The organism is Pseudomonas sp. BF-R-19, assembly GCF_019956445.1.
Classification (GTDB): domain Bacteria; phylum Pseudomonadota; class Gammaproteobacteria; order Pseudomonadales; family Pseudomonadaceae; genus Aquipseudomonas; species Aquipseudomonas fluorescens_BH.
In genome coordinates this window covers 1-56,037 of sequence record NZ_JAHBDN010000059.1, presented here as the reverse complement: position 1 = coordinate 56,037, position 56,037 = coordinate 1, and the positions used below count along the sequence as shown (strand labels likewise).

Below are 56,037 nucleotides of genomic sequence, written 5' to 3'. Positions count from 1 at the left end.
CGCCGGATCTTCGAGATTTGAATTACAGTAAATTTGTCGAGCAAGGCGAAGAAAAAATTTCCACCATGGTGGACTACAACTCGCACAACACCGAGCGCCTGGATGTTCAGGGGATGCAGAATTTGCTACTGAAACTTGACTTTATGCGTGCAATTCAGCGCGGCGAATATGCGACACCCGAGGAATAAAGCATGAAAGTATTGATCACCGGTGCTAACGGATTCGTTGGTAAAAACCTTATAGCTCATCTGCGTGAGCGAAAAGACGTCGAGGTGCTGCGATTCTGTCGCGAAGATAATATCGCCAGTCTGCATTCGCTCGTATCTGAGGTGGATTTCGTTTTCCACTTAGCCGGTGTCAATCGTCCTCAGAATGTCGAAGAGTTTAAGGTTGGTAACGCCGATTTGACTCAAGCGTTATGCGCAGCGGTCGCGGTGAGTGGACGTAAAATTCCAATACTTTATACCTCCTCAATTCAAGCTGAGTTGTCTAATGCTTACGGCGACAGTAAGCGCGAAGCAGAAGATGCTCTGCTGAACCTTTCTACGACATTTGGCAACAGTGTGCATTTGTTCAGGCTGCCAAACGTATTTGGGAAGTGGGCTCGACCTAACTACAATTCGGCTGTAGCGACTTTTTGTCATAATATAGCAAATAATTTGCCTGTCAGTATCAATGACGCCAACGCTAAAATTTCACTTGTTTACATTGACGACGTCATAAGCAGTTTTATTTCTGTAATGGACGGTAAGCAGACGGGTAATCCGTTTGTAAAAATAGAACAAAATTACTCTATAACTGTAGGTGATCTATCGGCACAACTGTATGCCTTTAAAGAGAGCCGGCAGTCTATGATTGCCGAGCGGGTCGGCACTGGTCTCGTGCGGGCTTTGTATTCGACCTATCTCAGCTACTTGCCACCCGAAGAGTTCACTTACGAAGTTCCTAAGTACGGAGATGCTCGCGGCGTTTTCGTGGAGATGCTCAAGACCAAGGATTCAGGTCAGTTTTCATACTTCACTGCGCATCCGGGTATTACTCGTGGCGGTCATTATCATCATACGAAAACAGAAAAATTTCTGGTTATTTCCGGCAAGGCATGCTTCCGATTTCGCCATATAACATCGGGTGAGTACTATGAATTATTCACAGATGGAGAAGCCCCGAAAATTGTAGAGACCGTGCCCGGCTGGAGTCATGACATTACCAACGTTGGTGAAAGTGAAATGATCGTCATGCTGTGGGCGAACGAGATTTTTGATCGTGAGCTTCCGGACACCTACACTATGCCAGTGGGCACCGAAGCCTGATCGTATTAGGAATGAGAATCACAATGAAAAAGTTGAAAATCGTCACTGTAGTAGGCACCCGTCCTGAAATCATTCGCTTGTCGCGTGTCATCACTGCGCTGGATAAGTATTGCGATCACGTACTGGTCCACACAGGTCAAAATTACGATTACGAGTTGAATGAAATATTTTTCCAGGATCTCGGGATCCGCAAACCGGATCATTTTCTCAACGCCGCGGGCAGCAGTGGTGCTGAGACCATAGGGAATGTGATCATTTCTGTGGATCGAGTACTCGCGTCTGTTCAACCAGAGGCTTTGCTTGTCTTGGGTGATACCAATAGTTGCATGGCTGTTATTCCTGCCAAACGTCGCAAGATTCCAACTTTTCACATGGAAGCTGGTAATCGTTGTTTTGATATGCGAGTACCTGAGGAAATCAATCGGCGGATTGTTGATCATACTGCTGACATTAATCTTACTTACAGCACAATTGCGCGCGATTACTTGCTGAAAGAAGGTCTGTCACCTGATATGGTGATCAAGACAGGTAGCCCGATGTTCGAAGTCCTGAATTATTATCGGCATGGGATCGAATCTTCGGACGTGTTGGTACGTTTGGGACTCGAGGCTGGTAAGTTTTTTGTAGTAAGCGCACACCGCGAAGAGAATATCGATTCTGACAAAAATCTCTTGAAGTTGGTTGATGTCCTCAATACCGTCGCGGCAACCTTCGGTTATCCGGTGATAGTTTCCACTCATCCACGCACTCAAAAGCGTGTAGATGCGATGGGGATTGTATTTCACGAAAACGTGAAACTTCTAAAACCTTTGGGTTTCAAAGATTACAACAAACTGCAGTTGGAATCCAAAGCGGTGCTTTCTGACAGCGGTACCATCAGCGAAGAGTCTTCGATACTCAATTTTCCTGCATTGAATATCCGTGAGGCTCACGAGCGTCCAGAGGGAATGGAGGAGGCTGCGGTGATGATGGTGGGGCTCGAGGTCGAGCGAGTACTGCAAGGACTGATGGTTCTGGATACGCAAGCTTCCGGTACGGAGCGTACCCTGCGCCTGGTCGAAGATTACAGCATGCCCAATGTGTCAGAAAAAGTAGCCCGGATTGTTCACAGTTATACCGATTATGTAAATCGAATCGTCTGGAAACGCTACTAATTTGAGTTGTTATCATGCCTGAGAAGAAACTGAGAATCCTGCTGGTTACGCAATATTTTTGGCCAGAAAATATGCGTATAAACGATTTGGTTCGTGATTTTACCGAGAAGGGACATTCGGTCACAGTACTGACGGGTCTGCCAAATTATCCGGAAGGCAGAGTATTCGATGAATTCCAGGCGATGCCTGAGCGTTTCAATGAATACTTTGATGCCAGAATTGTCCGGGTGCCGATGCTTCCGCGAGGTAAACGCAGCATTAATTTGGCATTGAATTATCTCAGTTTCTTTACTAGCGCCTCGGTTTTTGGCGCCTACAAACTGCGTGGCGAGCAGTTCGACGCAATCTTCGTATATGCTGTATCGCCGATCATGGCCGCTATTCCGGCATTGGTGATTGGTCGATTGAAAAAAGCACCTGTTTTTGTGTGGGTTCTTGATCTATGGCCTGAAACGCTCAGAGCTGTCGGCGTTTTGAAGAAACCTGTGCTGCTGTCGATGGTCGGTAAGATGGTTTCATGGATTTATAATCGTACTGACTATTTGCTTTTGCAATCGCACGGTTTTTTTGACAACGTTCAAAAGTATTGCACGAAAGACATATCTCCCCAACGACTGGTTTATTTTCCAAGTTGGGCTGAAGATGATTTTTCTACAGACGAAAATCGAGTCTCAACGTTGTTGGCACGTGACGATACTGTCTTTACTGTATTGTTCGCGGGTAATCTCGGAGAAGCTCAAGATCTTCCCGCTGTGTTAGATGCGGCCGAAGCATTGGTTGGCAAGGTATCTGTGCGCTGGGTGATTGTTGGGGACGGGCGTATGAGCGATTGGCTAAGTCAACAAGTCCAGTCCAGAGGACTTGGTAACGTGCTGCTACTAGGTCGACATCCATTGGATGAGATGCCAGCTCTGTTCGCTTGTGCAGACGCTTTGCTTGTGTCACTGAAGACCAACGACGTTTTTGAGAAGACAATACCTGGAAAAGTACAGGCTTATCTTGCCTCCGGTAGGCCGCTGCTAGGGATGATCAACGGAGAGGCAGCAAGAGTGATCAGAGACTCGGGGGCCGGTCTCACATGCTCTTCTGGTGATTCGAAAGGTTTGGCAGAGATCACGTTGGCGCTGGCGCAATCTGACGCAAGTCAATTGAGGGCGATGGGTGAGTTCGGTCGGCAGTATTACTTGAGTAACTATTCAAAATCTCGCCTTCTATCCCTACTGGAAGATCTTTTCAGAAACGCCACTTTAAGAAAGGCCAGCTATTGATGCAGAACTCTATTTTGTTGACCGGGGCGACGGGCTTCGTCGGTGGCGCTATTCTCAAGCGTTTACACACCGAAAAAAAACACACTGTTGTTGCTGTTGTCCGAGGCGAATCCCAGCTTGAGGTTCAGGACGTTCGGACGGTACGCATCGGCAGCTTTGATGGCGAGACCCAGTGGAAAGAAAATCTCAGAAACTTTAATGTGATTATTCATTCTGCGGCACGAGTTCATGTCATGAATGATGCCGAGTCCGATCCATTGGCGGCGTTTCGCAAAGTGAATGTTGAAGGTACTTTGAACCTGGCTCGTCAGGCGGCCGCCTCTGGTGTGCGAAGATTCATTTTTATAAGTTCGATCAAGGTCAACGGAGAGGGGACGACCCCAGGTACTCCCTATACAAGCGATGATACTCCCGCTCCGGTAGATCCCTACGGTATTTCGAAAATGGAGGCTGAGCAGGGACTTCGCCAGCTTTCGGCGGAAACCGCAATGGAGGTGGTTATTATCCGCCCGGTCCTGGTGTATGGACCGGGAGTCAAAGCGAACTTTCTGAATATGATGCGCTGGTTGGACAAGGGCGTTCCGTTGCCTTTCGGCGCGATTTACAACAATCGGAGTCTTGTTGCGCTGGATAACCTGGTAGATCTGATAGTGACCTGTATAGATCACCCAGCAGCCGGCAATCAAACCTTTCTCGTGAGCGATGGCGAGGATTTATCCACTACCGCACTGCTTAACAAGATGGCGAAAGCGCTTCACAAGCCGGCTCGACTCATTCCTGTACCCAGTTGGGTACTCCAGGGCGGTGCCGCTTTATTGGGTAAAAAAGCACTCTCCCAGCGTCTATGTGGATCGCTGCAAGTCGATATTACCAAGACTCGCACTCTTTTATGCTGGACGCCGCCAGTCAGTACTGATGCTGCTTTGGCAGCAACTGCATTACATTTTCGGGAACATCAATAACAATGATTTACTTGTGGCTCATACCAGCTGTTGCCGTTCTTTCCTTGGGGCTGACTGCGGCGTTACGTCGTTATGCTCTGAGTCGAAACATTATCGATATTCCCAATGCGCGAAGCTCTCACTCCATCCCAACCCCACGCGGTGGTGGAGTGGCCATCGTAATCGCTTTTCTCGTATCGCTGCCTGTTCTTGGTTACGCGGGGTTGGTTACGTGGTCGCAGCTCATTGGTGTAGGCGGAGCGGGGATGTTGGTCGCCCTAATTGGCTTTATGGATGACCATGGCCATATAGCAGCGCGTTGGCGATTGCTCGGTCATTTCGGTGCGGGTATATGGGCACTGTTATGGACTGGAGGCTTTCCTCCTATAGTCGTTTTTGGAATGAGCATGGACCTTCACTGGTTTGGCTATATTCTGGCGGCAATTTATCTGGTCTGGGTCCTCAATCTTTATAACTTCATGGACGGGATTGACGGAATTGCCAGCGTAGAATCTTTGTGTGTGTGCCTTGGCGCGTGTTTCCTCTATTGGATCAATGGGACTCCAGAGCTGATATGGGGACCGATGGTCTTGGCTATGGCGGTCCTTGGTTTCCTATATTGGAACTTTCCCCCGGCACGCATTTTCATGGGGGATGCGGGCAGTGGGTTCCTGGGCATTGCGCTGGGAGTGCTGTCACTCCAGGCAGCATGGACGTCTTCAGGGCTATTCTGGGCATGGTTGATTCTATTAGGGGTCTTCATCGTCGATGCAACGTTCACTCTATTGCGTCGCATGGTCCGAGGCGACAAGGTTTATGAAGCCCATCGCAGTCACGCTTACCAGTTTGCTTCACGGCAATACGGCAAGCATCTACCGGTAACTCTGGCAGTAGGCGCAATCAATATGTTCTGGTTGTTCCCCATTGCTTTCTGCGTGATTTACTGGAGACTCGATGGTGCAATCGGCCTGGCAATGGCGTACATCCCACTGGTCATTCTCGCTGTGAAATTCCATGCAGGAGAACTCGAAAGCTCAGTCTCCACATCAACCGGTTGAGCTTTGGATACTGATTTAGCGGGTGTCGTGGGTGCCCGAATAGGTACAATGATCGAGTCATATCCAGTTTAGGAGCGGGACAAGGTGTTTGAAGCGTTTATGGAGAGGTTTCGAGCTCATTTAGTCGGGCTACCACGCCGCCAGAAGCGACTGATTCAGGTTTCGGCCGACGTCGTTCTGGTTTGGGTCACCCTGTGGCTGGCGTTCGTTGTTCGTCTTGGCATTGATGAGATGGCAAATCCGTTTATTGCTCACCCCTGGCTATTCCTGATTGCTCCAGTGGTTGCCATACCTTTGTTCATCCGCTTTGGCATGTATCGTGCTGTGATGCGCTATTTCGGCAATGACGCACTGATCGCCATTATCAAGGCTGTGAGCTTGTCATCCCTGATTCTTGGGGTCATCGTCTACTGGTACAGCAACCACCAAAATATCATCCCACGTTCGATCATCTTCAATTACTGGTGGTTGAGTCTGATCATGATTGGCGGTTTGCGTTTGGCAATGCGTCAGTACTTCTTGGGAGACTGGTTTACAGCTGTTCAGCATGTGCCCTTTACGAGCCGAGATGATGGTCTCCCAAGAGTGGCAGTTTATGGCGCCGGTGCCGCAGGGAATCAGCTTGTTGCGGCATTACGCATTGGGCGGGCCATGCGCCCGGTAGCATTCATTGATGATGATAAAGGCATCGCCGAGCGGATAATCTCAGGCCTGCATGTCTACAATCCCGAGCAAATCCAGCGAATGATCGACGTTACCGGTGCTCAAGAGGTCCTTCTTGCGATTCCGTCGTCCAACAGAGGCCGTCGCCGGGAGATCCTCTCATTCCTTGAAGGTTTTCCGCTGCATGTTCGAAGTGTGCCGGGTTTCATGGATCTGGCGAGTGGTAGAGTCAAGGTCGATGATATTCAGGAAGTAGACATTGCTGACTTGCTCGGCCGTGACTCCGTAGCTGCTCAGGGAGAGTTGCTCGAGCACTGCATCAAGGGGCAGACGGTTCTTGTTACTGGAGCAGGTGGTTCAATCGGTTCAGAACTTTGCCGTCAAATCCTGGCTTTGCGGCCAACAACGTTGTTACTGCTAGATCATAGTGAATTTAATCTCTACAGCATTTTGTCTGAACTAGAGCAGCGCATCGTACGGGAATCACTACCGGTTCATCTGTTGCCTATTCTCGGTTCCGTACGCAATCCAGACAAGTTGCTGGACGTGATGAAAACCTGGCACGTAGACACTGTCTACCATGCCGCTGCTTACAAACACGTACCCATGGTAGAGCACAACATTGCCGAAGGCGTCCTGAACAATGTGATCGGCACGCTCAATACCGCCCAGGCCGCTCTCCAAGCCGGTGTGGCCAACTTTGTATTGATCTCCACGGACAAAGCCGTGCGTCCGACCAATGTGATGGGTAGCACCAAGCGGCTTTCGGAGTTGACACTGCAGGCACTGAGCCGCGAGATGGCTCCGGTGCTCTTTGGTGATACGGGAAATGTGTCGCGGGTCAATAAAACCCGATTTACCATGGTCCGATTTGGTAACGTGCTGGGGTCATCGGGTTCGGTGATTCCGTTATTTCACAAGCAGATCAAGTCGGGTGGGCCGCTCACCGTTACTCACCCTAAAATTACCCGTTATTTCATGACCATTCCCGAAGCGGCACAGCTGGTGATTCAAGCTGGGTCCATGGGGCAGGGTGGGGACGTGTTTGTTCTGGACATGGGCGAGCCGGTGAAAATTGTGGAGTTGGCGGAAAAGATGATTCATCTTTCCGGCTTGAGTGTTCGCTCCGAAAAAAATGTACACGGTGACATTTCCATTGAGTTTACTGGTCTGCGTCCGGGCGAGAAACTTTATGAAGAGTTATTGATCGGTGACAACGTAGTCTCCACCCAGCATCCCATGATCATGAGTGCCAATGAAGATCATCTGACTTGGGACGTGCTCAAGGCCAAGTTGACGGAACTGCTCGCAGCAGTTGAGCAGGATGACTATGCACGAGTACGTCAATTGCTGCGCGACACGGTCAGCGGATATGCTCCAGATGGTGAAATTGTCGACTGGATCTATCAACAACGACGCCTCGAGCCCTGATCGGACTTATGTCATAGCCCAGCCACTTGGATTGTGAGTGGCATTTCCAGAGATTGGAAGGCAGCTTCAGAGAAGCTGCGTCTCCTTAACGTTTCATTCAGCCTTACTACCTGGTTATGATCGGAACTACTCATGGGAACAGTTCATTCCGCCTCTTGCAGCGTTTGTCCGCTTGGTCTTTAGCCGAGAGTTGTGGCATTTCACTCAGCTGCCAGTCGATGGCCAACGTCGGGTCGTTCCAGCGAATGCAGCGTTCGGCAGATGGGGTGTAGTAGCCGGTAGTTTTGCAGAGAACTCCGCGAAGTCGCTCAGAACCACGAATCTGTGTACGAAGCCTTCGGAGGCTCCAGAGCTGGCGATGCTCTGCAGCCGACAATCGAACCGCCACTCAACGGCTTAAATGTGGCGAACTGCACCGAGTATCCATTCTAACGTCGAGAACCTCACCGACAGTGACTCGCACGAGTTTCCCCTGAGTAATCTCAAGTTGAAAGTGCAAGCCGAGTTCAAGGACATCGGCGATGAGCCGCGATTTATCGACGTGTCTAGTCCTGAAATAGGTTTACACCTGTTTCACCCTAACGCCCGATGCACCGCATCGGGATGTAGGTTGTATCCATGGCCCAGGCCTGATTCGGCCGGTCGCTACTTGCCTGGCAGTGGCTTACTCATGCGGCAAGCCTAATCAAGCTTGCTGGACAAAGGAGTTCTGAAACAGCGCCTATTGAAGCTCTGGCGATTCAATGAATGGTAAAACGGTAGTTCCCAGAACCGGCCTCATAGACCGAATATCCTGGCTCGGTACGGACGAAATTTGCGCCGTCGCTTTGAACGCTACCTCCCCTATTTCGTACCCATATTTCCGCGCTCGTGTTCACCGGGATACTGACAGAAAGCTCCCCTTGATCACTTCCTTCATTCCAGCGCACGGCAATCGTCCCGTAACCCGATCTATAACGGGCATTGGCCGAGTGCACCTCGCCCCCTGGGATAGGTTTGACGACAAAACGTCGAAATCCGGGCGCCACGGGACGGATACCGGCAATGTTTTGGTACATCCATTCTCCAATCGACCCGTAGGCGTAGTGGTTGAATGAATTCATCACCTTGTCTTGAAAGCTTCCATCTGGCCGAATTCCGTCCCAACGTTCCCACATCGTCGTTGCACCTTTGCTGATCTGGTAGCCCCAAGATGGATAGCTATTCTGAAGCAGCAGGCGGTACGCCACGTCTGCTTGACCCGCTTCCGAAAGTGCGGGTAGCAGACGAGGTGTGCCGAGGAATCCTGTGGAAAGGTGCCAGTTCTTGTCCTTGATCAATTGAACCAATCGATCTGCGGCGGGCTTCCGTGATGCCGCCGGCAAGAGATCCATCGTCAGCGCAAGTGCATAGGCAGTTTGCGTGTCAGACTTCAATCTGCCATCTGGAAGGACAAACGCACGATTAAATGCATTTCGAATATTCGCATAAAGATCTGCATATCGGCGGGAATCCTTATTGAGCGCGCGAGCAACTTTTTCGAGGGTATGGGCGCTATCCGCGAAGAATGCTGTCGCAATTAGATCTTTTGACGTCTCATCATTCACGTTCATCCAGTCACCGTACCCGCTACTGGGACGAAGATAGTCCGTACTGGTCTTTTCAAGATAAGAAAGCCAACTGTCCATTGCATTGAAGTTTTGCTCGAGTATGCGCAGGTCTCCATATCGCTCATACAAGGTCCAAGGCACAGTTACACCAGCGTCACCCCAGCCAGCGTCAGCGTTTTTGATTCCCTGGAGAGTAGGTGCAACATCGGCAAAGGCCCCGATTGGCGATTGAGTATCACGAAGATCAGTCAGCCATTTTTCTAGGAAGGATAACGTATGCATATTATATGCGGCTGTACCCGCAAATGCTGCGAGGTCCCCCGTCCACCCCAAGCGCTCATCTCGCGCAGGTGTGTCCATTGGAACCGAGAGAAAGTTCCCGCGCTGACTCCATAATATATTCTGCTGTAACTGATTCAGCATCGGCACATTGGTATCAAAAGAGATAGTCAATGGTGAAGCTGTCCGTAATACACGACCGACAAGTTCAGGCTGAGACGTTGCCCCGCTAACTTCGACATATCGGAAGCCATGAAACGTGAATGTGGGCTCAAATTTCTCCATTCCCTGCCCGTTCATGAAGTACTGATCCGTCGCTTTTGCAGTGCGAAGGTTTTCCGTATACAGCGTGCCATCCGTGTTTAAAACTTCACCGTGCCGAAGCGTAATAACTTGCCCAGCCTTCCCTCGGGCGTGCAATCTTACGACGCCCACCATGTTTTGACCCATATCGTAAATGTATGTGCCGGGCTTGATTTGCGTAACCTTTATGGGCTTGATCTCATGGTCAACGCGAATTGGAGGGTCGACTTGCGCAACCAGGGCGGCTTCCACATTCGGACCTACCAGTACCTGCTTCCAGTTTTTATCATCGTAGTTGGGTAAACTCCAGCCTGGTGTTGTCAATCGGGCATCGTATTGCTCACCCATTATCAGATCGGAATTAACAATTGGCCCAAGTGCGCTCTTCCAACTGTCATCCGTAGTTATCAGTTCGCTGCTGCCATCCGTATAGTGCAATTCGAGTTGCGCAAGCAGATAAGGCAACTGGCCGTACTGGTTCGGACCTAATGATCCAACATTCCCTGCGTACCACCCGGGGCCCAAGTCGACTGCAATTGCATTCCGACCCGCGTGGATCAGTTTTGTCACGTCGTAGGTCTGGTATTGAATCCGCTTCCGATAGTCGGTCCAGCCCGGTGCGAAATAGTCAGTACTTACAGTTTTGCCATTAATTTGAGCTCGATATAACCCGAGGGCAGTGATATACAGCCTGGCTTGTTTAATTTCCTTGCTGGCATCAAAGTTTCGGCGTAATTGGGATGTCAGTCCATCGGGTTCTCGCGAACCACTGATTTCCCATTTTGTCTTGCGGTCTCCTGAAATTTCCATCGCATTGGAGTAGGCTTCTCCAAACGTATAAGTACTGTCAGGATATGTGTACCATCCCGCGTCGCCGACGACCTCAGATTGTTCGAGATAATATTTTCCAGGTGGGAGGGGGCTGTCGAGCTTTAGGGTTGCCCATTCATTATCCGGGTGGTTCTGGATGCGCCGTTTGACCACTAGTTCACCGTCGGGCCCGTTTTTTCTTAACGAGAGGGTAAAGCCGGTATTTCTAGTGTTGAAGGTTGGAACCTCTGCGCTGACTGAAGCGATAGCATGATCGGTAGTGAAACTCTGACCTTGACTTTCACCTGGCTTGAGTTGGGCCGGAGTGGCGGGAAGTTGCGACTTGATAATATCTGGGGGCATGGGCACCACGCCACCACGGCCGATCCATTGGGCTTTCCAGTCGGTAGCGGTCAACAATCCCATTTCCCACCAGGAAGGTTTGCTCCAGGCAGATGGCCGGCCATGAGCATCCCAGACGCGGACCGTCCAAAAATACCTTGTACGTGAACGTAGAGGCGCACCGTCATACGGAACAAATTGCGACCGCTCGTCGGCGATCTTGCCACTATCCCAAACATCCGCGTCACGGAGTTTCTCTGGACGTGATGCAACTCGGATTTGATAGAAGGTCTGTTTCTGGTTACGTTCGTTCGATGTAATCACCCAACTGAATCTTGGGATCGGAGTGTCAATGCCAAGTGAAGTGTTGGCATTTTCGATAGAAACGCTTTTAACTTTGACGGTCTCCGTGGCACTCAAAGTAACAGTACAAAACCACAGAATGACCGCGAGAAGAGAGACGGAAATAAGTACTCGAATTTTCATTTGCTTAGATTTTAATCTCGACCGCCGGCCTAGTAGATACGCCTGGATTCCAGACGCGCGATGGAATGCGGGTTGTGGCCTTCGAGTACATTGAGGTTTTCTACAACCGCAAGCGCCTGCATTCGACCTTGGACTACCGCTCTCCCTGTCAGTTGCTCAGTGACTGGCGCCTTGAGCAACAAGCGGAGAAAAGATTAGCACAACCATCGCCCTTTGGAAGGCGAAAACCCGAGGGAACCTCAAATGAGCCAAACGAGACGGCCCTGGGGGGAGGGGAAGTAAGAATGCTTTGATCCTGGTAGGGAATGGGCTTGTATAACTATGGTGAATTTTTAATGTAGAGGTATCCATTTATACGTGGGCAACTCGCTCGGAATATACAATGTGCCTATCAATCAAGATGTAGTGGTCAACTAATCCCGGGCACTGCGTTAGTTTTTCCTCGGTAACAGCGGGCGGCAGCCCGCCGTTGAATTGATGTGGCCGTTTCCGGTTGCAGCGCTGCATCAAAAACCGACCAATATCCTGCTGTGCCAGCGAAGCATTCATTTGGCCCACGGCCGGTACCCATTCCGTTTTCAGGCGGCGAAACAACCGCTCCACCGGCGTATTGTCGTGGCAGTTCCCGCGTCGACTCATGTTCTGTTTGAAGCGATAGCGCCAGAGTCGCTGGCGGAAGCTTCGGCTGGCGTATTGGCTGCCTTGGTCTGAGTGAAAGAGCACGTTCCGAGGCCAGCCACGCTGCTCATAGGCCATGTCCAAGGCCTTGATTAACAGGTCGGCATCGGGCTTCGATGAAAACGTCATGGCGCCAAGGATTGGCTCCTGCCACCAACTCCTATTGATGCCCAGCCTGTTGATCGACTACGGCCGTTCCTGGGCGTGGAAACCTCTGCTAAAAGCAGATCCGGCGTCGATCGCCATCAAGAAGCACATTTGAAGAGGGTTCGCCATCTGACGGAAACCGCTCGTCCGGCCATCGTCATCGCAGGGAACGGAATGTGCAGCAGCGGTCGAATCGTCAATTATCTGATAGTCATGCTGCACGACCTACGACACAATGTTCTCTTCGTCGGTTACCGAGCCTAAGGCACATTGGGTCAAGCCATTCAAGCCTACGGCCAGCGCGGTGGTTACGTGGAGCTGCACAAGCAACGCTATGACATCCGGGCACAAATCCATACCATAGGCGGCTATTCGGCCCATGTGAACCATAAAGGCGTTGTGAGTTTTGTTATGCGAATGCGTGCATGATCGTCAGAAGGGCGAACTGCAGGCCAATCAACGATTAGCCGAAATGCTATCCGGCAAGTAAAAGAGTAGAGGAAGGTTCGTAGCTGCTGTTTACCCGAGCCAGGTAAGGGGAGCAGTGGATATTTCAAATAAACAGGCAACGATAAAGAAAAATGTAGATGAGAATTTTAGTTTCAGGTGGAGCTACTTTTAATGGATCTGTCGTCATTCGCCACATCATCTGCAACACCAGTGATGACGTGGTCAAACTCAACGAGCTGACCTATACCGGCATCCTCGAATCACTGGCTGCGTTCATCGAGAACAATATTATCGTGCGTTTATGAATAAAATATTACTATCTCTGCTATCTAATGTTTTATATTGTCAAGTGTAAGGCGGGGCGAGTGAAGTGATTGCATATTTTTCAGTAAGTTTGATGTTGTGGATTTTGTTTCTTATGTCTATAAGCTTGGGCCGGGATAGCCGGGATAGCGAGGCTCTGGATTTTTGTGCGTTGATGTTGTTTGTTTTGTTTTCGGGCCTCAGGTTTGAGACTGGTAATGATTGGCTTATATACAAGCAGGATTACGAGAGTATTGAGTTTTCTGATTTTTTTGCATTTGTTCAGGCGTCGTCATTTGAGCCACTATATTTGGCCGTTACATTTATATGCAGCCAGGTTGTAAGCTTTCAAGTGTTCTTGTTTTTGGTATCTGTTTTTAATGGTTTTATTCTTTACAGGTTTTGTAGGTTTTTTGGCGCAGGGTTTTCTGGTGTTGGAGCTGTTTGTTTTTGTTGGACGTACTTGGCAACAAATATGGCGACGATAAGGTTTTCGCTTTCGATTTCATTGGTGTTGCTTGCGGTATTGTGTTGGCTTGAAAAGGATAAGTTTAAGTCTATATTTTACACTTGCTTGTCTGTTGGCTTTCATTCCTTTTCGCTTGCTTTTATGCCTTTGTTGCTATTGTCGAGGGTTGAGTTAAAGGCGAGCATGGTTTTTCTGATTTTGTCGGGCGGCGTTGTTTTTGGTTTGAGCTTTAGTTATTTGTTAGATTCGGGGCTGTTTTCTTACATTCCTTTCTCTGAGAAGCTGTTGTTTTATTCTGAAAAGTCTGCTCGGTCTGGTATATCTATCGGTTCTTTGTTTTATGTGGCGTTAAATGGTTTTTTCATGATTTGCTTGTTTAGGGATCGATTTGAATCGGTGCTGTTGAATCTTGCCAAGTGGAGCACGCTTATACTGCTTGCCCTTCAGGTTGGTATGTGGTTTTTACCTGTTTTTTGGAATAGATACCAAGTTCTCACGGTTTTAATTCAGGCTGTTTATATTTCATTTAATTTTGTAAGGCGTGGGTTTATGTTGGAAACCTTGGTCCTCATGCTTATTTCGTTATTGGTGTTGGCGAAATTTTTGTTGGATCCTGCTTTTGTCTCATATGTGCCCTATCAAAATGTGATTTCCGAAGTTTTGGGTACTGATCGTGGAGATGGAGAACGAAGATTTTATGAGGCTCTCGATGCTCATATAGATCGGAATGTCAAATGATGGTGGCAGAGAAGCAATGTAATTTTGCATTCTTGTTCGAGATGGGGTCTTCATGATTAGTGTTTGTATCTGGCCGGCAACTGGAGCTGGCTGGAACGCTACGTGGAGGCCGGTTTTTTACCGATCGACAACAATTCCACCGAACGAGCGATAAAGCCGTTCGTGATCGGACGCAATGCATGGCTGTTCAGCGATACGCCTGAAGGCGCTACGGCCAGTGCCGAGATCTACAGCTTGGTCGAGACCGCCAAGGTCAACGGCCAGGAACCCAGTACGTCGCTGCGCCACGTACTGGAACGGCTGCCACATGCGCAGTCGGTGGCTGAACTGCTCACCCGAAATATCATGGAAGACGAGGAACGCACTTGCCGGTACGTGTACTTTATGGATTGCATATGATTGTTTCATATCCTGCAACAGACACGTTTTTGACAAGATCTACCCATCGCCTAAGTTTTGAAGGCAGCTTCGGAAAAGCTGCTTTCTAAAACGATGTCATGGAGGTTCAATTATGCGTACTGGCTATTTCTACTCTCTGGTTTTTGCCCTGCTCACCAGCGCTTCTGTTGCCACAATTGCCGCACCTGCGGCGAAGCCAGAATCAGGCAACGCGCCTCTGGTGCTGGAGGTTTCCCCTAAGACACAGTCTGGCAAAGTCGATCTCAATGCAGCCGATGCCCCGACACTGCAGCGCGAGTTGACCGGTATCGGAGAGGCCAAAGCCAAGGCGATTGTTGCTTATCGTGAAAGTAATGGGCCATTTTCCTCCATAGACGAACTGCTGGAAGTGAAGGGGATAGGTAAAGCGATTCTGGACAAGAACCGCGAGAAGCTCCACGTGAACTAAGCTTTTATCTCAACGCCAGGGGCCGGTCATTGACCGGCCTTTTTGCTTTCTGGCGAAAGGGTCAGTGCAGCGCCTTTTATCGGTCAACAAAAAATTATGACTATCATATGCCGATTAAATTATGCCTATAATCCATTTGTAGTTCGCTAAAGCGTACAGGTATTCAGGCGCTCGTATCCCCCTAAACATCCCCCAGGAGCACAGTCATGACTTCCACCCAGTCCCAAGGTACAGCCCTCGTTACCGGTGCATCTTCCGGTATCGGTGCGATTTACGCTGAGCGGTTGGCAGCGCGTGGTTTTGATTTGTTGTTGGTTGCTCGTGACGAGCGGCGGCTTGAGGCGGCCGCGACCAATTTGCGCGCCGAGCACGGTGTTCAGGTGGAAGTGCTCAAGGCAGACCTGACACAAAAGGATGATGTACTGAAGATCGAACAGCGTCTTCGTAGCGATTCGAGTATCAGCCTGTTGCTAAACAACGCCGGCGTCGCGGCGGATGGCTTGCTGGCGAATGCCGACATGGAGCAGCTGGAAAACCTGATTCAACTGAACGTCACCACGGTCACACGACTGGCATCGGCGGCAGCCGCCAGTTTTGCCAAGGCAGGCCGGGGTTCTATCATCAATATAGCGTCGGTGGTGGCGTTGTTTCCCGAGCGCTTCAATGCGACCTACAGCGCCAGTAAAGCGTATGTGTTAAGCCTGACGCAGTCCATGAATGCCGAACTGGATGGCACCGGAGTCAAGGTTCAAGCTGTGTTGCCAGGCGTGACGCGCACTGAGATCTGGGAACGCTCCGGTATCGACGCTAGCCAGATTCCGGCGGACATGGTCATGGAAGCGGATGAAATGGTCGACGCGGCGCTCTCGGGTCTGGACCAAGGAGAGCTCATCACCATTCCTTCGTTGCCGGATGCCGGCGAGTGGGATGCTTTCGTTGCAGCGCGTCATGTCATGGCGCCGAATCTTTCCAAAACTACGGCCGCCGCACGTTACAAATGAGGCGCCTTCCATCGGCTTGAGGTATTTGCGACATGAGTGATCGTCGAATAGTTGTCACCGGCATGGGCCTGGTGTCTCCGCTGGGTAGCGGTGTTGAAGCTGTCTGGGAGCGTTTGCTGGCCAGGCGTTCCGGGCTGCGTAATTTACCTGAAGAGGTGGTCGCCGATCTGCCGGCCAAGGTTGGCGGCGCGGTACTCACCGTGGCGGAAGATCCCGAGGCGGGTTTTGACCCGGATCGAGCAACGCCACCCAAAGAGCAGAAGAAGATGGACCGCTTCATTCTGTTTGCCATGGAGGCCGCGCGGCAGGCGTTGGAGCAGGCCGGTTGGCAAGCGTTGGACCCGCAAGCCCAGGAACGCACTGCAACCATTATTGGTTCTGGGGTCGGTGGGTTCGGCGCGATTGCCGATGCGGTGCGCACCACTGACAGCCGTGGACCTCGGCGACTGTCGCCCTTCACTATTCCGTCGTTCCTGGTCAATCTCGCGGCGGGTCATGTGTCGATCAAGTACGGATTCAAGGGCCCGTTGGGTGCTCCGGTGACTGCGTGTGCGGCCGGGGTGCAAGCGATTGGAGATGCGGCGCGGCTGATTCGTTGCGGCGAAGCGGATATTGCCGTGTGTGGCGGCTCGGAGGCAGCGATCGATCGGGTCAGTCTTGCCGGGTTCGCGGCGGCGCGTGCCTTGTCCAGTGGTTTCAACGAAACGCCTGAGCGGGCTTCTCGGCCGTTCGACAGTGATCGCGACGGCTTTGTGATGGGGGAGGGGGCGGGACTTCTGGTGATTGAATCCCTGGAGCATGCCTTGGCGCGCGGGGCTCAACCCTTAGCCGAGTTGGTCGGCTATGGCACCAGTGCTGACGCCTTTCACCTGACTGCAGGTCCCGAAGATGGCAGCGGTGCGCGCCGTGCGATGTCGCTGGCATTGGCGCAGGCTGGTATTTCAGCGGCTCAGGTGCAACATCTCAATGCGCACGCTACGTCGACTCCGGTTGGCGACCTCGGCGAGTTGGCCGCTATCAAGTCGTTGTTCGGTACAGACAACAAGGTGGCGGTGACGTCGACCAAATCGGCGACAGGGCATCTGCTCGGAGCGGCCGGCGGGATTGAGGCGATCTTCACACTGTTGGCGATTCGTGATCAGATCGTGCCGGCCACACTGAATTTCGATAGTCCGGACCCGGCGGCGCAAGGCGTGGACATCGTCCACGGTCAGGCGCGGTCCATGGCTATCGAGTATGCGCTGTCCAACGGCTTCGGGTTCGGCGGAGTCAATGCCAGCGTATTGTTCAAGCGCTGGCAGGATTAGCCCTGGGGTTGTTTAAGAAACGCGCGTGTTACGTCGAGAATCCGCTGGGCCAACTCCGGGTTTTCGACGCTACGCGAGAGCAGCAATGCGCCGACCAGTGTGGACATGATGACGATGCTCTGATCCGCGGCATCCTCGCCTTCAAGGGTGTCTCCTATTTGTTGGAGTCGTGCGTTCAACACTACGTCCGAGGTCGGACTTGGCTGCCCACGCAAACCAAGTTCTGATGACATGGTTGGCAACGGGCAGCCTTCATGAGGTGAGGTCTGGTGCCATTCGGACAAATAAGCGTCGATGAAGGCATCCAGTGGGCGATCCTGGGCGAACAGCTCGGCACACACCGCTTCGACCTGATCGCCAGCCGCTTGCAACGCCTTTTCAACCAGTTCGTCTTTGGACTTGAAGTGCGAGTAAAAGCCTCCGTGGGTCAACCCCAGCGCTTTCATCAGCGGTTGCAAGCCAGTTGCCCCAATACCGTCCCGACGGAATCGCGCTGAAGCTTCCTTGATGATGCGCTTGTGGGTCTGGGCTTTATGGTCCTGCGAGTAACGCATCTGAAATCTCCGCAACAATGCGCCATCTTAACCAATGAAAATGGGATGGTGATTGTACTTCTACTTCTAGAAAGCATGCAGATGCGTCTAACGGTGCTCTAAAAGCGTCAAAGGCTTGTCAAAAATAATGACTACTCTTTTACCAAAGTTTATTGGGCAATCATAAGGCGAAGTACATCAGCAAAGGAAAGTCCTTGGCTGACATGACGCGGGTGGAAAAAAATAAGGTGATTGCCTACAACGCCAGATAAACAAAACCCTGTCATTCACTGAGAATGACAGGGTTGTCGGGCTAGCGGTCCTTCGCTTCCTTGGCATCCATTTCCGCATTGCGTTCAGCGACGCGTTTACGTTGCTCATCGGTCAGTTCGACCTTGTTGGCGGTGTCGCGCAACATCATCAAACCGCCAACAATCGAGCCGATTGCAACGACCAGAATCAACCAGGCATACCAGGGCATAGGGCTCTCCTTGAGGGCTGGCCGATTGACGGAGTTCGCCAATCGATCATGCATACCACTTTGAGCGATGGATTTTCGCAGTGGTTCCATTCTATGCCTGATAGGCCAAACGCACCTGAGCTGTTTATAGCCCGGTCAACATCGCATCCGCCGGTGCATCCGCGCGTAACTGCGCGGTCAGCAGGAAGTACACGAAACCCACTGCCATGAAGCCGAGGAAGATCAGGCCGATCAACGTGTTGAACCAAGCCATCGCCACCAGGCAGACCACTGCCAGCAGCAACGCGATCATCGGCACAAGCGGGTAGCATGGCGCACGGAACGTACGCTCCAGGTTCGGTTCGGTTTTACGCAGTTTGAACAGGCTGAGCATGCTCATGATGTACATCACGATGGCGCCGAACACTGCCATAGTGATCATTGCCGCTGTCAACGTCATACCGCCGAGGTTGATCAAGCCGTCACTGTAAATCGCCGCGATACCGATCACACCGCCAACGATGATTGCCCGGTGCGGCGTCTGGAAGCGCGACAGTTTTGCCAGGGAGGCCGGCAGATAACCGGCCCGGGCCAGCGCGAAGAACTGCCGCGAGTAGCCGAGAATAATCCCGTGGAAACTCGCCACCAGGCCGAACAGGCCGATCCACACCAGCATGTGCAGCCACCCGGAGCTTTCACCGACCACGGTTTTCATCGCTTGAGGCAGTGGGTCGTTGATGTTCGACAGGGTGCGCCAGTCGCCCACGCCGCCGGCAAAGAACATCACGCCCATGGCCAGCAATACCAGGGTTAGAATCCCGCTGATGTATGCTTTGGGAATCGTCCGTTTCGGGTCCTTGGCTTCTTCGGCGGCCATGGCGGCCCCTTCGATGGCGAGGAAGAACCAGATGGCGAACGGGATGGCCGCGAACATCCCGGCGATCGCCGGGGCACCGAATACATCGGAGCCGGCCCAGCCATTCAATGCGAAGTTGCTGAAGCTGAACGCTGGTGCAACCACGCCCATGAACACCAACAGTTCGGCCACGGCCAGTAGGCAAACCACCAATTCGAACGTCGCTGCGAGTTTCACCCCGAGAATGTTCAGCCCCATGAACACGATGTAGGCACCGACTGCCGCGTGTTTTGGATCGAGAGCGGGAAACTGCACGTTCAGGTAAGCACCAATCGCCAGAGCAATCGCTGGCGGCGCGAAGACGAATTCGATCAGCGTCGCCAACCCGGCGATCAGCCCGCCTTTTTCGCCAAACGCGCGGCGACTGTAGGCAAAGGGACCACCGGCATGGGGAATCGCCGTGGTCAGTTCGGTGAAGCTGAAGATGAAGCAGGTGTACATGGTGGCGACCATAAACGAGGTCACCAGAAAACCCAATGTGCCCGCGACGCCCCAGCCGTAACTCCAGCCGAAATACTCACCGGAAATCACTAGCCCGACGGCAATGCCCCATAGGTGCAACGTGCCGAGTGTGGGTTTGAGTTGTGTGTTCATGCAGTTGCTCCCTGAACGGTTTGGAATGCTCGAGAGGAGGGCGTCTGCAGTGGGCGTGCCAGTGTTGTGAGAGCAGTCGTAAAGCGTAAAAACACGTCGTATCGGGGATGTTCGGTGCTGGATGCACGCATTTTGGTGCTTCAGCTGGGGGCGTAGGTGCCAGTAATGCCGCCTTCGCGGGCAAGCCCGCACACATTTGGAATGTGTTTTCCCATGCAACGCGATCCCCTCTGGGTGCGGCGGTGCGACGATTCGACTTGTCCGCGAAGAGGCCCGTCCAGACACCGCTGTAACCCCAGCATAAACCCACTATTTACGCTTTCTTTATGCCTCTCCCGCACCCTCGATCTCGTTCCTTTACAGCCTCCCTGCCGACAATGACTCCACACGCGGCAATACGCCGTAACACGGAGAACTTCCATGAGCGTTCTGGACGGGGTGTCGCTGCTGCTCGCAGTGGGGCTGTTCATTTATCTGTTGGTTGCGCTGCTGCGCGCGGACCGGAACTAGGGAGCGGTTATGCACAGTTATGACTATTGGCTGATCCTCGGTTTTTTCGCCCTGGTATTGGTCCCGGCGCCGTTTCTCGGGCGCTTTTACTACAAGGTAATGGAAGGTCAGCGCACGTGGCTGTCGCCGGTCCTCGGGCCGGTCGAACGTGGCTGTTACCGGCTGGCCGGGGTTGACCCGCAAACTGAGCAGAGCTGGCAGAAATACGCTCTGGCCTTGCTCGCTTTTAACCTCGCAGGTTTCCTGTTGCTGTTCGCGATCCTGTTGTTCCAGGACCACTTGCCGCTGAACCCGCAGAACCTGCCGGGTCAGGAGTGGACGCTGGCGTTCAACACCGCCGTCAGCTTCACGACCAACACCAACTGGCAGGCCTACAGCGGTGAAGCATCCCTGAGCTACTTGAGCCAGATGGTTGGCCTCACCGTGCAGAACTTCGTCAGCGCCGCCACCGGCCTGGCGGTACTGGTCGCGCTGTGTCGAGGCATCGGTCGTAAATCCACCCGGACTCTGGGCAATTTCTGGGTCGACATGACCCGCGCCACCCTCTACGGCTTGCTGCCGCTGTGCCTGCTGCTGGCGCTGTATCTGGTCTGGCAGGGCGTACCGCAAACCTTCGCGCAGTATGTGAACGCGGTGACGGTGCAGGGCGTCGACCAGGTCATTCCCCTGGGGCCTGCTGCCAGCCAGATTGCGATCAAGCAACTGGGTACCAACGGAGGCGGTTTCTTCGGCGTGAACTCGACGCATCCGTTCGAGAACCCGACGGCGTGGAGCAACCTGTTCGAAATGGCCTCGATCATCCTGATCCCCGTCGCGCTGGTGTTCACCTTCGGCCATTACGTGAAGGACCTGCGTCAGAGCCGCGCTATCATCGCCTGCATGCTGGCGCTGTTCCTTATCGGCGGCGCAACCTCGCTGTGGGCTGAATACCAGCCGAACCCGGCCCTGAACAACGTTGCCGTCGAACAGACCGCACCGCTGGAAGGCAAGGAAGCGCGCTTGGGCACCACTGCCACGGTGCTGTGGTCGGTGACCACCACGGCCGCGTCCAACGGTTCGGTGAACGGCATGCACGACAGCCTCAATCCGCTGAGCGGCATGGTGGCGCTGGTCAACATGATGGTGGGCGAAGTGATCTTCGGGGGCGTTGGCGCCGGGCTCTACGGCATGTTGCTCAACGTGCTGATCGCGGTGTTCCTCGCCGGCCTGATGATCGGTCGTACTCCGGAATACCTCGGCAAGAAACTGCAAGCCAGGGAAGTGCAATTGCTGGTGGTGACCCTGATGGTCATGCCGATTGGCGTACTGGTGCTCGGTGCGATCGCCGCCAGCCTGCCCGGCCCGGTGGCCGCCGTGAGCAACCCTGGGCCTCACGGATTCAGTCAGTTGCTCTACGCCTACACCTCGGCCAGTGCCAACAACGGTTCCGCCTTCGCTGGCCTCGGCGCCAACACACCCTTCCACAACCTGATGCTGGGCTTGGGCATGTTGATCGGTCGCTTCGGCTACATCCTCCCGGTTCTGGCCCTGGCCGGCAGCCTGGCGATGAAGAAAACCGCGCCGATCGGGCAGAACAGCTTCCCGACCCACGGCCCGCTGTTCGTGACCCTGCTGACCGTGACCATTTTGCTGGTGGGCGGCCTGACATTCTTGCCGACTTTGGCACTGGGTCCAATCGCTGAACATCTGAGTATGGGCTTCTAAGGAGCTGATGATGAATATGCCCGTAACAAAACCAGTCCTCGCCAAGGCACCGGAACAACCGAAAACCGCCATCTCGGCCCTGTGGCGCCCGGCGCTGGTGCAAGCCTTCGTCAAGCTCGACCCACGGCAGTTGCAGCGTGCGCCGGTGATGCTGGTGGTCGAACTGACAGCGATTCTGACCACCGTGTTGTGCTTCATTCCCGACACGGCAGTACCGACCTTCGTTGCCGCGCAAATCGCTGTGTGGCTGTGGTTCACCGTGCTGTTCGCCAACTTCGCCGAAGCCCTGGCCGAAGGTCGCGGCAAGGCCCGCGCCGACAGCCTCAAGGCCGGTAGCGAAGGCCTCAGCGCCCGGCGCAAGACCGGCAACGGCAGCTTTCAGGTGGTGCCCGCCGCCAACCTGCGCAAAGGCGATGTGGTGCGCGTCGAAGCGGGGGAGATGATCCCCGGTGACGGCGAGGTGATCGAAGGCATCGCGGCGGTCAACGAAGCGGCGATTACCGGTGAATCGGCGCCGGTGATTCGCGAGTCCGGCGGCGACCGCTCGGCCGTCACCGGCAACACACGGCTGGTGTCCGACTGGCTGCTGGTGAAGATAACTGCCAACCCCGGCGAGTCGACCCTGGACCGCATGATCGCCCTGGTCGAAGGCGCCAAACGGCAGAAAACCCCGAACGAAGTGGCGCTGGACATCCTGCTGATCGGCCTGACCCTGATCTTTCTGCTGGTGGTCGTGACCCTGCAACCATTCGCCCACTTCGCCAATGGCAGCCTGCCGCTGATGTTCCTGGTGGCGCTGTTGGTCACGTTGATTCCGACCACCATCGGCGGTTTGCTGTCGGCCATCGGTATCGCCGGGATGGATCGTCTGGTGCGCCTGAACGTGATCGCCAAATCCGGTCGTGCGGTGGAAGCGGCGGGGGACGTGCACGTTCTGCTGCTGGACAAGACCGGCACCATCACCTTCGGTAACCGTCGTTGCTCGGCGGTGTATGCCACGCCTGGCGTGACAGCCGGAGAACTGGCCGAGGGCGCATTGCTGGCTTCGCTGGCCGACGACACTGCGGAAGGCAAGTCGATCGTCGAGTACCTGCGTGGCACTCATCCGCAACCGGAACCGTCCGCTGAGGTGCTGACAGCTGTGCCATTCAGTGCCGAAACCCGCCTGTCCGGTGTCGACTATCAGGGGCGCGTGTACCGCAAAGGTGCGGTGGATTCGTTGCTGGCGTTCGTGGGCCTCAAGCGCGCTGATCTGGCTGCACCGTTGTCCCGTGAAATCGACAGGATCGCCCAAAGCGGCGGCACCCCGTTGCTGGTGTGTGCCGACGGCAGGTTGCTCGGTGCGATCCACCTCAAGGACGTGGTCAAGCCCGGTATCCGCGAGCGTTTCGCCGAGTTGCGCAAGTTGGGGATCCGCACCGTCATGGTCACCGGCGACAATCCGTTGACCGCCGCCGCCATCGCCGCTGAAGCGGGTGTGGACGATGTGCTGGCGGAAGCCACGCCGGAGAAAAAACTGGCGCGCATTCGTCACGAGCAAAACGACGGTCGTCTGGTCGCCATGTGTGGCGACGGCGCCAACGACGCGCCGGCCCTGGCCCAGGCGGATGTCGGCATGGCGATGAACGACGGCACGCAAGCGGCCCGTGAAGCGGCCAACATGGTCGACCTCGACAGCGACCCGACCAAGCTGCTGGACGTGGTGCAGATCGGCAAGGAGTTGCTGGTCACCCGCGGTGCGCTGACGACCTTCTCCATCGCCAACGACGTGGCCAAGTACTTCGCAATCCTGCCGGCACTGTTCGCCGCGATCTATCCGCAACTGGGCGTGCTCAACGTGATGCACCTGAGCAGTCCGCAGAGCGCGATTCTCTCGGCGATCGTGTTCAACGCCTTGATCATTGTGGTGCTGATTCCGCTGGCGCTGCGCGGTGTGCGGGTTCATGCGGCGAGTGCGGCGGCGTTGCTGCGGCGCAATCTGCTGATCTATGGCCTGGGCGGGATCCTGGTGCCGTTCGTGGGCATCAAGGCGATCGACATGCTGTTGACGGCGTTGCATCTGGTTTGACTGCGTGGTGTGCCAGATAAGCCGCCATCGCGAGCAAGCTCGCTCCCACAAAAGCACCTCATACCCTGTGGGAGCGAGCTTGCTCGCGATGGATGCGCCACGGTGTACCTGACTTGTGAATTCGAGGATTTTGAAATGTCCACATTGATACGCCCGGCCCTGAGCCTGCTGGTCCTGATGACGCTGATCACCGGCGTCGCTTATCCACTGGTGGTCACCGGCGTGGCCCAGGTCGCGTTCCCGGATCAGGCCAACGGCAGCCTTATGCGGGATGCCGAGGGCAAGGTCCGCGGTTCCTCGCTGATCGCCCAGGATTTCGTCGGCGACGCCTGGTTCCACCCGCGCCCTTCGGCCGGTGCCTTTGCCACCGTGTCGAGCAGTGCCAGCAACCTGGCACCGAGCAATCCGGCGCTGGCGACACGGGTGATCGACGATGCCAGCAAACTGCTGGTGCCAGGCCAGGGGCCGGTGCCCTTGGCGCTGGTCACGACGTCCGGCAGCGGTCTGGATCCGCACTTGCCACCGGCGGCGATTGCCTATCAACTGGCGCGTGTCGCAACGGCGCGTAACCTGCCGGTAGCGACACTGCAGCAACTGCTGGACGCTCACATCGAGCAACCACTGATAGGCCCGCCGGTGGTCAATGTGCTTGAGCTGAATCTGGCGCTGGAAAAACTTTAGGTCCGTGGCGCTACCATTCGCGAGCAAGCCCGCTCCCACACTGGATAGGTGTCGTACACACAACTTGTGTTCACTGAAGATCCAATGTGGGAGCGGGCTTGCTCGCGAAGGCGGTAGAACGATCACCCATTCCCTTCAAGAAAAACGAGAGTTTCAGACATGAGCGATTCCGGCCGCGCCGACGCGCTGTTAGCAGACCTGCCCCGCCATGGCCGTGGCCGGCTCAAGGTGTTTCTCGGCGCCGCGCCGGGTGTCGGCAAGACCTACGCCATGCTGCAAGCGGCCCACACCCAGTTACGCCAAGGGGTGAAAGTGATTGCCGGCGTCGTCGAAACCCACGGCCGGGCCGAAACCGAAGCATTGCTCGGCGGCTTGTCGCAGCAGCCGTTGGTGCGCTCGGAATACCGTGGCGTGTTGCTCGAAGAAATGGATCTCGATGGTCTGCTCCTCGCCAAACCGAAGCTGGTGCTGGTCGACGAACTGGCGCATACCAACGCACCCGGTAGCCGTCACGAAAAACGCTGGCAGGACATTCAGGAACTGCTCGCCGCCGGCATTGACGTGTACACCACGGTCAACGTCCAGCACCTGGAAAGCCTCAACGACCAGGTGCGCGGCATCACCGGCGTGCAGGTCCGCGAGACCCTGCCGGACTGGGTGTTGCAGGAAGCCTACGAACTGCTGCTGATCGACTTGCCGCCGCGCGAGTTGCTGGAGCGTTTGCGCGATGGCAAGGTCTATGTGCCGGAGCAGGCGCGGGCGGCCATCGACGCGTTCTTTTCCCAGACCAACCTCACGGCCCTGCGCGAACTGGCGATGCAAACCGCGGCGGCTCAGGTCGATAACGATCTGGCCCAAGGGTATCGCCAGTTGGGGCAAGCGGCGCCGGCCGTGCGCGGGCGTTTGCTGGTAGGGGTCGACGGCGATGCCCAGGCCGAGCGTCTGGTACGGCATGCCAGTCGCGTGGCCCAGCGGCGGCACCTGCCCTGGAGCCTGGTGCACGTGGACAACGGCCGCGTGCGTGACGAGCAGTCCCGCCTGCGTCTGCAGAGCGCCCAGCAACTGGCCGAGCGCCTGGGCGGCGAAGTGGTGTTGCTGCGCGCCGGTGAAGTGGCGAAAACCCTGATCCAGCATGCCGCCGAACGCCGCGCCAGCCTGGTGCTGGTCGGCCAGTCCCGGCCGCGTTTGCGCCGACGTCTGTTCGGTGGCGGGCTGGCGGCGCGTCTGCTGCGTAATGCGCGCGGACTGGAAATCAACGTTCTCGACAGCGATCACCAACAACTTCAACCCCATCAGCGGTCGATGCATTCACTGGTCTGGTTCGACTACGCATTGGCCGTGGTCGCGACGGTTCTGGCCAGCACCCTGGCCTGGGCCGTGGCGAGCGTGCTGCCACTGCCGAACATCTCCCTGGTGTTCCTTGCGGCGGTGTTGCTGGTGGCGGTACGCAGCAGCCTCGGGCCGGCGCTGGCCTGTGCGGCACTGTCGTTCCTGACCTATGACTTCCTGTTCATTCCACCGAATTTCTCTTTCAACATCCAGCGCGAAGAAGACGTGCTGACCTTGCTGTTCTTCCTGCTGATGGCGGCCCTCACCGGCAACCTCGCGGCGCGCCAGCGCAGGCAATTGCAGGCACTGCGCGATACCCAGGAAGAGACCACCGAATTGCTCGACCTGTCACGCAAACTCACCGCCGCCACCGACCGCCAGGCTGTGGTCAGTGCGGCCGCCCAGCACCTCAACGGTTGGAACGATGTACAACTGTGCCTGCTCAATCGCGACGGGCAAAACGGCTGGAAAGTCGAAACCGGTGGCCCGCTGGAGTTCACCGAAGCTGAGCGCGCCGCCGCCGATTGGGCCTGGCAGCACGATCAACCCGCGGGTGCCGGCACCGGCACATTGCCGTTCGGCCGCTGGTGGTGGTGGCCATTATCAGTGGAGGACGGCCCGCTGGCCTTGCTTGGCGTATGCGCCAACGAAGGCCAGACCCTGAGCGGCCAGCGCCGACGCTTGTTGACCGCGCTCAGCCAGCCGCTGGCCCAGGCGCTGGCCCGGGCGCAACTGGCCGATGATCTGGAAGCGGCGCGGCTGCACGGCGAAACCGAGCAACTGCGCAGCGCCTTGCTGGCATCGGTGTCCCATGATTTGCGCACACCGCTGACGTCCATGCGCGGCAGTATCGATAGCCTGCTGGCCCTGGGTGAAGCGATCCCGCTTGAGGATCGACGTGAGTTGCTCGAAGGCACCCGCGATGAAGCCGAGCGCCTTGATCGCTACATTCAAAACCTGCTCGACATGACCCGGCTCGGCCACGGTGCCTTGAAGCTGGCGCGGGACTGGGTGTCGCCGGCGGACATCGTCGGCAGTGCGCGCAATCGCCTGCGGGCAGTCCTTGCGCCGTTGCAGGTCAGCACCGACGTGCCGGCCGAGCTACCGCTGCTGTATGTGCATGCCGCGCTGATCGAACAGGCACTGGTCAACGTGATGGAAAACGCCGCGCGGTTTTCGCCGCCCCACGGGCGTTTGCAATTGCGCGCCGGGGCCGATGACAGTGAGCTGTTTTTCTCGGTCAGCGATGAGGGGCCGGGGATTCCGGAAGAGGAACGGGCGAAGATTTTCGACATGTTCTATACCGCGGCGCGGGGTGATCGCGGCGGGCAGGGTACCGGTCTGGGGCTGGCGATTTGTCAGGGCATGGTCGGTGCCCATGGCGGGCGTATCAGCGTCGCCGACGGCATCGAGGGGCGCGGCACCTGTATCACGTTGCACCTGCCGCTACAGGCTCAACCGGGATACGAAAGTGAAGCCTGATCGCGCTTGCGCTACTCTCTTGCCACTTCTTTGTGTTGATGTGAATTCATGAGCCAGACCTCGACCATTTTGGTCATTGACGACGAACCTCAGATCCGCAAATTCCTGCGTATCAGCCTCGCTTCCCAAGGCTACAAAGTGCTGGAGGCGGGTACCGGCAGTGAAGGATTGGCGCAAGCCGCGTTGAACAAGCCGGACTTGCTGGTGCTCGACCTCGGCTTGCCGGACATGGACGGCCAACAGGTATTGCGCGATTTTCGCGAGTGGTCGACGGTGCCGGTGCTGGTGCTCTCGGTGCGCGCCGGTGAAGGGCAGAAAGTAGAGGCCCTGGATGGCGGCGCCAATGACTACGTGACCAAGCCGTTCGGCATTCAGGAGTTCCTCGCGCGGATTCGGGCGTTATTGCGCCAGGCGCCCGCAGGCGAGATGCAACAAGCAGCGCTGAGCTTCGGTCCGTTGACGGTCGACCTGGCGTATCGCCGGGTGCTGCTCGACGGTGTCGAAGTCGCGCTGACCCGCAAGGAATACGCGGTGCTGGCGCAACTCGCGCGGCATCCGGGGCGGGTGATTACCCAGCAGCAATTGCTCAAGGACATCTGGGGACCGACCCACACCGAAGACACTCACTACCTGCGCATCGTGGTCGGGCACTTGCGCCAGAAACTGGCGGATGACCCGACCCAACCCAGATTCATTGTCACTGAGGCTGGGGTGGGGTATCGGTTGTTGAGTGAGGGCAGTCTTTAGATCTTCGTTGCCTGATCTGACGTCATCGCGAGCAAGCTCGCTCCCACAGGAATTTCGGTTAGACACACATTTTGTGAACACCAAAGATTCACTGTGGGAGCGGGCTTGCCCGCGAAGAGGCCCTGATAGTCACCCGAGAACTTTCAGGCGCTCAGTTCTGCTCATTCTCATACCGGTCCAGCGTATCCCGCGCAATCTCCCGTCCCAATGCGATCAACTCCGGTGCCTTGTAGAATTCGAAAAACCGACACACGCGTTTGGGCACGTTGATCAGGATGTCCGGCGGATACCCGGCAATCTTGTACTGCGCCAGCGACGTCTGCATCACCTCGAAACTCTGGTTGATCAAATCCAGCAAGGACGCCGGCCCGACGTTGTCGATGATGAACGAACCGGTGGCGGAGCGGGGTGCGCCACTGGCTTGCGGAGCGGCCGCGGGTTGCTGCGCCTCGGGCTCGGCGGATTCGATCCACGGGTTGAGCTCCGCACCTTCGGCCTTCAAGGCTTCCTGTTCCAGAATCAACAATTGCTCGGCCTGTTTGCGGCGGAACGGCAACTTCGAGCCGACGGAGTTGATCAGGCTGTCGAAGCGGGTCTTGAACGCGGCGGGACGCTGGATGACCGGCAATTGATAGTGGCGCTGGTTGGTGGAGTTGAGGTTGACCGCGATGATCAAGTCGCAATGGCTCGACACCACCGGCACGATCGGCAGCGGGTTGAGAATGCCGCCATCGACCAGCATGCGGTTGCCCTGCATCACCGGGGTAAACAGGCTGGGAATCGCTGCCGAGGCGCGCATGGCCTGATGCAGGCAACCTTCCTGGAACCAGATTTCCTGCTGGTTGGTCAGGTCGGTGGCAACCGCGGTGTAGGGGATACGCAAATCTTCGATGTTGACTTCGCCGACGATCTTGCGGATCTGCCCGAAGACTTTCTCGCCACGAATCGCCCCCAGACGAAAGCTGACGTCCACCAGGCGCAACACGTCGAGATAGTCCAGGCTCTCGATCCAGTCGCGGTAATCATTGAGTTTGCCGGCGGCGTAGATCCCGCCCACCACCGCGCCCATGGAGCAACCGGCGATACAGGCAATGTCATAGCCGCGCCGTTCGATCTCTTCAATGACCCCGATATGTGCATAACCCCGGGCTCCGCCCGAGCCCAATACCAGTGCGACACGCTTTTTCATGAATCGCCCTCGTTTCAATGGTTCAACAATGCACCCATCGAGGGCCATGCTTCAATCGCCATGGTCGTTCGAGGGGACAAGAGCGTCGTATTTTCGACACTCCATGGCGGCACATGGTTATTCTCGTCAGCGCTATAGTTTGCACAGCGGACCAACGGCACTTTTCAGGTGCCACAACGTCTTACCTGCACGACTGTTGACCTATTTTTGAGGAGTGAGTGATGAAAGCCTGGATCTGCGTGCCATTGATTGCCCTGGCGCTCGCCGGATGTGCCGGCAAAACCGCTTATCGCGACAGCTGCGGTAGTAACCTGGATGCGGCATGGCATGAACTGGACCTGGCCAAAGCCGAAGGTTTCGCCGGGACCGTCAGCTATTCCAAGGCCCTGTCGCTGTTGACCGCGGCCAAGACCCAGCAGCAATTCGAGGGGTTCGAAGGCTGCACCAAAAAAGCCGAGAAGGCTCGTTTCTATATTCGTGAGTCGCGCGCGGGGCGTTAAAAGCGAAAAGCGGTTACAAGCTCTAAGCTGCAAACTGCAAGACCCATCGAGCTTGCAGCCTGGAGCTTGCAACCTGGCGCTGTTTACGGAGTAAACCCCCATGATCGATCGGCTGGTGGCTCAGGTTCTGGGCCTGGAAGTTCGTCTGCTGGCCTGTCAGGCCCGCCTGAAAGAGCGTACTGACCCAGAAGCGTTACACGATCTGCGCACAACCATGCGTCGGTTGCGCAGCCTGCTGCGCCCCTTGCGCGGGCTGCCCGGCGTCGAACAACTGGAAGCGGCAGCTTCTCGTGTGGGCGATCTGAGCACGCCATTACGTGATCGCGAAGTGCTGGCGGCGTACCTGCTCCAGCACCACCAACCCCAAGCCGCACAGTGGCGCATGGCGCAAATGGCCGAGGCCTATCCGGCCGTGGCGGCCAGTCCCGAGCTCGCGCAGATGTTGATCGTCCTCGATGCGTTTCCGCGTTTTCTGCGTGCCGCCCAGCGCCAGGGATTGCTCAAGGGTCTGCGCAAGCGCATCGAAAAACGCCTGGGCAAGCAGTGGGGAAAACTCGACGAGGCACTGCACGATCCGACTCATGACCGTCATCGGCTGCGCCTGCTGATCAAGCGCGTGCGCTATGGCATCGATGCTTACCCCGAGCTGGACCGTTTGCCAAAAGCAGCCATGCCCCGATTGAAATCGGCCCAGGGTGCGCTGGGTGACTGGCACGATTGTGTGCAATGGCTGGCCATGGCTGAACGGGAAGCGGATTTGCAGCCCTGTGTTGCAGAGTGGCAAACCACCATGGCCGAGGCTGAAAGCCGTGCGGACCGGGTGCTGGAAAAACTCAGCAAGGCCTGTTTCAAATCCTGAGACCTCCCCAGATCCATTGTGGGAGCGGGCTTGCTCCGGGCGGCGCTCCGACGAAAGCGGTGTGTCAGTCAGCATTAATGCTTAAGCTGATGGCCTCTTCGCGAGCAAGCCCGCTCCCACAGGGTTTTTATGTTCGACAGGAAACCCGCACGGCTCATCTGTCAGTCAATTTGGCCGGAATGGGCGATGTATCAACCACGGCAGATGGTTAAGATCCCTTCATCTTTTTCCGATCCTTGAGGTTTTCATGCGTTTTTCCGAACTGCTCGACGCTGTCCGCAGCCAGCCGCTGGAGCTGTCTATTCCTGCCTCATGGGCCCAGGGACGGGCCAGTTTCGGTGGCCTGGTGGTCGCTTTGCAGTACGAAGCCATGCGTGCTCGGGTTCCGGCGGATCGTCCGGTGCGTTCGTTGGCAATCACCTTCGTCGGCCCGGTTGAGCCGGAGGTACCGGTCAGTTTTGAAGTCGACGTACTGCGCGAAGGCAAGGCCGTCAGCCAAGTGCTGGGCCGGGTGATGCAGAAGGGCCAGGTGGTGACGTTGATCCAGGGCAGCTTTGGTGCCTCGCGCCCCTCGGAAGTGGCGGTGGCCGCTGAACCGGCACCGGAAATGAAACACTGGGACGAATGCCAGGAATTGCCTTTTGTCGAAGGCGTCATCCCGGAGTTCATGCGGCATCTGGCGATGCGCTGGAGTATCGGCGGGCTGCCGTTCAGCGGTAGTACATCCCGGTATATGGGCGGCTGGGTACGCTTGCGCGGCGACGTAAAGGAAGAGGCCATCAGCGAGGCGCATATCCTGGCGCTGGTGGACGCCTGGCCACCGGCCCTGATGCCGTTCTTGAAGAAGCCGGCGATGGGCAGCACGCTGACCTGGACCATCGAATTCGTGCAGCCGCTGCTGGAACTGAACACCCTGGACTGGTGCAAATACCTCGTCGAAACCGAATACGCCGCCGACGGCTACGGGCATGCCGCCGCAAAAATGTGGAGCGCGGACGGCCGGTTGATCGCCATGAGCCGGCAGACGGTGACCGTGTTCGCCTGATCAGTGACGGCGGTGGCGCTCACGCCAGGCGCGCCACCAGCCGCCGCTGAGGAAGAACCGCGGAAACGTCAGGAACTGCTCGACCATCAGGCGCGATACCGCATCCTTGCGATCGCTGAAGGGTTCGGAGGCTTGGGTCTCCAGGCTGTGGCCGTGGCGTTGCAAGGCCAGCGCCGCAATCACACCGATCACGCCAATGGCGATGTTTGCCAGGCTCAGGCTGAACACCCCGGTCACAATCAGCAGAAATGCCACGATGAACAGCGGTACCGCGATCAGGTGCAACACCAGATTGGTCGGGTGCTGATGATTGTTCGGGTACGCTCGCCATTGCCAGGCGGGTAGGTTGGGGTGACGTTTGCCCATGATGCCGATCCTCGATCCATGTTGAACACATGTAGGAAGAATAGGCCCAGTCAATGCTGGCGGCGAATCAAGGCTGGCTATTGGCTTGATAGGTGTCATGGTCTGGATTGATGTTGCCGGTTCCGGCCTCATCGCGGCCAAGCCCGCACACACATTCGTCCGCATTCTAATGAAAGAACTCGGTCACCTGTGGGAGCGGGCTTGCTCGCGAAGAGGCCCTCAAAGTTTGAGCTGACCTATCGCCTTGCTTAATTCCCCGGCCAATGCCGCCAGCTCATTGCTGGTGGTCGCCGAAGTCACTGTCTGCTGCACCGTGTTCTCGGTCACATCACGGATGCTCACCACCGCCCGGTTCATCTCTTCCGCCACCTGGCTTTGCTGCTCGGCCGCCACCGCGATCTGTGTATTGCTCTCACGCATCTGCGCCACTGCGCTGGTGATCTCGGCCAATGCCGAACCGGCCTCTTGCGCCTGTTGTACGCAGTCGTCGGCCTTGAACGAGCTCTCTTGCATGAAATCCACGGCGTCCCGCGTACCGGCCTGCAACGCCGAGACCATGAGGGTAATTTCATCCGTGGAGGCCTGCACGCGTTTGGCGAGGTTGCGTACTTCATCGGCGACCACCGCGAAGCCGCGACCCATCTCGCCGGCCCGGGCCGCTTCGATCGCGGCGTTCAGCGCCAGCAGGTTGGTCTGCTCGGCGATGCTGTGAATCACCTTGACCACACCGTTGATCTTCTGGCTGTCCTTGGCCAGGCGTTGAATCATCTCGGCGGTCTGCTGGACGCCGGTGGACAGTCCGGCAATCGACCGCTGCACCCGTGTCACGACCTCCTGCCCGCTGCCGGCCAGGATATTGGCCGATTGCGAAAGGTCACGGGTGGCACCCGCGTGTTGGGCGATGTGATAGACCGTGGCGGTCATCTCATTGATCGCCGTGGCGGCCTGATCGGTTTCACTTTGCTGGCCGAGCATGCCGTGGCGCACTTCATTCATGCTGGCCGCCAGCCGCGCGGCGCCGACGTCCAGCTGCCGGGCGGTGCTGGCAACGGTGTTGACCACCCGTTGATAACCGGCCTGCATGGCGTTGAAGGCGTTGGCCATTTGCCCGACTTCGTCGCTGCAAGCCAAGGGCACGCGGGCCGACAGGTCGCCGGTTTTCTCCACGTGCAACATGACGTCTTTCAAGGTGTTGAGCTGGCTGAGCAGAAAACGGATCAATAACTGCGATGCGCCGAGCATTGCCAGCATCAGGATGAACACGGCCGACGCGTAGTTGGCAAAACGCTCGTTGAACACCTGGCTCAGGCTTGGACCGTGGGCAATCACGGCGACCTGCTGGCCATCGGCACGCGAGAACACTTCGGCACCCAACAACGGATTGTCCCCGAACAGCGGCATCGGGTAGATCTCGACCCAGCCGTTTGCATGGGTAAGTTCCGGCATGGGTTGTCCATTCAGCGACGGCGCCTGTCCGCGATTGAACGTCAGCAGGTTGTCGGCGTGGGGCAGCGGTTGCCCGGCGGGCCAGGCTTTGAGCAATCGCGCCTGGGCCTGGGCCGAAGCCTGGGCGGTGTGACTGCGGGCCTGCTGTTCGAGCTGCACCGCGTACAGCACCAGCAACAGGGTGGTGACGAAAGCGACGGCGTTGACCGCCCAGAATTTGTATTTCAGCGAGATATTGCTAAGCCAGGCACCCATGGAGGTCTTCTCTGATAGCGGAAACAGTTTTGGCAGGGTGCCATCATTGTGCCGCTACTCAGGTGGCTGATTCTTGATGCAGATCAACTTCAAACCTGTGGGAGCGAGCTTGCTCGCGATTGCAGTTTGTCTGTCACATCCGTACCGAATGTGTTGCCGCCATCGCGAGCAAGCACGCTCCCACAGGGGTTTATGTTTATCAGGATATCAATGGCAGGCCATAAAACGCCCGCGCACAGGCTGTGGTATGCGCCGCCAGATCTTCCTGGCTTTCCCCGCGATGCAGCGCCACTTCGCGCAATACTTCGGTCAGGTACGCCGGCTCGTTGCGCCCGTTTTTCGGCTTGGGGCGCAGGCTGCGCGGCAGCAGGTACGGCGCATCGCTTTCGAGCATCAGGCGTCGGCGCTTGATCTCCTTGACCAGCGGATGCAAATGCGTGCCCCGGCGCTCGTCGCAGATCCAGCCGGTAATGCCGATGTGCAAGTCCAGGTCGAGGTAGCTGAACAACGCCTTCTGTTCGCCAGTGAAGCAGTGCACCACCGCGGCCGGCAGTCGGTCGCGGAAGTCGCGCAGGATTTCCAGCAAACGCTGGCTGGCGTCGCGTTCGTGCAGAAAAACCGGCAGCTGCAATTCGACGGCCATGGCCAGATGTTCTTCGAGGACCTTTTCCTGCTGCGGGCGCGGCGAGAAATCACGGTTGAAATCCAGCCCGCATTCACCCACGGCCACCACATTCGGCTCGTTGAGCAAGCAGCGCAAACGGCGGGCGCTGTCGGCGTTCCAGTCGCTGGCGCAGTGAGGGTGAATACCGGCGGTGGCGAACAGGCGCTGGGCGCTTTCGTCCAGTTGCTGGCACAGCTCAAGGGCCTGTTCACTGCCCTCGACACTGGTGCCGGTCAGCACCAGTTGGCACACACCAGCCGCGTAGGCGCGGTCGAGTACGGCCTGGTGTTTGTCGGCAAAACTGGCGTTGGTCAGGTTGACGCCGATATCGATGAGTTGCATGGTGCTACCTCGGCCCAAAGGCCGGAAAGCATATCAGAGCCGTGGATTTATAAGAAAAGCCAAGAACTACAACGGGTTAACGCTGTCTCTTGAGCCGCGGACCAAGCCGGGTTGGTAGTTTTGCCATCATTGTGCCAGTCTTTCGCACTTTGCCAGCGCCTTGGGCGCTCTGTTTTTGTCGCCGCGCTTGATGGTTTTCCTCATTGAAGCGGGCCTCATATTCTTTCCGGAGAGTGGATGATTCGTCCCTCGGTTTTGCTACTGCTGTGTTGTTCGCTGCTACTGCCGATGTCGGCGGTCGCGCGTCTGCCCGGGCCGCTGCAAGCCGTACCGGCCAGCAAGGTGCGCGACCTTGCCCAAATTCGCAGCAGTCGTGTGCTGCGGGTGTTGGTCAACCAGAGCCGCAACAGTTCCGGCGAAGTCCAGGGGCAGGCGATCGGGGTCGAATACCATCGCCTGAGAGCGTTCGAGCAATACCTCAACGGCCACGCCCGTGACGGTCAGGAAATCACCCTCAAGATCATTCCCAAGGCCAAGGATCAACTGCTCGGTGCATTGCAGCGCGGGGAGGGTGATCTGGTGGCGCCGGGAGAGTTGCTCGATCTGCAACCGGGTTTTGCCGTCAGCACCAGTGAGCCGATTGCCAGCAACATCCCGTTGGTCCTGGTGGGCATCAAGGGCGAACACCGCTACACCAAACTTGAACAGCTTTCCGGCAAGACCCTGGCGTTACCCGCCGGCAGCGCCGCCGGGGATGCCGTCAGCCAGATCAATCAAAAGCTCGCCTTGCACAAACTGCCACCGGTCACAATCGAATGGGTCGATCCGAGCCTTGCCGTCGAGGACGTGCTGGAAATGGTCCAGGGCGGGATCTTCCACCTGACCATCGTCGAGCAGCCGATCGCCGAACGCTGGGGCAAGATCCTGCCCAAGCTGCGTTTCGACAAGCAGGTACTTGTCAGTGATCCGGGAGAGGAATTCTGGTTCGTGCGCCGTGATGCCTCGATGCTGCGGGCCAGCATTGATCGCTTCCTCACCGTCTACAAAAAACCATCGGATCAGGACGCCGCGTTCCTGCGGATCTATCGTCGTCTCTATCAAGTGCACTACCCACTGGCCAAGGCGGACCGGCAGCGTCTGGAGAAACTTCGCCCGGTACTGCAGAAACACGCCGATGCCCAGGGCATGGACTGGCTGAACCTGGCGGCGCTGGCCTTCAAGGAGTCAGCCCTGCAACCTGCCGCCCGCAGTGGCGGTGGCCCGACCGGATTGATGCAGATCACGCCTTCTGCGGCGCAGCGGGTGGGGGTCAACAACATCCAGGACCTTGATGGCAATGTTCAGGCTGGGGCCAAGTACCTGGCGATGATCCGGCGCAAATTCTTTGCCAGCCCGAAACTCAACGAGCGCGAACGCATGGCCTTCGTGCTGGCGGCCTACAACATCGGGCCGGAGCGGGTGCAAGGCATGCGCGCCGAAGCCCGGCGGCGAGGTTTGAATCCCAACCAGTGGTTCTTCCAGGTCGAACGCGTAGCCATGGAGCAAGTAGGTATGGGGCCCGTCAGCTATGTTAATAGCGTGAACAAGTACTACTTGGCGTTCGACCGGGAGCGGGAGTCGTTGGAGCCCCAGGGACAAAAGGTTGTCTCGCGCAAATGATCGACTAATCTGATTGTAATGGTGGGTTTTTTGCGCTTTTAACATGCAAATTACTGATTAATATGGCGACCAACCAACACACACTGACAAGGAATGAAACAGCATGAGCACTCTGATCAACAAGGTACTGTCTACCCGCGCTGGCTACGGCCTGACCGTTCTGCGCATCGTGGTCGGCATTGTTTTCGCCGCTCACGGCTCGCAGAAACTCTTCGGGGCATTCGGCGGCTATGGTCTGGCTGGAACCGCGCAGTACATGGAAAGCCTCGGACTGACGCCGGGTTACCTGATGGCGGCACTGGCGGGCGGCACCGAATTCTTCGCCGGCCTGGCCCTGATCATCGGCTTGCTGGTTCGCCCGGCCGCACTGGGCCTGATCTTCCTGTCGCTGGTCGCAATTCTCTCGGTGCACATCAGCAACGGACTGTTCATGGCCAACAACGGTTATGAATTCGCCCTGGCCTTGCTTGGTGGCAGTATCGCGGTATTGATCGAAGGTGCGGGCAAACTCTCGGCGGACCGTGTCATCGCCGGTTGACCGCTCTGGCTCAATGAAAAGGCCCGCATTGTGCGGGCCTTTTTTGTTGAGCGTCATTCTTGACACTGTCCAGTCAGCTTCTCTAGGATGTTGCTCATGCGCCGATTTAAACAGCTACTTGCGGGGCGCCAGGTGACTCATCCAGTTGCCGATAGAAGCCAGAACAGGCTTCGAAATACCGCTAAAGCGCTGGTTCGGTGTTGCCTCTCACCTGCCATGCAGACTTTTGAGGCAGAGACACGACACAATGAATGCACTAAACGCCGTTGTACGTCCCGCGCCGATCACGGCACACCTGACCCAGCGCAATCCAAAAATCCTGCTTGGCGGCAAACATCAGCCGACGCTCTTGCGTTATCTCGATGGCTGGCCTCGTCGTACCGGCGGTCCCGCTGCCTTCCTGATCCAGTTTGTCGAAGACGGTGAGTCGCTCGCTCGTTTCGCCGATGACAGTTTCGATCTGGCGGTGATTCAGTCCCCCAGCCTCGAAGATGCGCCTGAAGTGATCCGGCAACTGACCCGCGTTGCCCGGCAAGGGCTGATTACCCGGCGTTAAAGCTCACGGGTAGTCGATCGCCACGATGTAGACGCACTGCTCACCGGTGGGTGTCTGGACCCGGACTTCGGCGTCCAGTGCCTTGCCGATCAGGGCGCGGGCCAACGGCGAGTCAATGCTGATCAAGCCCTGCTTGAGGTCCAGTTCATCGGGTCCGACAATGCGGTAGCGCGACTCTTTGCCATCTTCGTCCTCGATCGTGACCCAGGCGCCGAAATAGACCTTGTTCGGATCGCTGGGTTTTTCGCTGACAACCTTCAGCGCTTCCAGGCGTTTGGTGAGAAAACGCACGCGGCTGTCGATCTCTCGCAGCATCTTTTTGCCATAGGTGTATTCGGCGTTCTCCGAGCGATCACCCTGGGCCGCGGCTTCGCTGACCGCCTGGGTAACCTGGGGCCGACGTACATGCCACAGCTCATGGAACTCGGCGCGCATCCGCGCTTCACCCTCGGGGGTGATCAGCGCGGTGCCAGCGGTGCGGGGAGGGCGGTAACGGCTCATGACAGCTTCTTGTGGTGAGGATGGCTGGAGTCTATCAACCCTCGCGCAGGACTGTCAGCGGGCTGGCGTTCAATGCCCGACGGGTGCCGAACACTCCGGCACCGCCAATGAGCACGGCGCCCACCAGTGGCAGCACCAACAGCCATGGATGCGGATGCCACGGCAGATCAAAGGCGTAGCGGTAGAGCACCCAACTCACCACTTCCGAACCCAGCGCCGCCAGCAAGCCACTGACTGCGCCCAGCAAGCCGAACTCGATACGTCGCGCCTTGACCAGCAATTGCCGCTCGGCCCCCAGCGCCCGCAGCAACGCGCCCTGTCGAATGCGTTCATCCAGCGTCGCTTGCAAGCCGGAGAAGAGTACCGCCATGCCCGCCGCCAACACGAACAACAACACGTACTCCACGGCCAGGGTCACCTGGGCGAGGATGCTGCGCAGTTGCTCCAGTAAGGCTTCGACCTGCAGGATGGTTACCGCCGGGAAGGCGCGGGACAGGTCGACAATCTGCTGGTCGTGACCCTGTGCCAGATAGAAACTGGTCAGGTAGGTCGCCGGCAGATCCTTGAGGGTGCCGGGCTGGAAGATCATGAAGAAGTTCGGCTGGAAGTTGTCCCAGTTGATCTCCCGCAGGCTGGTGACTTTCGCTTCGCGATTGACCCCGCCAACACTGAAAACCAGATGGTCGTCGAGCTTGATTTTCAGGCTTTCGGCGACCTTGCCTTCTACCGATACGCCAGGAACATCGTCCGGCGTCTGTTGGTTCCACCAATTGCCGGCCGTGAGTTTGTTGCCCGACGGCAGGTCTGCGGCCCAGGTCAGGCTCAGGTCGCGCTGGATCGCCCGGTCGCCGGCCGACTCCTTGGTGACGATTTGCTGCACCGGTTCGCCGTTGATGCTGATCAAGCGCCCCGGCACCACCGGGTACAGCGGAGCCGATTGCGCCGACACGGCAATCAGGTGATCGGTGAAGGCCTGCTTGTCCGCTGGCAGGATGTTCAGCGCGAAGTAGTTTGGAGCGTTTTTCGGCAGCTGGTTCTGCCAGGTGTCCAGCAACTCGCCGCGCAGCAGCGCAATCAGCGCCATCGACAGCAGAATCAGGCCGAACGCCAGGGACTGGCCTGCGGCAGCGAGCGGATGACGCAGCAGTTGGCCCAGTCCCAGGCGCCAGGGCAAGGACGCACGCGCAAGCATGCGCCGCAGACTCTTCAACAGCAGTAACAACAAGCCGCCCAGCACCAGCGCTGCAATCACGCCGCCGCCGAGCAGGGCAAAGGTCAGCACCAGGTCCAGGCTCAGGCGCCACATGATCAGGGCGAGGGCGCCCAGCGCTGCGCCGTAGACCATCCAGGTACTGGAAGGGATCGGCAGCATGTCCCGGCGCAGCACGCGCAATGGCGGAACCCGGCCCAGAGCCGCCAGTGGCGGCAAGGCGAAACCGGCCAGCGCCACCAGTCCGGTGCCGATCCCGGCAATGGCTGGAAATAGCCCGCCCGGAGGCACGTCGGTCGGCAACAAGTCATGCAGCAGGGCAAACAAGCCCAATTGAGCGAGCCAGCCAAGGAGGGCGCCGCTGATACTGGCCAGCAGCCCGAGCACGGTCAGTTGCAGGCTGAACAACACCATGGTTTCCCGGCGCGACAGCCCGAGGCAGCGCAGCAAGGCACTGGCGTCGAACCGGCGGGTGGCGAAGCGGGTTGCCGACAGCGCCACCGCCACACCGGACAGCAACACCGCCACCAGGCTGGCCATGTTCAGGTAGCGTTCGGCCTTGCCCAGGGCGCCACCGATCTGTCGGTTGCCGTCGCGGGCGTCCTGCAAGCGCTGGTTGGCGGCGAGCCCCGGTTTGATCAGTTGCCGATACGTCTCGAGTGCCTGAGCATTGCCTCGCCATAATTCGCGATAACTGACCCGGCTGCCGGGCTGCACCACGCCGGTGGCCGCAAGGTCGTCGAGGTTGATCAGCACTCGGGGTGTCAGGCTGTAGAAATTGCCGGCGCGGTCGGGTTCGTAAGTCAGTACCCGCGCCAGTTTCAGGGTTTTCATGCCGACATCGATGCTGTCGCCGATCTTCAGGTCCAGGGCGGTCAGCAGGCGTGCCTCGACCCAGGCTTCACCGGGTTGCGGTCCGCCACCGACTGTTTCCGTGGCGAAGGGGGCGGGCGCGCTTTTCAATTCGCCGCGTAGCGGGTAGGTGTCATCGGCCGCCTTGATGCTGGACAGCTGGATGCTGTTGTCGGTGGCGATGACGCTGGAGAACTCCACCACTTGAGCGTGTTCCAGACCCAGTTCGGTGCCGCTTCTTATCTGTTCGGGGCGCGCCGGTGAACTGCCTTCGAGCAGCAGGTCGGCACCGAGGAATTCGGTGGCGCGCAGCATCATTGCGCCGTTCAGGCGCGCGCCAAAATAACCGATGGCGGTGCTGGCGGCCACGGCCACCAGCAAGGCGAAAAACAACACGCGCAATTCACCGGCGCGGGCATCGCGCAGCAATTGGCGGATGGCGAGACTGAACAGGCGCAATAGCGGCAGACGTGCCATCAAGGCTCCAGAGGGGCGACCAGCAGGCCGGCTTCAAGACGGATCAGGCGCCGGCAGCGATGGGCCAGGCGTTCATCGTGAGTCACCAGCACCAGGGTCGTGCCGCGCTCCTGGTTGAGCTCGAACAGCAAGTCGCTGATGCGCTCGCCGGTGTGGCTGTCGAGGTTGCCGGTCGGTTCGTCGGCGAACAGCACATCGGGCTCGGCGGCAAACGCGCGGGCAATCGCCACGCGTTGTTGCTCGCCTCCGGAGAGCTGGCGCGGCGAGTGCGTCAGGCGTTGCCCCAGTCCCACCCGTTGCAGCAATTGGGTGGCGCGTTCGCGGGCGTCTTTGCGGCCATCGAGCTCCAGCGGCAGCATGACGTTTTCCAGGGCATTGAGGCTATCGAGCAGCTGAAACGATTGAAAGACAAAACCCACGTGCTCGGCGCGGATGCGCGCACGCTGGTCTTCATCGAGGTTGCTCAGGCCCTGCCCGGCGAGAGTGACTTCACCACTGCTTGGCAAGTCGAGGCCGGCGAGCAGGCCCAGCAGGGTGGACTTGCCGGAACCGGAAGCGCCGACGATGGCCAGGCTATCGCCCTTGTTCAGTTCCAGGCTGAGTTGGTGCAGGATGGTCAGTTCACCTTCCGCGCTGGGAACCACTTTGCTAAGGTCCTTCGCGATGAGAATGCTTGCGCCCATGGAGAGTCCGATGCGTGTCTGGTTTTTGAGTGCTGGCCTGGCCTTGATGTGCATGGCCCAAAACGCAGCGGCGGGTACAGTCCTGATCGTTGGCGATAGTATCAGCGCCGGTTTCGGGCTGGATACCCGGCTGGGGTGGGTGTCGCTGCTTGAGCAACGGCTCAGGCGCGAAGGTTTCGACGACAAAGTGATCAATGCGTCCATCAGTGGCGACACCAGTGCCGGAGGCCAGGCCCGCCTGCCCGCGCTGCTTGCAGAGCATAAACCGGAACTGGTGATCCTCGAGTTGGGCGGCAATGACGGCCTGCGCGGGATGCTGCCAACTCAATTGCAACAAAATCTTGCGTCGATGATCGACAGCTCCCGGGCCAGCGGCGCCAAGGTGTTGCTGCTCGGCATGCAATTGCCACCCAATTACGGTGCGCGTTACACCAAGGCCTTCGCCGAGGTCTACAGCAACCTGGCCGACGAGAAAAAGATCCCGCTGGTGCCGTTTTTCCTCGACGGCGTGGGCGGTCATCCGGACTTGATGCAGGCCGACGGCATACACCCGGCGGCCGGGGCCCAGGACAAGTTGCTGGAAAATGTCTGGCCTACTCTAAAACCGCTGTTATGACACTTTTCTAGACGCAGGCTTTCGGCTAAGGTGGCGCCCCCGATTTGGAGCCCCCGATGCCGCGTCCCGCCTGGTCACTATTTGCCTATCAACTGATCGAGCCTGACGAGCAGCTGGATCTGTTCGCCTGCCAGGAAGTGCGGGTGCATCTGGTGACCCGTCAGCTGGAGTTGGGCGGTTCGGCGGACCGGACCTTGTGTGGCAGTCTGTTGCCGGCTTCGCCTCGCTGGTCGAGTGTTGATCGCCGGGTGTTTCAGGACCAGCGGCTGTGTTCGTTGTGCCGGGCCATTCTTGAGTCGCAGAAGCGGGGGACGTCGCCGATCTGGCCGGAGTTGCGGTTCGAGCTTTGATCCGTAGTTGCGTGCTAGCCCTGTTATTTATTGATTGTGTACATATCCGTTGTTCGGGTAACGGCGGCTTATGGTTTCGCCCTTACGGCGACTCACTTTTTTTACAAGCGCCTAAAAAAAGTAAGCAAAAAAACGCTCGGGTATGACTCACCCACATAGGTAACAAAACAGTTCAAGCACATAGGTAACAGTTTTTAACTGGCACTGGTCGATTCCGAGGATCTGACCATGCCGTGGCGAGAGCTGAAACCTATGGACCTGAAAGTGATGTTCATTGCCGACTATCTGTCTGGTCGGCTCAATTTCAGCCAACTCTGTGCGGCTCACAGCATCAGTCGCAAGACTGGTTACAAGTGGGTGGCCCGCTACAACGCGGACAGCATCAATGGCTTGGCCGAGTGCAGCCGCAAGCGCCACTCCCAGGCTCAGGCCGTGCCGTTTGCGGTCAAGGAGGCCATTGTTGAGCTGCGCGGCCAAGGGCAAACCACACCGGGCCCGAAGAAGATTCAGACAGCCCTGAGTGAGCGGTTTCCAGACCAGCCCCCGCCCTCGAAAACCACCATTTACAACGTGCTGAAAAAGGCGGGTCTGGTGGCGCCACGGCGGTTACGTCAGCGTGTCGCCATCTACCCCAAACCCCTTCAGAAAGCCGATCTCCCCAACCAGCTCTGGAGCGCCGATTACAAAGGCCAATACCTGACGGGAGACGGTGTCTGGTGTTACCCCCTGACGGTGATGGATCACGCCAGTCGCTTTCTACTGGCGTGTGAAAGCATGCCAAGCACTACCTTCGACGCGGCTAAGGTGACCTTTGAGCGGCTGTTCAGAACTTACGGGATGCCTGAGCGTATTCGTACAGATAATGGCGTTCCTTTTGCCAGCGGCGGGCGTGCAGGTTTGTCACGGCTGTCTATCTGGTGGGCGCGCCTGGGCATCATTCACGAAAGGATTCAACCTGGTCGACCCGAGCAAAACGGACGGCATGAGCGCATGCACCGTACGCTTAAAAGTACGTTGCCAAGGCCGCCGGAGATTGAATGGGGGGCCCAGCAGAAGCATTTCGATCTGTTCATGCAGCACTACAATTATGAGCGTCTTCATGAGGCTCTAGGGCAGAAAACTCCGGCGTCTCGGTATACCGGCTCATCGCGTATCTATCCGGAAAAGCTTCCGGAAATGAGATATCCAAGCCATGTTGAGGTTTACCGGGCGGACTCCAACGGCGTGGTGAACAAAGGTAGGCTTAGAATCTATGTCGGCTACGTGCTCAAGCATGAAACGGTTGGATTAGAGAGCATCAGCGAAGGCGTTTGGGACATCATTTTTGGACCGGTGGTACTAGGTCGGGTCGATGAAAGGGATGCCAAAGATGCTTATCTGACGCTCAAAGTGATCAGAAATAAGTGATCAGGTGTTACCTATGTGCCTGAACTTTTCTGTTACCTATGTGGTTGATCCCTTCACTCGCCCCGAACGTACGGCCCCTCGCTAAGGCTCGGGGTTCCTTCGCTCCGGCATTCATCCGGGGGCATCGCCTCCGGTCGGCTTCGCTCGACCTCCTCTCGATGTGTTCGGCTGCGCCGAACGGCGCTGCGCGCCTACCCCCGGATGAACGCCTCCACTCAGCCTTCCGAGGGGGCGGGTGGATCAAGATCAAAAGCTGCAGGCGAGCTAACGCTCGGCCTGATGAGTGGTGAAGAGCGTGGGGGTACGCGGCTCTGCCTTTGCTCTTCTGTGGGAGCGAGCCTGCTCGCGATGGCGGCCTGCCAGTCGACCAATGTCTTGCTGATGTCCACCGATCAAATTGTGGGAGCGGCGGTGCGGCGATCCGACTTGCTCGCGAAGGCGGCCTGACAGCCGACCAATTTCTTTCGAATGTACCCAGCCCAACTGTAGGAGCGAGCCTGCTCGCGATGGCGGCCTACCGGCCGACCAGTTGCCTCACAGGCGAACGAAACCCGCGAAAAGGCCGGCCGGTAGGCCGCCTCGCTTTTGCTTTTGCGGTACACGCCCCCTCGTGAGGCCGAGTGGAGGTTCTGCGCAGCGGGCCCACGGAGCAGGACCGGAGCGAGGGCATGCCGAGCCTAAGCGAGGCACCGAACGTCAGGGGCAAAGCGCTTTGGTTACTTTCGCGCTCTTCGAAAGTGACCCGCTGTAAGAGCGGAACCATAAGAGGCCGTTACCGCAGAAACAGATATGTACACCCTTAAAAATCCACGCCGCCTGCCACACAGCCATCACAAGCAAGCTCGCCCTCACACGGGATCGAGGAAAATCGCAAAATCGCCTTGCACTGCCTGCAATCGGGCCATCTCCCCGAAATAACGGATGGCGGTGTACAATCGCGCTCTTATATCTCTGTTGATCATGCGAAGGATTTTCCGGATGTTGCCGCGCTTTCCTGCCGTCACCCGCTGCCTGACTCTTGCCGCCCTCTTTATGGCCGGTCCAGTCGCAGCATTGGAGTTTCCCCTGCCACCGCCCGGTGAGGACATCATCGGCCAGGTGCAGGTGATCAAGGCCAAGTACGAAGACACCTTCGCCGACCTTGGTACCGCCTACGATCTGGGCTACACGGAAATGCTCGCGGCCAACCCGGGAGTCGATGCCTGGTTGCCAGGCGCCGGCACGGAAATCATTCTGCCGACCCGCTTCATCCTGCCGCCAGGCCCGCGTGAAGGCATCGTGATCAACCTGGCCGAGTACCGCCTCTACTACTACCCGAAAGGCAAGAACGTGGTGTACACGTTCCCGCTGGGTATCGGTCGTGAAGGCTGGGGCTCGCCGATTGCCCACACCAACATTACCGCCAAGACACCTAATCCGACCTGGACGCCTCCAGCTTCGATCAAGGCCGAGCACGCAGCCGACGGTGATCCGCTGCCCAACGTCGTGCCGGCCGGCCCTGACAACCCGCTGGGGCCGTTCAAGTTCACCCTGGGCACACCGGGCTACCTGATCCACGGTTCGAACAAGAAGTTCGGTATCGGCATGCGCACCAGTCACGGTTGCTTCCGCATGTTCAACAACAACGTGCTGGAAATGGCGGGCATGGTGCCGGTCGGTACGTCCGTGCGGATCATCAACGACCCGTACAAGTTTGGTTTGAGTGGCGGCAAGGTCTATCTGGAGGCGCATACGCCGCTGGACGACAAGGGCAATCCGTCGGTGGTCGACAAGCACACCGCAGTCATCAATGCGATGCTCAAGCGTGAAGACATCACCAACAACCTGCGCATGAACTGGGATGTGGTGCGTGATGTGGTCGCCGCTGAAGACGGCCTGCCGGTAGAAATCGCTGTGCCGGGCAACGGCGTCGTACCGATGGTGTCGAGCACGCCGATCGACCCGCTGCAGTAACGCTGGCAAAGAGCCCGTCGGCGCGGACCGCGTCGACGGGTTTTTTATTGTCTGGAGAAACGCCGGGCAATAAAAAAGCCGACCCAAAAAATGGGTCGGCTTGATAACAATCCCGAAGGATTATTACTTGCGGCTAGCTTTGTCCAGCATGCGCAGAGCACGCTCGTTAGCTTCGTCAGCAGTCTGTTGTGCTTTTTGAGCAGCAGCCAGAGCTTCATCAGCTTTACGGTAAGCTTCGTCTGCACGAGCCTGGGAGCGAGCAGCTGCGTCTTCAGTAGCGGTCAGACGTGCTTCGGTTTCTTTCGATGCGCTGCTGCAACCGGTAGCCAGAACTGCGGCCAGAGCCAGAGCAGAGAATTTCAGAACGTTGTTCATCGTGTTCCCCTTCAAGGACTTTCTATTAAGTAGCTATCTCCTCCGATTGAGGAAATAGCCGGCGTACATACTACCCATTACTTGTAGTAAGTAAAACTGACGTGACGCAAGAAGCAAAAAAAATTGTAGGCGTTGATTCTTTTTCGAGCAACTTTTAACTGAATTGTTTAAAAAATATCCAGCTGCAAGGCCCGTGGCTGAGCGAGCCGATGAGAAAAAGTTCCTGTGGCACGGCGCTGTTTTTCAGTCTGGCTAAAGTCCGCCTACATGGATTCGTCTACACTTTTGTTCGGCTTTTGTGTGGCGCCTCTCAATATCTTTCTCGATGTTCAGGTGACTTTAACAACGGGCGCTCGTCTTAAGTCTCAACATCCGGCAATGTACAGGCTATCGACCCCGAGTGATCTTCGGCCGAGCCAATCCTGCGTGATCCGGAGCAGCACCCGCCAACCCGCACGATGACGAGCGCACCTTGAGCATTTCTGCCAATGGTGCCTACTATTTGTACGTGCTCGGTAGCGCGAGATCGGTGCAGCTCTTCTCGGTGTCCATACAGGCACGGGGTGGCGTAGATGTTCCTTCGCCGGAAAAACATCGGTAAGGTAGGGGTCGGAATTCCAGACCCGCGAGGAGTAGTGATGAGCGAGGCGTTGTCCATCCACCATGACCAGGCTGGTCATCAGTTCGAGACCAATGTGGACGGTCATCGTGCCTATCTGACCTATATGGATCTGGGGAAACAGACCCTGGATATCTATCGCACCTTCGTGCCCAACGCATTGCGTGGTCGCGGTATTGCGGCAGCCTTGACCGAGAAGGCGCTGGAGTACGCTGACGAAATGGGCTACACCGTCATTCCATCGTGCTCCTACGTCGAGCGCTACATGGAGCGTCACCAGCGGCACGCGGCCAAGCTGAGTCAGTGACCTTCAACAAAACGAACGCATAAAAAAACGCCGGGTTAAGCCCGGCGTTTTTTTTGTGCGCTTTTTTGTACCGCCAACCGGGCGATCAGCTGCGATCGCGTTTAGGCAGCACATCCTTGAGCTTGGCATGCATGCTACGCAAGGTGTTTTCGGTCGCGGTCCAGTCGATGCAGGCGTCGGTGATCGACACGCCGTACTGCAGGTCGGCGAGGTCTTTCGGGATCGCCTGGGCGCCCCAGTTCAGGTGGCTTTCTACCATCAGGCCGATGATCGACTTGTTGCCTTCGAGGATCTGGTTGGCGACGTTCTCCATCACCAGCGGTTGCAGGGCCGGATCCTTGTTGGAGTTGGCGTGGCTGCAATCGACCATGATGTTCGGCTTGATTTTCGCCTTGTTCAGCGCCTGCTCGCAGAGCGCAACGCTGACCGAATCGTAGTTCGGCTTGCCGTTGCCGCCGCGCAGCACCACGTGACCGTAGGCATTGCCCTTGGTGGTCACGATCGACACGCCACCTTCCTGGTTGATGCCCAGGAAGCGGTGCGGGCTGGAAACCGACTGCAAGGCGTTGATCGCCACGGTCAGGCCGCCATCGGTGCCGTTCTTGAAGCCGACGGCCGAGGACAGGCCGGAGGCCATTTCACGGTGAGTCTGGGATTCGGTGGTGCGCGCGCCGATGGCCGACCAGCTGATCAGGTCCTGCAAATACTGCGGGGAGATCGGGTCGAGGGCTTCGGTGGCGGTCGGCAGGCCTTTTTCGGCCAGGTCCAGCAGCAACTGGCGACCGATGTGCAAGCCGTCCTGGATCTTGAACGAGTCGTCCAGATACGGGTCGTTGATCAAGCCTTTCCAGCCGACGGTGGTACGTGGCTTCTCGAAATACACGCGCATGACCAGATACAGGGTATCGGACACTTCGGCAGCGAGAACCTTCAGGCGCTCGGCATATTCGTGGGCGGCCTTGATGTCGTGGATCGAGCAAGGCCCGATGACGACGAACAGGCGATGGTCGGTGCCATCCAGAATGTTGCGAATGACTTCGCGGCCCTTGGTGACGGTGCGCAGTGCGGCGTCGCTCAGGGGAATATCGCGCTTGAGCTGATCGGGAGTGATCAGTGTCTCGTTGGAGGCGACGTTTAGGTCGTTGATCGGTAAATCAGCCATCGTTTACTCGTCAGGTCACGGGTGCCGGCCGCCAGCGAACCCGCGCGGCGGAGCACAGCAAATTAAGCGCGTCGGGGAGCCGAACCTTAGCGCGTTACACCGTGGCTCGACAATGGGTAGACGCCGGTTTGGTGGGGTTTCGCAGTCAGTTTCCCTGCCATGAGGGGCAAACCGATCAAGAACGCCTCTATTCCAGCACCGGTTGCGCAAAAGCCTTGCGCACCGAATCGTGAGAGAACTCGTCGGCATGCTCCTGGACCCATTCGAGGGCCAGGGCCTGGATATCCTGCAGGTCTTCGTGGGCGTCATGCAGGCGGCAGTAGCGTTCGATCTGGCACACCTGCTCGCCCATTCGGGCGCTGAACAGCGTTTGTTCGTCGACGAAGGCGATGCCCACCAGGTAACCGCGCTTGCGTCGCAGGCACCAGGCGACATAGCCCAGGTAGCGCATGTCCGGGTTCACGGTCGGCATGCGTACCTCCAGCGCCGTGCCGTGGCGCCACGCGCGGTGATAATTGCAAGCCATGCCGCCGAGACTGATAGTGTGCAGCTGTCGTCGCGAAATACACTCAGGTTTCAGCAACGTCAATTCGACAGGCACATCGTCAGGGTGAGGAATGAATCGTCCCATGAACACAGACTCCATGTGTCGGCCATCTGACATTGTTCCCTCCAGTATAGTGGTCGAATTGGAACTGACCGATTTTGACGTCGACCAACGGCTGCTGGCGATGAGCGGTGTATCGCTGGTCATTTTCACCAGTGTCGGCTGCGCCAGTTGCCGTTTTGCCCGCGAGCAATTGCCGACACTCGACCTGGCAGTCGATCGACTGTGCTGGATCGATGCCGGCAACAACGGCGGGGTGGTCGAGCGTTATCAGGTCTTTCACTTGCCGGCGCTGTTTGTCGTTCGCGACGGCGAATTCTTTGGAGCACTGAACTCGCGCCTGACCGACACCGAGCTCAATCGGGCCGTGCGCCAGGCGCTGAGTCGAACAGCAGAGGAGTTGCCATGATGGGAACAGTTGCCAGGCCGACGATCGGCATTATCGGGACCGGCGCAATCGGCGGTTTCTACGGGGTGATGCTGGCGCGTGCCGGTTTTGATGTGCATTTTCTGCTGCGCAGCGAGTTTTCCGCTGTGGCCGAGCACGGGTTGCAAGTCGATAGCGCACCCCACGGTGCGCTGAAACTGAACCCGGTGCAGGCTTACTCGAAAGCTGAAGACATGCCGCCCTGCGACTGGCTGCTGGTGGGCGCGAAAACTACCAGCAACGCCGACCTGGCACCCGCCATCCTGCAGGCGGCGGCACCGAACGCCAAGGTACTGCTGTTGCAAAATGGCCTGGACGTCGAAGACAGCCTGCGCGAGCTGCTCCCCGATTCGCTGCATGTGCTCGGAGGGCTCTGCTACATCTGCGTCCATCGCGAGGCGCCGGGTGTCATCACCCATCAGGCGCTGGGCGCGGTGCATGTGGGTTATCACAGCGGTCCCGCCGATGGGCCGGCACGCAGCGCAATTGTCGAGGAGGGCGTCGGGCTGTTTCGCAGCGCCGGCCTCGATTCCCAGGCCATGGCGAATTTACATCAGGCGCGTTGGCAAAAACTGGTCTGGAATATCCCTTACAACGGTCTCTCGGTTTTGCTGGGGGCGAGCACCACACCGTTGATGGCCGATGCCGACAGTCGCGAGCTGATCAAGGCGCTGATGGCTGAAGTGGTGCAAGGGGCAATCGCCTGCGGGCACGATGTACCGGCAGGGTATGCCGAGCACTTGTTCATGGTGACCGAGAAAATGCCCGACTACTGGCCGAGCATGTACCACGATTACTTGCACAAGCGACCGCTGGAACTGGCCGCGATCTACGCCCGGCCTTTGGCGGCGGCGAAGGCAGCCGGGTGTGAGATGCCACGCATCGAGGCCTTGTATCGCAGTTTGAGTTTCATTGATCGACGCAACACCTGAGTCGACCGACCTGAGGGGGAAGGGCATGCCAAAGGCAATTGACGACAAGCTGGTGCTGGCGATTTCTTCGCGGGCGTTGTTCGACCTGAGCGAAAGCCACAAGGTCTACCTGTCGAGTGGCGTCGAAGCCTACCGGCAGTATCAGATCGAACATGAAGACGAAATCCTCGAGCCCGGCGATGCCTTCCCGTTGGTGCAGAAACTCCTGAATCTCAACAACAGCCTCGGCCGCGCCCGGGTCGAGGTGATTCTGGTGTCGCGCAACAGCGCCGACACCGGGCTACGGGTGTTCAACTCGATTGACCATTACGGATTGGCAATTTCCCGTGCGGCCTTTGTCGGCGGGCGCAGTCCGTATCCCTACCTCAAGGCCTTTGGCTGCGACCTGTTTCTCTCGACCCACGCCGAAGACGTACGCAATGCACTGGACGCCGGGTTCGCGGCCGCGACCATTCTGTCGGGTGGTGCCAGCCGTGCGGCCAGCGACGAGTTGCGCATTGCCTTCGACGGAGACGCGGTACTGTTTTCCGATGAGTCGGAGCGCATTTATCAGGCCGGTGGTCTGGAAGCGTTCCAGGCCAGCGAACGTGAGGCCGCCCGCGAGCCATTGCGCGGTGGGCCGTTCAAAGGGTTTCTCGCGGCCCTCAACCTGTTGCAGCGTGAGTTCCCGGAGGACGCCTGCCCGATCCGTACCGCGCTGGTCACGGCGCGATCGGCGCCGGCCCATGAGCGGGTCATTCGCACGTTGCGCGAATGGGACATCCGTCTCGACGAGTCGCTGTTCCTCGGCGGCCTGACCAAATCGGCCTTTCTCGAAGCCTTCGCGGCCGACGTGTTTTTCGACGATCAGGCCGGCCACTGCGAGTTGGCCCGTGAAGTCGTCGCCACCGGTCATGTGCCCCATGGCATAAGCAACGAGCAAAAGGTTTAAGCCCGCCGTTCAATGCGTTGCGCCGGACGTCGTAGTCGCCAAGGCACTGCTAAGCTGAATCAAATCTCCGCCATGTTGGCAGTCGAGGAGGTCATATGATTCGTTCGATGCTGTATGCCACCGACCTTGGCCTGTACGCGCCCGTGGTGATGCAGCATGCCCTGGAACTGGCCAGGACCTTCAATGCCAGTTTGTATGTCGTGCATGCGGTTGAACCCATGGGTTTGTTTGCCGAATCGGTGCTGCAAAGTTATCTCGATGAACAGGCGCTGAACGAGTTTCACAGCCAGGGCCTGAATACGGTGATTGCCAGTATCGAGCAGCGGGTGCTCGACAGTTTTCGTGAAGAGTTGGGGGATGAAGGCGAGCACGACCTGGAGCGGATTCAGGCGGTGCGGGTGCTGCAAGGCGACCCATCGCAGGTGATTCTGGACCAGGCGCAGAAACTCTCCGTGGATTTGTTGATCGTAGGTAGTCATAGCCATGGTGCCGGTGCGGAAACGCCTTTGGGGCGAACCGCCGCCCGCGTGTTGCAACTGTCCAAGGTGCCGGTCTATCTGGTGCCGCTGGTGCAACGTCGTCGTCAAGGGGACCGCTAGGACACGAATAATGGCAATCTGATAAAAAAGTTCTAGATTTATTCTTCGAACCATTAATATAGTTATATACCGTCGCTGATGCCCGTGGCGTCTACCTGCTTTGAGGGATTCATATGAAGCTTCAACAATTGCGCTACATCTGGGAAGTGGCGCACCACGACCTCAACGTTTCCGCTACAGCCCAAAGCCTTTACACCTCTCAACCCGGCATCAGCAAGCAGATCCGTCTGCTGGAAGACGAACTGGGCGTCGAGGTTTTTGCCCGCAGCGGCAAGCACCTGACCCGCGTTACCCCGGCCGGCGAGCGCATCATCACCACCGCTGGCGAAATTCTGCGCAAGGTTGAAAGCATCAAGCAGATCGCCCAGGAATTCTCCAACGAGAAGAAAGGCACCCTGTCGATTGCCACCACTCACACCCAGGCGCGTTATGCGTTGCCGCCGGTGATCAGCAATTTCATCAAGCAATACCCGGACGTTGCCCTGCACATGCATCAGGGATCGCCCATGCAAATCGCCGAAATGGCCGCTGACGGCACCGTGGATTTCGCCATCGCCACCGAAGCGCTCGAGCTGTTCGGCGATCTGGTGATGATGCCGTGCTACCGTTGGAACCGATGCGTGGTCGTGCCTCAGGGCCACCCGCTGACCAAGCTGTCGAAACTGACCCTTGAAGCACTGGCTGAATACCCGATCGTGACGTACGTGTTCGGTTTTACCGGCCGTTCGAAACTCGACGAAGCCTTCAGCCATCGCGGCCTGACGCCGAAAGTGGTGTTCACCGCTGCCGACGCCGACGTGATCAAGACCTATGTTCGCCTGGGTCTGGGGGTGGGCATCGTGGCGAAAATGGCCGTTGACAGCAAACTCGACAGCGACCTGGTGGTGCTCGACGCCAGCGAACTGTTCGAGTCCAGCGTGACCAAGATCGGCTTCCGTCGCGGCACCTTCCTGCGGGGCTTCATGTGCGACTTCATCGAGAAGTTCGCGCCGCACCTGACCCGCGAAGTCATGGCCAAAGCCATTCAATGCCACAACAAACAGGAACTGGAAGAGCTGTTCGACGGCGTCGAACTGCCCGTTCACTGATAGCGTTTCCTGCCGGTCAAACCACCTCGGTGACAGCGAACTGTTGCCGAGCGCCTGCCACCAGAATTTCCACCTCATCGCCCTCGAACTTGCCCAGCAGGCTTTTGCCCAGCGGTGAGCGCGGGGTGATGACGGTGATCAGTTGCCCCACCAGATCGACCTTCAATCCGGCGGCATCGGGGGCCAGAAACAGCCATTGTTCGCGCCCCTTTTCGTCCTCGAGCCCGAGCAGCGCGCCCACTTCGATGCCCCGCTGATCGTCATACGGGCGCAGGGCCAGGTTCTGGCAGAGGCTCAGTGAATGGCGAATCTCTTCGACCCGCCTGGCTTGCCCGGCCGCGAGATAGGACGCTTCCAGCCCCAGGGTGTCGTACTTGTTCTCGGCGATGTTTTCTTCGTGGGTCGCCGTTTCGTAGGCGGTTTGCGCGGCCCGTTCGGCGATGTCGAGATCGATCCGCAGCTTGTCGAGAATCAGTTGGTGAACGGTATGCTTATTCATGATCAATCGCAGAATTGCAGGATGTTGGCGCGGCTTTTTTCGCTGGGTGCAGTCCGGTCCTGTTGCAGCCAGAACTGACAGTTCGGGTTGGCCAGGTTGCGACTGCTGCTGCGCGCGTGATCGAGCCGTTGCTGCTGCTCGTTCTTGCGCAGGTTTTCTTCATATTGCTCGAACAGCGGGCTCTGTGGCGGAATGTTCGGCATCGGTTGAGTCACCACCGGTGGTTTGGCCAGTTGTTCCACAGCTGCCGCCACAGGTGCCAATTGTTCGCTGAACAGAAGGCGCGAAGCGAGCCAGCAGGTCAGCACGATGGCAATGAATCCCAACCACATGCCCAAGGCGATGCTGCCGGTCAGTTGCAGGGCGTTAAGGCTGATCGGGAAGGATCGGCGTGGAGTGGGGCGGTGGGGCATGATTGCCTCTTGGCGAAAGGTCACTGGCGAGTGGCGATTGTCGCATGAAGAATAATCGCCGTCGGCTCTTCTGCACGGGGTAATTTATGCGGACAATCGGCGCCTTTGCCAACGGGAGCCTGGAATGCCTGAAATGAAAACCCGCTGGGATATTTTTTGCACCGTGGTCGACAACTTCGGAGACATCGGCGTGACCTGGCGACTGGCCCGGCAACTGGTGGCCGAACATGGGCTGGCAGTGCGCCTATGGGTCGATGACCTGCGAGCATTCGAGCGCCTGTGCCCGGAAATCGACATCCACGCTGTGCAGCAGTGGCAGCACGACGTCGAAGTGCGCCAATGGCCCGCCGAGTGGCAGCCGACCGAAGCCGCCGATGTGGTGATTGCTGCCTTTGCCTGCCAATTGCCGAGCGCCTATATGGACGCCATGGTCGAACGGGAAAAGCCGCCACTGTGGATGAACCTCGACTATCTGAGCGCCGAGGACTGGGTGATCGGTTGTCACGGCTTGCCCTCGGTGAAGTACAAAAGCGTACAGAAGTTCTTTTTCTTTCCGGGGTTCCAGAAGGGCACAGGCGGATTGCTGCGTGAGCGCGGGTTGCTGGAACGGCGTCGGCAATTTCAGCAAAACCCGCAGGCTAAACGAGAATTCCTGCAAGGTTTGGGGATTGATCCTGCGCCCGGCGCGCAGCTGATCTCATTGTTTGCCTACGAAAACACCGGTTTGGCCAGTTGGCTCGATGTGATGGCAGTCGATTCGACGACCACTCATCTGCTGGTGCCTGAAGGGCGGATTCTCGGCGACGTCGAGCGTTGGCTTGGTGTGCAGGGTTTGGCGGCCGGTGCCGTGCATGTACGTGACGCCTTGACCGTGCAAGTGTTGCCATTCGTCCGCCAGGACCAATACGACCGGTTGCTGTGGTGCTGCGATTTCAATGCCGTGCGCGGCGAAGACTCCTTCGTGCGCGCCCAATGGGCCGGCCGGCCATTTCTCTGGCACATTTACCAGCAGGAAGAAGACATCCATCTGGACAAGCTCGAAGCCTTCCTCGAACTTTATGTAAAAGGGCTTTCAGAGCCTGCGCGGGAGGCGATCAGCGGTCTCTGGCGGGCGTGGAACGCCGGTGAAAAAATAGCCGACCACTGGCAATTCACCCGTAAACACTGGCCAGAGCTGGAAAAACACGCCGAGGCGTGGTGTCAGGAACAGGCCTTGCAAGCCGATCTTGCCACGGCGCTGGTACAGTTTTATGGAAATTGGATATGATACGCGGCCTAGATTTTTGTAAATCCCATCCAAATTCGGATATTCGCAATGAAAACTGGTAAAGAACTGAAACCCGGGACCGTGATTCGTCTCGAAAACGATCCTTGGCTGGTTCAGAAAGCTGAATTCACCAAGTCCGGTCGTAACAGCGCGATCATGAAGACCAAGCTGAAGAACCTGCTGACCGGTTACAAGACCGAGATCGTTTACAGCGCCGACGACAAACTGGACGACGTAATCCTCGACCGCAAAGAAGCGACCCTGTCCTTCATCAGCGGCGACACCTACACGTTCATGGACACCACCGACTACACCATGTACGAGCTGAACGCTGAAGACATCGAAGCCGTTCTGCCTTTCGTTGAAGAAGGCATGACCGATGTTTGCGAAGCGATCTTCTTCGAAGAGCGTCTGGTTTCCGTAGAGCTGCCGACCACCATCGTGCGTCAGGTTGACTACACCGAAGGTTCCGCTCGCGGCGACACTTCCGGCAAGGTAATGAAGCCTGCCAAACTGAAGAACGGTACCGAGCTGTCGGTTGCTGACTTCATCGAAATCGGCGACATGATCGAGATCGATACCCGCGAAGGCGGTTCCTACAAAGGCCGTGCCAAATAAGCACAGCTTCAGGAATGAAAAAGCCCGACCATTGAGTCGGGCTTTTTTGTGCCTGTCGGAATCTACGCTGAGCCCCTGTGGGAGCGGGCTTGCTCGCGAAGGCGGCGTGTCAGGCAATGACGATGTG

The 56,037-nt window shown here is 57.4% G+C and carries 52 protein-coding genes and 5 pseudogenes (1 of these 57 only partly in view); 39 read left to right on the top strand and 18 right to left on the bottom strand.

All coding sequences use genetic code 11. From position 1 onward, the window contains the following. From KGB28_RS16410 to KGB28_RS16380, 7 genes are all read left to right on the top strand, one after another. A protein-coding gene (locus tag KGB28_RS16410; RefSeq protein WP_150753935.1) for a polysaccharide biosynthesis protein crosses the window boundary here: on the top strand, positions 1-188 show its 3' portion. The gene continues 847 nt to the left of window position 1, outside the view; 188 of the gene's 1,035 nt are visible here — the last part of the coding sequence; its start codon lies off the left edge, out of view; it ends in the stop codon at positions 186-188. Between the two features lie 3 nt (positions 189-191). Next, positions 192-1,310 (top strand): UDP-2-acetamido-2,6-beta-L-arabino-hexul-4-ose reductase, encoded by a 1,119-nt coding sequence (gene wbjC, locus KGB28_RS16405; protein WP_150753934.1) that lies wholly within the window; start codon positions 192-194, stop codon positions 1,308-1,310. Between the two features lie 23 nt (positions 1,311-1,333). Next, the gene (gene wecB / locus KGB28_RS16400) at positions 1,334-2,464 is read left to right on the top strand and encodes a non-hydrolyzing UDP-N-acetylglucosamine 2-epimerase (protein ID WP_150753933.1); all 1,131 of its coding nucleotides are present in this window, start codon (positions 1,334-1,336) and stop codon (positions 2,462-2,464) included. Positions 2,465-2,478: 14 nt separating this feature from the next. Beyond that, the gene (locus KGB28_RS16395) at positions 2,479-3,732 is read left to right on the top strand and encodes a glycosyltransferase family 4 protein (RefSeq protein ID WP_150753932.1); all 1,254 of its coding nucleotides are present in this window, start codon (positions 2,479-2,481) and stop codon (positions 3,730-3,732) included. Further along, positions 3,732-4,694: a UDP-glucose 4-epimerase family protein gene (locus KGB28_RS16390; protein ID WP_150753931.1), complete on the top strand. Its 963-nt coding sequence runs from the start codon at positions 3,732-3,734 to the stop codon at positions 4,692-4,694. The genes KGB28_RS16395 and KGB28_RS16390 overlap by 1 nt, the downstream gene beginning before the upstream one ends. 2 nt (positions 4,695-4,696) lie before the next feature. Continuing rightward, positions 4,697-5,731 (top strand): MraY family glycosyltransferase, encoded by a 1,035-nt coding sequence (locus tag KGB28_RS16385; protein ID WP_223446565.1) that lies wholly within the window; start codon positions 4,697-4,699, stop codon positions 5,729-5,731. A 99-nt stretch (positions 5,732-5,830) separates the two neighbouring features. Beyond that, a complete protein-coding gene (locus tag KGB28_RS16380; RefSeq protein ID WP_150754107.1) occupies positions 5,831-7,825 on the top strand; it encodes a polysaccharide biosynthesis protein in 1,995 nt (664 codons plus the stop codon). A gap of 130 nt (positions 7,826-7,955) precedes the next feature. Here KGB28_RS16380 and KGB28_RS16375 read toward each other — a convergent pair. Together KGB28_RS16375 and KGB28_RS16370 are read right to left on the bottom strand one after the other, a co-directional pair. After that, a pseudogene (locus tag KGB28_RS16375) lies at positions 7,956-8,288 on the bottom strand (dTDP-4-dehydrorhamnose 3,5-epimerase family protein). A gap of 277 nt (positions 8,289-8,565) precedes the next feature. Further along, positions 8,566-11,634, bottom strand: coding sequence for a glycoside hydrolase family 78 protein (locus tag KGB28_RS16370; protein ID WP_150753928.1), 3,069 nt, complete (start codon positions 11,632-11,634; stop codon positions 8,566-8,568). A 47-nt stretch (positions 11,635-11,681) separates the two neighbouring features. On the opposite strand from KGB28_RS16370, the pseudogene KGB28_RS16365 reads away from it, so the two are divergent. Then, a pseudogene (locus KGB28_RS16365) lies at positions 11,682-11,786 on the top strand (IS3 family transposase); the annotation flags it as partial. A 199-nt stretch (positions 11,787-11,985) separates the two neighbouring features. On the opposite strand, the pseudogene KGB28_RS16360 reads toward KGB28_RS16365, so the two are convergent. After that, a pseudogene (locus KGB28_RS16360) lies at positions 11,986-12,432 on the bottom strand (DDE-type integrase/transposase/recombinase); the annotation flags it as partial. Between the two features lie 114 nt (positions 12,433-12,546). Here KGB28_RS16360 and KGB28_RS16355 point away from each other — a divergent pair. The 7 genes and pseudogenes from KGB28_RS16355 to fabF form a co-directional block, all read left to right on the top strand. Beyond that, a pseudogene (locus KGB28_RS16355) lies at positions 12,547-12,882 on the top strand (MBL fold metallo-hydrolase); the annotation flags it as partial. A gap of 164 nt (positions 12,883-13,046) precedes the next feature. Next, positions 13,047-13,214, top strand: coding sequence for a hypothetical protein (locus tag KGB28_RS16350; RefSeq protein WP_191624937.1), 168 nt, complete (start codon positions 13,047-13,049; stop codon positions 13,212-13,214). 113 nt (positions 13,215-13,327) lie between these two features. Continuing rightward, the gene (locus tag KGB28_RS16345) at positions 13,328-14,419 is read left to right on the top strand and encodes an EpsG family protein (RefSeq protein ID WP_191633625.1); all 1,092 of its coding nucleotides are present in this window, start codon (positions 13,328-13,330) and stop codon (positions 14,417-14,419) included. Between the two features lie 66 nt (positions 14,420-14,485). Next, positions 14,486-14,818, top strand: a pseudogene (locus KGB28_RS16340) (IS66 family transposase); the annotation flags it as partial. Between the two features lie 112 nt (positions 14,819-14,930). Next, positions 14,931-15,266, top strand: a complete 336-nt coding sequence (locus KGB28_RS16335) for a ComEA family DNA-binding protein (protein ID WP_150753925.1) — start codon at positions 14,931-14,933, stop codon at positions 15,264-15,266. Positions 15,267-15,472: 206 nt separating this feature from the next. Beyond that, the gene (locus KGB28_RS16330; protein WP_223446563.1) at positions 15,473-16,267 is read left to right on the top strand and encodes an SDR family NAD(P)-dependent oxidoreductase; all 795 of its coding nucleotides are present in this window, start codon (positions 15,473-15,475) and stop codon (positions 16,265-16,267) included. Between the two features lie 32 nt (positions 16,268-16,299). Further along, positions 16,300-17,574 carry a beta-ketoacyl-ACP synthase II gene (gene fabF, locus KGB28_RS16325; RefSeq protein WP_150753923.1) on the top strand — a complete coding sequence of 425 codons (1,275 nt, stop codon included), beginning with the start codon at positions 16,300-16,302 and terminating at the stop codon, positions 17,572-17,574. Here the strand turns inward: fabF and KGB28_RS16320 are convergent. The 3 genes from KGB28_RS16320 to eat all read right to left on the bottom strand — a co-directional run bounded on the left by KGB28_RS16320 (position 17,571) and on the right by eat (position 20,077). Next, entirely contained in the window at positions 17,571-18,128 is a 558-nt protein-coding gene (locus tag KGB28_RS16320) for a TetR/AcrR family transcriptional regulator (protein WP_150753922.1), read from the bottom strand. The two genes, fabF and KGB28_RS16320, sit on opposite strands and share 4 nt — an antisense overlap. 292 nt (positions 18,129-18,420) lie before the next feature. Further along, complete coding sequence (locus KGB28_RS16315; RefSeq protein ID WP_008017828.1) at positions 18,421-18,588, bottom strand: DUF2897 family protein; 168 nt, start codon at positions 18,586-18,588, stop codon at positions 18,421-18,423. A 124-nt stretch (positions 18,589-18,712) separates the two neighbouring features. Further along, positions 18,713-20,077, bottom strand: a complete 1,365-nt coding sequence (gene eat, locus KGB28_RS16310) for an ethanolamine permease (RefSeq protein WP_150753921.1) — start codon at positions 20,075-20,077, stop codon at positions 18,713-18,715. A 420-nt stretch (positions 20,078-20,497) separates the two neighbouring features. On the opposite strand from eat, the gene kdpF reads away from it, so the two are divergent. From kdpF to KGB28_RS16280, 6 genes are all read left to right on the top strand, one after another. Further along, positions 20,498-20,587, top strand: a complete 90-nt coding sequence (gene kdpF / locus KGB28_RS16305; protein WP_007899818.1) for a K(+)-transporting ATPase subunit F — start codon at positions 20,498-20,500, stop codon at positions 20,585-20,587. 9 nt (positions 20,588-20,596) lie between these two features. Beyond that, on the top strand, positions 20,597-22,291 hold the full coding sequence (kdpA, locus tag KGB28_RS16300) for a potassium-transporting ATPase subunit KdpA (protein WP_150753920.1): 1,695 nt from the start codon (positions 20,597-20,599) through the stop codon (positions 22,289-22,291). Between the two features lie 10 nt (positions 22,292-22,301). Beyond that, positions 22,302-24,359: a potassium-transporting ATPase subunit KdpB gene (kdpB, locus tag KGB28_RS16295; protein WP_150753919.1), complete on the top strand. Its 2,058-nt coding sequence runs from the start codon at positions 22,302-22,304 to the stop codon at positions 24,357-24,359. Between the two features lie 135 nt (positions 24,360-24,494). Next, positions 24,495-25,040 (top strand): potassium-transporting ATPase subunit KdpC, encoded by a 546-nt coding sequence (kdpC, locus tag KGB28_RS16290; RefSeq protein WP_150753918.1) that lies wholly within the window; start codon positions 24,495-24,497, stop codon positions 25,038-25,040. A gap of 159 nt (positions 25,041-25,199) precedes the next feature. Continuing rightward, a complete protein-coding gene (locus KGB28_RS16285) occupies positions 25,200-27,851 on the top strand; it encodes a sensor histidine kinase (protein WP_150753917.1) in 2,652 nt (883 codons plus the stop codon). A 48-nt stretch (positions 27,852-27,899) separates the two neighbouring features. Beyond that, positions 27,900-28,598, top strand: coding sequence for a response regulator (locus KGB28_RS16280; protein WP_150753916.1), 699 nt, complete (start codon positions 27,900-27,902; stop codon positions 28,596-28,598). A 151-nt stretch (positions 28,599-28,749) separates the two neighbouring features. Here the strand turns inward: KGB28_RS16280 and KGB28_RS16275 are convergent, their stop codons facing one another. Continuing rightward, positions 28,750-29,787: a patatin-like phospholipase family protein gene (locus tag KGB28_RS16275; RefSeq protein ID WP_150753915.1), complete on the bottom strand. Its 1,038-nt coding sequence runs from the start codon at positions 29,785-29,787 to the stop codon at positions 28,750-28,752. Positions 29,788-30,008: 221 nt separating this feature from the next. On the opposite strand from KGB28_RS16275, the gene KGB28_RS16270 reads away from it, so the two are divergent. The 3 genes from KGB28_RS16270 to KGB28_RS16260 all read left to right on the top strand — a co-directional run bounded on the left by KGB28_RS16270 (position 30,009) and on the right by KGB28_RS16260 (position 32,191). Further along, a complete protein-coding gene (locus KGB28_RS16270; RefSeq protein WP_034150181.1) occupies positions 30,009-30,287 on the top strand; it encodes a hypothetical protein in 279 nt (92 codons plus the stop codon). 100 nt (positions 30,288-30,387) lie between these two features. Next, positions 30,388-31,146, top strand: a complete 759-nt coding sequence (locus KGB28_RS16265) for a CHAD domain-containing protein (protein WP_150753914.1) — start codon at positions 30,388-30,390, stop codon at positions 31,144-31,146. Between the two features lie 247 nt (positions 31,147-31,393). After that, positions 31,394-32,191: an acyl-CoA thioesterase gene (locus KGB28_RS16260; protein WP_150753913.1), complete on the top strand. Its 798-nt coding sequence runs from the start codon at positions 31,394-31,396 to the stop codon at positions 32,189-32,191. Here the strand turns inward: KGB28_RS16260 and KGB28_RS16255 are convergent, their stop codons facing one another. From KGB28_RS16255 to KGB28_RS16245, 3 genes are all read right to left on the bottom strand, one after another. After that, positions 32,192-32,557 (bottom strand): Mpo1-like protein, encoded by a 366-nt coding sequence (locus KGB28_RS16255; protein ID WP_150753912.1) that lies wholly within the window; start codon positions 32,555-32,557, stop codon positions 32,192-32,194. Between the two features lie 219 nt (positions 32,558-32,776). Then, the gene (locus KGB28_RS16250) at positions 32,777-34,258 is read right to left on the bottom strand and encodes a methyl-accepting chemotaxis protein (protein ID WP_150753911.1); all 1,482 of its coding nucleotides are present in this window, start codon (positions 34,256-34,258) and stop codon (positions 32,777-32,779) included. Between the two features lie 199 nt (positions 34,259-34,457). Further along, positions 34,458-35,264: a TatD family hydrolase gene (locus KGB28_RS16245; protein WP_150753910.1), complete on the bottom strand. Its 807-nt coding sequence runs from the start codon at positions 35,262-35,264 to the stop codon at positions 34,458-34,460. Positions 35,265-35,501: 237 nt separating this feature from the next. Here KGB28_RS16245 and KGB28_RS16240 point away from each other — a divergent pair, with 237 nt between their 5' ends. The 3 genes from KGB28_RS16240 (at position 35,502) to KGB28_RS16230 (ending at position 38,017) form a co-directional block, all read left to right on the top strand. Next, positions 35,502-36,923, top strand: a complete 1,422-nt coding sequence (locus KGB28_RS16240) for a transglycosylase SLT domain-containing protein (protein WP_150753909.1) — start codon at positions 35,502-35,504, stop codon at positions 36,921-36,923. A gap of 103 nt (positions 36,924-37,026) precedes the next feature. Then, the gene (locus KGB28_RS16235; RefSeq protein ID WP_150753908.1) at positions 37,027-37,461 is read left to right on the top strand and encodes a DoxX family protein; all 435 of its coding nucleotides are present in this window, start codon (positions 37,027-37,029) and stop codon (positions 37,459-37,461) included. A 247-nt stretch (positions 37,462-37,708) separates the two neighbouring features. Further along, on the top strand, positions 37,709-38,017 hold the full coding sequence (locus tag KGB28_RS16230) for a hypothetical protein (RefSeq protein ID WP_046043367.1): 309 nt from the start codon (positions 37,709-37,711) through the stop codon (positions 38,015-38,017). A gap of 3 nt (positions 38,018-38,020) precedes the next feature. Here KGB28_RS16230 and greB read toward each other — a convergent pair whose 3' ends face one another. From greB to KGB28_RS16215, 3 genes are read right to left on the bottom strand one after another with little or no spacing between them, the layout of a single operon-like run. Further along, positions 38,021-38,518, bottom strand: coding sequence for a transcription elongation factor GreB (gene greB / locus KGB28_RS16225; protein WP_007973570.1), 498 nt, complete (start codon positions 38,516-38,518; stop codon positions 38,021-38,023). Positions 38,519-38,552: 34 nt separating this feature from the next. Further along, positions 38,553-41,057, bottom strand: a complete 2,505-nt coding sequence (locus KGB28_RS16220; protein WP_150753907.1) for an ABC transporter permease — start codon at positions 41,055-41,057, stop codon at positions 38,553-38,555. Then, positions 41,057-41,740, bottom strand: a complete 684-nt coding sequence (locus tag KGB28_RS16215) for an ABC transporter ATP-binding protein (protein WP_046043370.1) — start codon at positions 41,738-41,740, stop codon at positions 41,057-41,059. The genes KGB28_RS16220 and KGB28_RS16215 overlap by 1 nt, the downstream gene beginning before the upstream one ends. A 10-nt stretch (positions 41,741-41,750) precedes the next feature. Between KGB28_RS16215 and KGB28_RS16210 the strand changes: the two genes are divergently transcribed. The 4 genes from KGB28_RS16210 to KGB28_RS16195 all read left to right on the top strand — a co-directional run bounded on the left by KGB28_RS16210 (position 41,751) and on the right by KGB28_RS16195 (position 46,066). Continuing rightward, entirely contained in the window at positions 41,751-42,356 is a 606-nt protein-coding gene (locus tag KGB28_RS16210) for an arylesterase (protein WP_008049055.1), read from the top strand. 56 nt (positions 42,357-42,412) lie between these two features. After that, positions 42,413-42,706 carry a hypothetical protein gene (locus KGB28_RS16205; RefSeq protein ID WP_007991769.1) on the top strand — a complete coding sequence of 98 codons (294 nt, stop codon included), beginning with the start codon at positions 42,413-42,415 and terminating at the stop codon, positions 42,704-42,706. Positions 42,707-42,934: 228 nt separating this feature from the next. Further along, entirely contained in the window at positions 42,935-44,113 is a 1,179-nt protein-coding gene (locus KGB28_RS16200) for an integrase core domain-containing protein (protein ID WP_150752989.1), read from the top strand. 978 nt (positions 44,114-45,091) lie between these two features. Then, entirely contained in the window at positions 45,092-46,066 is a 975-nt protein-coding gene (locus tag KGB28_RS16195) for a L,D-transpeptidase family protein (RefSeq protein ID WP_150756021.1), read from the top strand. Between the two features lie 123 nt (positions 46,067-46,189). Here KGB28_RS16195 and oprI read toward each other — a convergent pair whose 3' ends face one another. Then, on the bottom strand, positions 46,190-46,441 hold the full coding sequence (gene oprI / locus KGB28_RS16190; RefSeq protein ID WP_003199355.1) for an outer membrane lipoprotei OprI: 252 nt from the start codon (positions 46,439-46,441) through the stop codon (positions 46,190-46,192). 638 nt (positions 46,442-47,079) lie between these two features. Between oprI and KGB28_RS16185 the strand changes: the two genes are divergently transcribed. Then, positions 47,080-47,367 (top strand): GNAT family N-acetyltransferase, encoded by a 288-nt coding sequence (locus KGB28_RS16185; protein ID WP_007973562.1) that lies wholly within the window; start codon positions 47,080-47,082, stop codon positions 47,365-47,367. Between the two features lie 85 nt (positions 47,368-47,452). Here the strand turns inward: KGB28_RS16185 and KGB28_RS16180 are convergent, their stop codons facing one another. Further along, a complete protein-coding gene (locus tag KGB28_RS16180; RefSeq protein WP_007973561.1) occupies positions 47,453-48,529 on the bottom strand; it encodes a 3-deoxy-7-phosphoheptulonate synthase in 1,077 nt (358 codons plus the stop codon). 187 nt (positions 48,530-48,716) lie between these two features. Then, positions 48,717-49,160 (bottom strand): PilZ domain-containing protein, encoded by a 444-nt coding sequence (locus KGB28_RS16175; RefSeq protein ID WP_095944956.1) that lies wholly within the window; start codon positions 49,158-49,160, stop codon positions 48,717-48,719. On the opposite strand from KGB28_RS16175, the gene KGB28_RS16170 reads away from it, so the two are divergent. The 5 genes from KGB28_RS16170 (at position 49,159) to cysB (ending at position 53,113) form a co-directional block, all read left to right on the top strand. Continuing rightward, positions 49,159-49,545, top strand: a complete 387-nt coding sequence (locus tag KGB28_RS16170) for a thioredoxin family protein (protein ID WP_150756020.1) — start codon at positions 49,159-49,161, stop codon at positions 49,543-49,545. The genes KGB28_RS16175 and KGB28_RS16170 overlap by 2 nt on opposite strands. Beyond that, positions 49,542-50,495 carry a putative 2-dehydropantoate 2-reductase gene (locus KGB28_RS16165; protein ID WP_150756019.1) on the top strand — a complete coding sequence of 318 codons (954 nt, stop codon included), beginning with the start codon at positions 49,542-49,544 and terminating at the stop codon, positions 50,493-50,495. The genes KGB28_RS16170 and KGB28_RS16165 overlap by 4 nt, the downstream gene beginning before the upstream one ends. A gap of 25 nt (positions 50,496-50,520) precedes the next feature. Next, positions 50,521-51,426 carry a 5'-nucleotidase gene (locus KGB28_RS16160; RefSeq protein ID WP_110659447.1) on the top strand — a complete coding sequence of 302 codons (906 nt, stop codon included), beginning with the start codon at positions 50,521-50,523 and terminating at the stop codon, positions 51,424-51,426. A 95-nt stretch (positions 51,427-51,521) separates the two neighbouring features. Further along, a complete protein-coding gene (locus KGB28_RS16155; RefSeq protein WP_056727114.1) occupies positions 51,522-52,025 on the top strand; it encodes a universal stress protein in 504 nt (167 codons plus the stop codon). Positions 52,026-52,138: 113 nt separating this feature from the next. Further along, on the top strand, positions 52,139-53,113 hold the full coding sequence (gene cysB, locus KGB28_RS16150) for an HTH-type transcriptional regulator CysB (protein WP_007998136.1): 975 nt from the start codon (positions 52,139-52,141) through the stop codon (positions 53,111-53,113). 16 nt (positions 53,114-53,129) lie between these two features. Here cysB and KGB28_RS16145 read toward each other — a convergent pair whose 3' ends face one another. After that, a complete protein-coding gene (locus tag KGB28_RS16145; protein WP_150756018.1) occupies positions 53,130-53,612 on the bottom strand; it encodes a GreA/GreB family elongation factor in 483 nt (160 codons plus the stop codon). 2 nt (positions 53,613-53,614) lie between these two features. Continuing rightward, on the bottom strand, positions 53,615-54,025 hold the full coding sequence (locus KGB28_RS16140) for a hypothetical protein (protein WP_150756017.1): 411 nt from the start codon (positions 54,023-54,025) through the stop codon (positions 53,615-53,617). A 124-nt stretch (positions 54,026-54,149) separates the two neighbouring features. Here KGB28_RS16140 and earP point away from each other — a divergent pair, with 124 nt between their 5' ends. Together earP and KGB28_RS16130 are read left to right on the top strand one after the other, a co-directional pair. Then, complete coding sequence (earP, locus tag KGB28_RS16135; RefSeq protein ID WP_150756016.1) at positions 54,150-55,292, top strand: elongation factor P maturation arginine rhamnosyltransferase EarP; 1,143 nt, start codon at positions 54,150-54,152, stop codon at positions 55,290-55,292. Positions 55,293-55,340: 48 nt separating this feature from the next. Further along, positions 55,341-55,910 carry an elongation factor P gene (locus KGB28_RS16130; RefSeq protein ID WP_007943632.1) on the top strand — a complete coding sequence of 190 codons (570 nt, stop codon included), beginning with the start codon at positions 55,341-55,343 and terminating at the stop codon, positions 55,908-55,910. The last annotated feature ends 127 nt before the right edge of the window (positions 55,911-56,037 follow it).

Excerpts from the sequence above, each read along its gene's own strand:
- kdpC (WP_150753918.1), top strand. The coding sequence starts at position 24,495 with ATGTCCACATTGATACGCCCGGCCCTGAGCCTGCTGGTCCTGATGACG.
- KGB28_RS16260 (WP_150753913.1), top strand. The coding sequence starts at position 31,394 with ATGCGTTTTTCCGAACTGCTCGACGCTGTCCGCAGCCAGCCGCTGGAG.
- KGB28_RS16370 (WP_150753928.1), bottom strand. The coding sequence starts at position 11,634 with ATGAAAATTCGAGTACTTATTTCCGTCTCTCTTCTCGCGGTCATTCTG.
- KGB28_RS16345 (WP_191633625.1), top strand. The coding sequence starts at position 13,328 with ATGTCTATAAGCTTGGGCCGGGATAGCCGGGATAGCGAGGCTCTGGAT.
- KGB28_RS16165 (WP_150756019.1), top strand. The coding sequence starts at position 49,542 with ATGATGGGAACAGTTGCCAGGCCGACGATCGGCATTATCGGGACCGGC.
- KGB28_RS16240 (WP_150753909.1), top strand. The coding sequence starts at position 35,502 with ATGATTCGTCCCTCGGTTTTGCTACTGCTGTGTTGTTCGCTGCTACTG.
- KGB28_RS16245 (WP_150753910.1), bottom strand. The coding sequence starts at position 35,264 with ATGCAACTCATCGATATCGGCGTCAACCTGACCAACGCCAGTTTTGCC.
- KGB28_RS16230 (WP_046043367.1), top strand. The coding sequence starts at position 37,709 with ATGAATGCACTAAACGCCGTTGTACGTCCCGCGCCGATCACGGCACAC.
- eat (WP_150753921.1), bottom strand. The coding sequence starts at position 20,077 with ATGAACACACAACTCAAACCCACACTCGGCACGTTGCACCTATGGGGC.
- wecB (WP_150753933.1), top strand. The coding sequence starts at position 1,334 with ATGAAAAAGTTGAAAATCGTCACTGTAGTAGGCACCCGTCCTGAAATC.
- KGB28_RS16255 (WP_150753912.1), bottom strand. The coding sequence starts at position 32,557 with ATGGGCAAACGTCACCCCAACCTACCCGCCTGGCAATGGCGAGCGTAC.
- KGB28_RS16395 (WP_150753932.1), top strand. The coding sequence starts at position 2,479 with ATGCCTGAGAAGAAACTGAGAATCCTGCTGGTTACGCAATATTTTTGG.
- KGB28_RS16170 (WP_150756020.1), top strand. The coding sequence starts at position 49,159 with ATGAACACAGACTCCATGTGTCGGCCATCTGACATTGTTCCCTCCAGT.
- cysB (WP_007998136.1), top strand. The coding sequence starts at position 52,139 with ATGAAGCTTCAACAATTGCGCTACATCTGGGAAGTGGCGCACCACGAC.
- KGB28_RS16145 (WP_150756018.1), bottom strand. The coding sequence starts at position 53,612 with ATGAATAAGCATACCGTTCACCAACTGATTCTCGACAAGCTGCGGATC.
- KGB28_RS16335 (WP_150753925.1), top strand. The coding sequence starts at position 14,931 with ATGCGTACTGGCTATTTCTACTCTCTGGTTTTTGCCCTGCTCACCAGC.
- KGB28_RS16160 (WP_110659447.1), top strand. The coding sequence starts at position 50,521 with ATGCCAAAGGCAATTGACGACAAGCTGGTGCTGGCGATTTCTTCGCGG.
- KGB28_RS16275 (WP_150753915.1), bottom strand. The coding sequence starts at position 29,787 with ATGAAAAAGCGTGTCGCACTGGTATTGGGCTCGGGCGGAGCCCGGGGT.
- wbjC (WP_150753934.1), top strand. The coding sequence starts at position 192 with ATGAAAGTATTGATCACCGGTGCTAACGGATTCGTTGGTAAAAACCTT.
- KGB28_RS16195 (WP_150756021.1), top strand. The coding sequence starts at position 45,092 with ATGTTGCCGCGCTTTCCTGCCGTCACCCGCTGCCTGACTCTTGCCGCC.
- KGB28_RS16140 (WP_150756017.1), bottom strand. The coding sequence starts at position 54,025 with ATGCCCCACCGCCCCACTCCACGCCGATCCTTCCCGATCAGCCTTAAC.
- KGB28_RS16215 (WP_046043370.1), bottom strand. The coding sequence starts at position 41,740 with ATGGGCGCAAGCATTCTCATCGCGAAGGACCTTAGCAAAGTGGTTCCC.
- KGB28_RS16205 (WP_007991769.1), top strand. The coding sequence starts at position 42,413 with ATGCCGCGTCCCGCCTGGTCACTATTTGCCTATCAACTGATCGAGCCT.
- KGB28_RS16250 (WP_150753911.1), bottom strand. The coding sequence starts at position 34,258 with ATGGGTGCCTGGCTTAGCAATATCTCGCTGAAATACAAATTCTGGGCG.
- KGB28_RS16265 (WP_150753914.1), top strand. The coding sequence starts at position 30,388 with ATGATCGATCGGCTGGTGGCTCAGGTTCTGGGCCTGGAAGTTCGTCTG.
- KGB28_RS16385 (WP_223446565.1), top strand. The coding sequence starts at position 4,697 with ATGATTTACTTGTGGCTCATACCAGCTGTTGCCGTTCTTTCCTTGGGG.
- KGB28_RS16200 (WP_150752989.1), top strand. The coding sequence starts at position 42,935 with ATGCCGTGGCGAGAGCTGAAACCTATGGACCTGAAAGTGATGTTCATT.
- KGB28_RS16220 (WP_150753907.1), bottom strand. The coding sequence starts at position 41,057 with ATGGCACGTCTGCCGCTATTGCGCCTGTTCAGTCTCGCCATCCGCCAA.
- KGB28_RS16315 (WP_008017828.1), bottom strand. The coding sequence starts at position 18,588 with ATGCCCTGGTATGCCTGGTTGATTCTGGTCGTTGCAATCGGCTCGATT.
- KGB28_RS16130 (WP_007943632.1), top strand. The coding sequence starts at position 55,341 with ATGAAAACTGGTAAAGAACTGAAACCCGGGACCGTGATTCGTCTCGAA.
- KGB28_RS16350 (WP_191624937.1), top strand. The coding sequence starts at position 13,047 with ATGAGAATTTTAGTTTCAGGTGGAGCTACTTTTAATGGATCTGTCGTC.
- earP (WP_150756016.1), top strand. The coding sequence starts at position 54,150 with ATGCCTGAAATGAAAACCCGCTGGGATATTTTTTGCACCGTGGTCGAC.
- KGB28_RS16210 (WP_008049055.1), top strand. The coding sequence starts at position 41,751 with ATGCGTGTCTGGTTTTTGAGTGCTGGCCTGGCCTTGATGTGCATGGCC.
- kdpB (WP_150753919.1), top strand. The coding sequence starts at position 22,302 with ATGAATATGCCCGTAACAAAACCAGTCCTCGCCAAGGCACCGGAACAA.
- KGB28_RS16270 (WP_034150181.1), top strand. The coding sequence starts at position 30,009 with ATGAAAGCCTGGATCTGCGTGCCATTGATTGCCCTGGCGCTCGCCGGA.
- KGB28_RS16320 (WP_150753922.1), bottom strand. The coding sequence starts at position 18,128 with ATGCGTTACTCGCAGGACCATAAAGCCCAGACCCACAAGCGCATCATC.
- KGB28_RS16185 (WP_007973562.1), top strand. The coding sequence starts at position 47,080 with ATGAGCGAGGCGTTGTCCATCCACCATGACCAGGCTGGTCATCAGTTC.
- KGB28_RS16330 (WP_223446563.1), top strand. The coding sequence starts at position 15,473 with ATGACTTCCACCCAGTCCCAAGGTACAGCCCTCGTTACCGGTGCATCT.
- KGB28_RS16390 (WP_150753931.1), top strand. The coding sequence starts at position 3,732 with ATGCAGAACTCTATTTTGTTGACCGGGGCGACGGGCTTCGTCGGTGGC.
- oprI (WP_003199355.1), bottom strand. The coding sequence starts at position 46,441 with ATGAACAACGTTCTGAAATTCTCTGCTCTGGCTCTGGCCGCAGTTCTG.
- KGB28_RS16285 (WP_150753917.1), top strand. The coding sequence starts at position 25,200 with ATGAGCGATTCCGGCCGCGCCGACGCGCTGTTAGCAGACCTGCCCCGC.
- greB (WP_007973570.1), bottom strand. The coding sequence starts at position 38,518 with ATGAGCCGTTACCGCCCTCCCCGCACCGCTGGCACCGCGCTGATCACC.
- KGB28_RS16235 (WP_150753908.1), top strand. The coding sequence starts at position 37,027 with ATGAGCACTCTGATCAACAAGGTACTGTCTACCCGCGCTGGCTACGGC.
- fabF (WP_150753923.1), top strand. The coding sequence starts at position 16,300 with ATGAGTGATCGTCGAATAGTTGTCACCGGCATGGGCCTGGTGTCTCCG.
- KGB28_RS16175 (WP_095944956.1), bottom strand. The coding sequence starts at position 49,160 with ATGGGACGATTCATTCCTCACCCTGACGATGTGCCTGTCGAATTGACG.
- KGB28_RS16180 (WP_007973561.1), bottom strand. The coding sequence starts at position 48,529 with ATGGCTGATTTACCGATCAACGACCTAAACGTCGCCTCCAACGAGACA.
- kdpA (WP_150753920.1), top strand. The coding sequence starts at position 20,597 with ATGCACAGTTATGACTATTGGCTGATCCTCGGTTTTTTCGCCCTGGTA.
- kdpF (WP_007899818.1), top strand. The coding sequence starts at position 20,498 with ATGAGCGTTCTGGACGGGGTGTCGCTGCTGCTCGCAGTGGGGCTGTTC.
- KGB28_RS16280 (WP_150753916.1), top strand. The coding sequence starts at position 27,900 with ATGAGCCAGACCTCGACCATTTTGGTCATTGACGACGAACCTCAGATC.
- KGB28_RS16380 (WP_150754107.1), top strand. The coding sequence starts at position 5,831 with ATGGAGAGGTTTCGAGCTCATTTAGTCGGGCTACCACGCCGCCAGAAG.
- KGB28_RS16155 (WP_056727114.1), top strand. The coding sequence starts at position 51,522 with ATGATTCGTTCGATGCTGTATGCCACCGACCTTGGCCTGTACGCGCCC.